The organism is Amycolatopsis sp. NPDC051061, assembly GCF_040682935.1.
In the GTDB taxonomy this organism is placed as follows: Bacteria; Actinomycetota; Actinomycetes; order Mycobacteriales; family Pseudonocardiaceae; genus Amycolatopsis.
This window is the reverse complement of the sequence record NZ_JBFBBZ010000019.1, coordinates 87,760-145,430: the sequence shown is the minus strand read 5'-3', so window position 1 is coordinate 145,430 and position 57,671 is coordinate 87,760. Positions and strand designations below refer to the sequence as shown.

The 57,671-nt window shown below is 72.1% G+C and carries 48 protein-coding genes and 1 pseudogene (1 of these 49 running past the window's edge); 25 read left to right on the top strand and 24 right to left on the bottom strand.

Going from position 1 to position 57,671, the window contains the following annotated elements; translation table 11 throughout:
- The 4 genes from AB0N03_RS25735 to AB0N03_RS25720 all read right to left on the bottom strand — a co-directional run.
- A protein-coding gene (locus tag AB0N03_RS25735) for a hypothetical protein (RefSeq protein ID WP_364376637.1) crosses the window boundary here: on the bottom strand, positions 1-437 show its 5' portion. The gene continues 148 nt to the left of window position 1, outside the view; only the first 437 of its 585 coding nucleotides appear in the window; the start codon lies at positions 435-437; its stop codon lies off the left edge, out of view.
- 19 nt (positions 438-456) lie between these two features.
- Positions 457-891: an XRE family transcriptional regulator gene (locus tag AB0N03_RS25730; RefSeq protein WP_284749814.1), complete on the bottom strand. Its 435-nt coding sequence runs from the start codon at positions 889-891 to the stop codon at positions 457-459.
- 216 nt (positions 892-1,107) lie between these two features.
- Positions 1,108-1,257, bottom strand: coding sequence for a hypothetical protein (locus tag AB0N03_RS25725; protein WP_364376634.1), 150 nt, complete (start codon positions 1,255-1,257; stop codon positions 1,108-1,110).
- Positions 1,258-1,521: 264 nt separating this feature from the next.
- Positions 1,522-3,654, bottom strand: coding sequence for a discoidin domain-containing protein (locus AB0N03_RS25720; protein WP_364376631.1), 2,133 nt, complete (start codon positions 3,652-3,654; stop codon positions 1,522-1,524).
- A 213-nt stretch (positions 3,655-3,867) separates the two neighbouring features.
- Between AB0N03_RS25720 and AB0N03_RS25715 the strand changes: the two genes are divergently transcribed.
- A complete protein-coding gene (locus AB0N03_RS25715; RefSeq protein WP_364376629.1) occupies positions 3,868-4,800 on the top strand; it encodes a DUF1996 domain-containing protein in 933 nt (310 codons plus the stop codon).
- On the top strand, positions 4,797-5,342 hold the full coding sequence (locus AB0N03_RS25710) for a DUF305 domain-containing protein (RefSeq protein WP_364376626.1): 546 nt from the start codon (positions 4,797-4,799) through the stop codon (positions 5,340-5,342). The genes AB0N03_RS25715 and AB0N03_RS25710 overlap by 4 nt, the downstream gene beginning before the upstream one ends.
- 303 nt (positions 5,343-5,645) lie before the next feature.
- On the opposite strand, the gene AB0N03_RS25705 is transcribed toward AB0N03_RS25710, so the two are convergent.
- Positions 5,646-8,831 (bottom strand): TIM-barrel domain-containing protein, encoded by a 3,186-nt coding sequence (locus tag AB0N03_RS25705; RefSeq protein WP_364376623.1) that lies wholly within the window; start codon positions 8,829-8,831, stop codon positions 5,646-5,648.
- 201 nt (positions 8,832-9,032) lie between these two features.
- Positions 9,033-10,148, bottom strand: a complete 1,116-nt coding sequence (locus AB0N03_RS25700; protein ID WP_364376621.1) for a LacI family DNA-binding transcriptional regulator — start codon at positions 10,146-10,148, stop codon at positions 9,033-9,035.
- A gap of 59 nt (positions 10,149-10,207) precedes the next feature.
- On the opposite strand from AB0N03_RS25700, the gene AB0N03_RS25695 reads away from it, so the two are divergent.
- Genes AB0N03_RS25695 through AB0N03_RS25685 form a run of 3 tightly spaced genes read left to right on the top strand, consistent with a single transcriptional unit; the run spans position 10,208 to position 12,292 of the window.
- Positions 10,208-10,600 (top strand): hypothetical protein, encoded by a 393-nt coding sequence (locus AB0N03_RS25695; RefSeq protein ID WP_364376618.1) that lies wholly within the window; start codon positions 10,208-10,210, stop codon positions 10,598-10,600.
- A gap of 10 nt (positions 10,601-10,610) precedes the next feature.
- The gene (locus AB0N03_RS25690; protein WP_364376615.1) at positions 10,611-11,687 is read left to right on the top strand and encodes a sensor histidine kinase; all 1,077 of its coding nucleotides are present in this window, start codon (positions 10,611-10,613) and stop codon (positions 11,685-11,687) included.
- Entirely contained in the window at positions 11,684-12,292 is a 609-nt protein-coding gene (locus AB0N03_RS25685) for a response regulator transcription factor (protein ID WP_364376612.1), read from the top strand. The genes AB0N03_RS25690 and AB0N03_RS25685 overlap by 4 nt, the downstream gene beginning before the upstream one ends.
- Here AB0N03_RS25685 and AB0N03_RS25680 read toward each other — a convergent pair.
- Positions 12,289-12,570 (bottom strand): NPP1 family protein, encoded by a 282-nt coding sequence (locus AB0N03_RS25680; RefSeq protein ID WP_364376735.1) that lies wholly within the window; start codon positions 12,568-12,570, stop codon positions 12,289-12,291. The genes AB0N03_RS25685 and AB0N03_RS25680 overlap by 4 nt on opposite strands.
- Here AB0N03_RS25680 and AB0N03_RS25675 point away from each other — a divergent pair.
- Positions 12,550-12,681: a hypothetical protein gene (locus AB0N03_RS25675; RefSeq protein ID WP_364376609.1), complete on the top strand. Its 132-nt coding sequence runs from the start codon at positions 12,550-12,552 to the stop codon at positions 12,679-12,681. The two genes, AB0N03_RS25680 and AB0N03_RS25675, sit on opposite strands and share 21 nt — an antisense overlap.
- A 69-nt stretch (positions 12,682-12,750) precedes the next feature.
- Here AB0N03_RS25675 and AB0N03_RS25670 read toward each other — a convergent pair whose 3' ends face one another.
- The 9 genes from AB0N03_RS25670 to AB0N03_RS25630 form a co-directional block, all read right to left on the bottom strand.
- Positions 12,751-14,148, bottom strand: coding sequence for a rhamnulokinase family protein (locus AB0N03_RS25670; RefSeq protein ID WP_364376732.1), 1,398 nt, complete (start codon positions 14,146-14,148; stop codon positions 12,751-12,753).
- 5 nt (positions 14,149-14,153) lie between these two features.
- Entirely contained in the window at positions 14,154-15,575 is a 1,422-nt protein-coding gene (locus AB0N03_RS25665; protein ID WP_364376606.1) for an L-fucose/L-arabinose isomerase family protein, read from the bottom strand.
- A 9-nt stretch (positions 15,576-15,584) separates the two neighbouring features.
- Positions 15,585-17,615 carry a bifunctional aldolase/short-chain dehydrogenase gene (locus AB0N03_RS25660; RefSeq protein ID WP_364376603.1) on the bottom strand — a complete coding sequence of 677 codons (2,031 nt, stop codon included), beginning with the start codon at positions 17,613-17,615 and terminating at the stop codon, positions 15,585-15,587.
- A 2-nt stretch (positions 17,616-17,617) separates the two neighbouring features.
- Positions 17,618-18,793, bottom strand: a complete 1,176-nt coding sequence (rhaI, locus tag AB0N03_RS25655; RefSeq protein WP_364376600.1) for an L-rhamnose isomerase — start codon at positions 18,791-18,793, stop codon at positions 17,618-17,620.
- Positions 18,790-19,134, bottom strand: a complete 345-nt coding sequence (locus AB0N03_RS25650; protein WP_364376597.1) for an L-rhamnose mutarotase — start codon at positions 19,132-19,134, stop codon at positions 18,790-18,792. Before AB0N03_RS25650 ends, rhaI begins: the two co-directional genes overlap by 4 nt.
- Before the next feature lie 72 nt (positions 19,135-19,206).
- Complete coding sequence (gene rhaS, locus AB0N03_RS25645; protein ID WP_364376594.1) at positions 19,207-20,268, bottom strand: rhamnose ABC transporter substrate-binding protein; 1,062 nt, start codon at positions 20,266-20,268, stop codon at positions 19,207-19,209.
- A gap of 5 nt (positions 20,269-20,273) precedes the next feature.
- Positions 20,274-21,287 (bottom strand): ABC transporter permease, encoded by a 1,014-nt coding sequence (locus AB0N03_RS25640; RefSeq protein WP_364376591.1) that lies wholly within the window; start codon positions 21,285-21,287, stop codon positions 20,274-20,276.
- Positions 21,280-22,320, bottom strand: coding sequence for an ABC transporter permease (locus tag AB0N03_RS25635; protein ID WP_364376588.1), 1,041 nt, complete (start codon positions 22,318-22,320; stop codon positions 21,280-21,282). Before AB0N03_RS25635 ends, AB0N03_RS25640 begins: the two co-directional genes overlap by 8 nt.
- The gene (locus AB0N03_RS25630; RefSeq protein ID WP_364376585.1) at positions 22,317-23,834 is read right to left on the bottom strand and encodes a sugar ABC transporter ATP-binding protein; all 1,518 of its coding nucleotides are present in this window, start codon (positions 23,832-23,834) and stop codon (positions 22,317-22,319) included. Before AB0N03_RS25630 ends, AB0N03_RS25635 begins: the two co-directional genes overlap by 4 nt.
- 150 nt (positions 23,835-23,984) lie before the next feature.
- Between AB0N03_RS25630 and AB0N03_RS25625 the strand changes: the two genes are divergently transcribed.
- Both AB0N03_RS25625 and AB0N03_RS25620 read left to right on the top strand, forming a co-directional pair.
- A complete protein-coding gene (locus AB0N03_RS25625; RefSeq protein WP_364376582.1) occupies positions 23,985-25,028 on the top strand; it encodes a LacI family DNA-binding transcriptional regulator in 1,044 nt (347 codons plus the stop codon).
- 76 nt (positions 25,029-25,104) lie between these two features.
- The gene (locus AB0N03_RS25620) at positions 25,105-27,498 is read left to right on the top strand and encodes a glycoside hydrolase family 2 TIM barrel-domain containing protein (RefSeq protein WP_364376579.1); all 2,394 of its coding nucleotides are present in this window, start codon (positions 25,105-25,107) and stop codon (positions 27,496-27,498) included.
- 2 nt (positions 27,499-27,500) lie between these two features.
- Here the strand turns inward: AB0N03_RS25620 and AB0N03_RS25615 are convergent, their stop codons facing one another.
- Positions 27,501-27,860 (bottom strand): DUF488 family protein, encoded by a 360-nt coding sequence (locus AB0N03_RS25615; RefSeq protein WP_364376576.1) that lies wholly within the window; start codon positions 27,858-27,860, stop codon positions 27,501-27,503.
- 53 nt (positions 27,861-27,913) lie between these two features.
- On the opposite strand from AB0N03_RS25615, the gene AB0N03_RS25610 reads away from it, so the two are divergent.
- The 6 genes from AB0N03_RS25610 (at position 27,914) to AB0N03_RS25585 (ending at position 34,111) form a co-directional block, all read left to right on the top strand.
- Positions 27,914-28,504, top strand: a complete 591-nt coding sequence (locus AB0N03_RS25610; protein ID WP_364376573.1) for a hypothetical protein — start codon at positions 27,914-27,916, stop codon at positions 28,502-28,504.
- Positions 28,505-28,729: 225 nt separating this feature from the next.
- Positions 28,730-29,062, top strand: coding sequence for a BTAD domain-containing putative transcriptional regulator (locus AB0N03_RS25605; protein WP_364376570.1), 333 nt, complete (start codon positions 28,730-28,732; stop codon positions 29,060-29,062).
- Complete coding sequence (locus tag AB0N03_RS25600; RefSeq protein WP_364376567.1) at positions 29,016-30,587, top strand: acyl-CoA synthetase; 1,572 nt, start codon at positions 29,016-29,018, stop codon at positions 30,585-30,587. Before AB0N03_RS25605 ends, AB0N03_RS25600 begins: the two co-directional genes overlap by 47 nt.
- Before the next feature lie 201 nt (positions 30,588-30,788).
- Positions 30,789-31,010: a hypothetical protein gene (locus AB0N03_RS25595; RefSeq protein WP_364376564.1), complete on the top strand. Its 222-nt coding sequence runs from the start codon at positions 30,789-30,791 to the stop codon at positions 31,008-31,010.
- 108 nt (positions 31,011-31,118) lie between these two features.
- Entirely contained in the window at positions 31,119-33,191 is a 2,073-nt protein-coding gene (locus tag AB0N03_RS25590) for a putative Ig domain-containing protein (protein WP_364376729.1), read from the top strand.
- 56 nt (positions 33,192-33,247) lie between these two features.
- Positions 33,248-34,111 (top strand): GNAT family N-acetyltransferase, encoded by an 864-nt coding sequence (locus AB0N03_RS25585; RefSeq protein WP_364376561.1) that lies wholly within the window; start codon positions 33,248-33,250, stop codon positions 34,109-34,111.
- Here the strand turns inward: AB0N03_RS25585 and AB0N03_RS25580 are convergent.
- Positions 34,036-34,416: an MmcQ/YjbR family DNA-binding protein gene (locus AB0N03_RS25580; RefSeq protein ID WP_364376558.1), complete on the bottom strand. Its 381-nt coding sequence runs from the start codon at positions 34,414-34,416 to the stop codon at positions 34,036-34,038. The two genes, AB0N03_RS25585 and AB0N03_RS25580, sit on opposite strands and share 76 nt — an antisense overlap.
- Here AB0N03_RS25580 and AB0N03_RS25575 point away from each other — a divergent pair.
- Positions 34,415-35,239 (top strand): fructosamine kinase family protein, encoded by an 825-nt coding sequence (locus tag AB0N03_RS25575; protein WP_364376555.1) that lies wholly within the window; start codon positions 34,415-34,417, stop codon positions 35,237-35,239. The genes AB0N03_RS25580 and AB0N03_RS25575 overlap by 2 nt on opposite strands.
- Here AB0N03_RS25575 and AB0N03_RS25570 read toward each other — a convergent pair.
- Complete coding sequence (locus tag AB0N03_RS25570) at positions 35,236-35,892, bottom strand: DUF1524 domain-containing protein (RefSeq protein ID WP_364376553.1); 657 nt, start codon at positions 35,890-35,892, stop codon at positions 35,236-35,238. The two genes, AB0N03_RS25575 and AB0N03_RS25570, sit on opposite strands and share 4 nt — an antisense overlap.
- A gap of 82 nt (positions 35,893-35,974) precedes the next feature.
- Positions 35,975-37,045, bottom strand: a complete 1,071-nt coding sequence (locus tag AB0N03_RS25565) for a hypothetical protein (protein ID WP_364376550.1) — start codon at positions 37,043-37,045, stop codon at positions 35,975-35,977.
- A 149-nt stretch (positions 37,046-37,194) separates the two neighbouring features.
- Between AB0N03_RS25565 and AB0N03_RS25560 the strand changes: the two genes are divergently transcribed.
- From AB0N03_RS25560 to AB0N03_RS25545, 4 genes are all read left to right on the top strand, one after another.
- Positions 37,195-38,025, top strand: coding sequence for an urea carboxylase-associated family protein (locus tag AB0N03_RS25560; protein WP_364376547.1), 831 nt, complete (start codon positions 37,195-37,197; stop codon positions 38,023-38,025).
- A 101-nt stretch (positions 38,026-38,126) separates the two neighbouring features.
- A complete protein-coding gene (locus tag AB0N03_RS25555; protein WP_364376544.1) occupies positions 38,127-39,740 on the top strand; it encodes a helix-turn-helix domain-containing protein in 1,614 nt (537 codons plus the stop codon).
- Between the two features lie 94 nt (positions 39,741-39,834).
- Entirely contained in the window at positions 39,835-40,944 is a 1,110-nt protein-coding gene (locus AB0N03_RS25550; protein WP_364376541.1) for an NDMA-dependent alcohol dehydrogenase, read from the top strand.
- A gap of 11 nt (positions 40,945-40,955) precedes the next feature.
- Entirely contained in the window at positions 40,956-41,204 is a 249-nt protein-coding gene (locus tag AB0N03_RS25545; protein WP_364376538.1) for a hypothetical protein, read from the top strand.
- A 9-nt stretch (positions 41,205-41,213) separates the two neighbouring features.
- On the opposite strand, the pseudogene AB0N03_RS25540 reads toward AB0N03_RS25545, so the two are convergent.
- Positions 41,214-42,946, bottom strand: a pseudogene (locus tag AB0N03_RS25540) (pyruvate dehydrogenase).
- A 70-nt stretch (positions 42,947-43,016) separates the two neighbouring features.
- On the opposite strand from AB0N03_RS25540, the gene AB0N03_RS25535 reads away from it, so the two are divergent.
- Both AB0N03_RS25535 and AB0N03_RS25530 read left to right on the top strand, forming a co-directional pair.
- The gene (locus AB0N03_RS25535) at positions 43,017-43,910 is read left to right on the top strand and encodes a LysR family transcriptional regulator (protein ID WP_364376535.1); all 894 of its coding nucleotides are present in this window, start codon (positions 43,017-43,019) and stop codon (positions 43,908-43,910) included.
- Positions 43,911-43,961: 51 nt separating this feature from the next.
- Positions 43,962-45,059 (top strand): ionic transporter y4hA, encoded by a 1,098-nt coding sequence (locus AB0N03_RS25530; RefSeq protein WP_364376532.1) that lies wholly within the window; start codon positions 43,962-43,964, stop codon positions 45,057-45,059.
- A gap of 24 nt (positions 45,060-45,083) precedes the next feature.
- On the opposite strand, the gene AB0N03_RS25525 is transcribed toward AB0N03_RS25530, so the two are convergent.
- Both AB0N03_RS25525 and AB0N03_RS25520 read right to left on the bottom strand, forming a co-directional pair.
- Entirely contained in the window at positions 45,084-47,468 is a 2,385-nt protein-coding gene (locus AB0N03_RS25525) for a SpoIIE family protein phosphatase (RefSeq protein WP_364376530.1), read from the bottom strand.
- Positions 47,465-52,012: a HAMP domain-containing protein gene (locus tag AB0N03_RS25520; RefSeq protein ID WP_364376527.1), complete on the bottom strand. Its 4,548-nt coding sequence runs from the start codon at positions 52,010-52,012 to the stop codon at positions 47,465-47,467. Before AB0N03_RS25520 ends, AB0N03_RS25525 begins: the two co-directional genes overlap by 4 nt.
- 362 nt (positions 52,013-52,374) lie before the next feature.
- On the opposite strand from AB0N03_RS25520, the gene AB0N03_RS25515 reads away from it, so the two are divergent.
- Complete coding sequence (locus tag AB0N03_RS25515; protein ID WP_364376524.1) at positions 52,375-53,529, top strand: FAD-dependent oxidoreductase; 1,155 nt, start codon at positions 52,375-52,377, stop codon at positions 53,527-53,529.
- Here AB0N03_RS25515 and AB0N03_RS25510 read toward each other — a convergent pair.
- The gene (locus AB0N03_RS25510; protein WP_364376521.1) at positions 53,524-54,495 is read right to left on the bottom strand and encodes a magnesium transporter CorA family protein; all 972 of its coding nucleotides are present in this window, start codon (positions 54,493-54,495) and stop codon (positions 53,524-53,526) included. The genes AB0N03_RS25515 and AB0N03_RS25510 overlap by 6 nt on opposite strands.
- 71 nt (positions 54,496-54,566) lie before the next feature.
- Between AB0N03_RS25510 and AB0N03_RS25505 the strand changes: the two genes are divergently transcribed.
- The 3 genes from AB0N03_RS25505 to AB0N03_RS25495 are packed head-to-tail and all read left to right on the top strand — an operon-like array spanning position 54,567 to position 57,477.
- Positions 54,567-55,514, top strand: a complete 948-nt coding sequence (locus AB0N03_RS25505; protein WP_364376518.1) for an acyl-CoA dehydrogenase family protein — start codon at positions 54,567-54,569, stop codon at positions 55,512-55,514.
- Entirely contained in the window at positions 55,511-56,764 is a 1,254-nt protein-coding gene (locus AB0N03_RS25500; protein ID WP_364376515.1) for a bifunctional PIG-L family deacetylase/class I SAM-dependent methyltransferase, read from the top strand. The genes AB0N03_RS25505 and AB0N03_RS25500 overlap by 4 nt, the downstream gene beginning before the upstream one ends.
- The gene (locus AB0N03_RS25495; protein WP_364376512.1) at positions 56,761-57,477 is read left to right on the top strand and encodes a glycosyltransferase; all 717 of its coding nucleotides are present in this window, start codon (positions 56,761-56,763) and stop codon (positions 57,475-57,477) included. Before AB0N03_RS25500 ends, AB0N03_RS25495 begins: the two co-directional genes overlap by 4 nt.
- Positions 57,478-57,671 lie beyond the last annotated feature (194 nt).

Below are 57,671 nucleotides of genomic sequence, written 5' to 3'. Positions count from 1 at the left end.
CGGGTCAGCAGGTGGGAAAGCGCCTGGGGCGCCAGGTCCGGCGCGAGCTGCGCGGCTTCGGACTCCGACATCTGGCACGTCCCGGTGTGCGCGCACAGCACGTGGGCGAGCTCGTGGGCGATGATGTGGTCCTGGTGCAGCGCCGACGTGTGCTCGACGTAGGCGATCAGGTCGTAGTCCGGGCGGGCCTGCCACGCGCCGGACGGCCGTCCCGGCCGGTACTCGACCGGCACGAGGTCGATCTCGCGCCCGCGCCAGGCCTCGAGGCGGTCGACCCAGACGTTCATCGACCACGGCCGGGGCACCGGGACCGCGGCGAGCACGGTCCGCACCCGCGCACGGGCACCCGCTCGAAGGTCCCTCAAGCCGTCGATGGGTCCTCCCCGGTCGCCGTGCGCCAGCCGGGTGCACCGGGGCGCGATCACGGACGAGGTCATCGTAGCCGACCTCCCGGGGTCACTCCGGCTTCCGGCGCCGGCCGTCGCGACGACGGGTTTCGTCGTAGCCGGCCAGCTGGTCGAGCAGCGCCGTCACGGTTTCGCGGTCGCGCGGCGAGAGCTGCATCGCACGTTGCGCCAGGTTCCGCGCCTCGGTGTCGCGCCACGCGACGACGTCCTCGACCTGGCGGTCGACCTGCCCGGCGACCTCGTCGTCGAAGAAGTACGTCACCGGCACGCCGAAGAACTGGGCCAGGGCCTGGATGTGCGAGCGCTTGGGATCCTTGCGCGCGCCGACGGCGAGCTGCTGGACGTGGGTCGCCGACATCGTCACCCCGGTCTGCTCGGCGACGCCGTGCGCGATCTCCCGGTAGGAGTACGGCTTGCGGTCCGGCGGGTGCACGGTCGCGATCAAGTGCGCCAGTCGTTCGGCGAAACTGCGCTCGTCACTCACCACACACCACCTTCAGTCAGGGAAACGTGACAACCGTCAGCGTAGCTGTACCGAAAACTTGACACATCCTGTCCCGGAAAGACTACGATACTCCCGTTCGGTGTTTCGAAAACAGGACACCGGAGCCCGGGGTGGCGCAGCGGCCGCGGGGCGAAGTCACGTGGCCGCTGGGGGTGGCCACGCGCCCGGCCCCCGTTCCCGCCGCGCCGCCCCACCTCAGCGCACGCCCAAGGCCGCGGCCAGCTTCGTGAAGTCGTCGCGCAGGCCCGGCACCGCGTCGTCGGTGACGCAGCCGGCGGAGAACTCGACCGAGGTCCAGCCACGGGCGCGAGAAAGCGGTACCACGCGCGCGGGGGTGTCCGCCATGGTGGGAGCGTAGGGGCGGATTGGTGGGCGCGGTGCGGCAAAAGTACCGTCCCGGCAAGGGATTCGGACGGCTGCGCGCTCGGCGCGAGGCAGGTTGGTGCAAGCGAGAGGGCGTCGCGCGTGATTGGTGGGCAGCTCGCGTGACTGAGCGGGCAGCTCGCGTGATCAGGCGGGCATCTCGCGCGGTGGTCGGCGCCACCGGACCTTCAGCCCGGTGGCGCCGACCGCGCGAGTCACCTCTTCCGCTTCATCTCCGGCTGGGCCTCACCGGCGGTAGACGCCGAACTCGTACAGCGAGTAGCCGTATGCGGTGCCGCGCTGGGTCGCGGACATCCGGACGTACCGCGCCGTGGCCGAGATCGCCAGGTCGTCGGCGCCGCCGTCGCCCGAGGTCGTCGCGTACACCGACCGCCAGTTCGCCGCGTCATCGCTGACCTGGATTTCGTACGCCTTCCCGAAGGCCGACTCCCAGACCAGCTGGACGTGGTCGAACGCCTGCCGGCTGCCCAGGTCGACCTGCAGCCACTGCGGGTCGGCCCACGCGCTCGCCCAGCGCGTCGCGGTGTTGCCGTCCGTCGCGGCCTGCGGCGGGTAGGGCGCGCCCGGCCCGTCGGCCTGGTACGTCGACGCCGTGGTCACCGCGCCGCGGGCCAGGTTCGTGCCCGGCACCGGCGGGGCGACCACGCGCAGCGAACGCGTCTCGATGCCGACGTTGCCGTGACCGTCCCGGGCGTAGAGGTAGATCTTCCAGACGCCCAGCTGCTGCGGCGCGGTGACGGTGAACGTCCCGCTCCCGGTGAACTGCGCCGGGATCAGCCCGGCCGCGTTGTTGATGTACTTGCTGTTGTAACCCATGGTGTAGGCGATCGGGTCACCGTCCGGATCGGACACCCCGGCGGTCAGCGTGAACGTGCCGCCGGCCGGGACGTCGGTGCTGCGGCTGAGGTTCATCGACGAGATCACCGGCGGTGTGTTGCCGCCCGTCTGTCCACTGTAGATCCGGCGGACGGCGTACCAGGACAGCCGCTTCTCGTTGCCCGTGGTGATGTTGAACCAGACGCCGCCGAAGTCGCCCTCGGTGCCGTAGTGGAAGAGCGTCGCGCCGAGCGCCACGCCGGGGTGGGCCAGCACGCAGTTCCAGGCGTTGACGTACCCGTCGCGCTTCTGCTGGTCGGTCGGCTCGGCCGGCACGCCGTTCGCGTCGTTCGGCACCTCCCACTCGCCGGCCGGCCCGGTTTCGGTGATGATGTACGGCTTCGTGTAGCCGCCCGCGAGCCAGTCCTGCTTGACCTGGCAGACCTGGGCGTAGGAGTTGACGGAGTAGAGGTCGAGGCTCGGTGCGTACGCCTTGTAGTACGGCCACGCGCCGGTCCAGGCGTCGGTCGAGGTGACCGGGTGGTTCGCGTCGATGGCGTGGATCGCCTGTGCGGCCTGGTCGACGAAGCGCGTGTAGGCGATCCGGTTCTGCTCCAGCTGCGTGCCGGAGTAGCAGTTCTGCATGCCGAGGATCGACTCGTTGCCGACGTTCCACATCAGCACGCCGGGGTTTGCCTTGTAGGCAGTAACCCACTTCTGGATCTCGGCGAGCATCGTGTTTTTGTATGCGGTATCCGTGGTGTAGTCGACGCACCCGCCACTGCCCGGACCGCCGCCCGGCTGCAGCCAGAATCCGCTGACGACCTTGATCCCGTTGGCCGCGGCGGCGTCGAGCAGGGGCTGGGTCGTGCCGTCGGTTCCCCAGGTGCGGACGGTGTTGACGCCGATCGCGTGCAGCTCGGGCATCCGCGTGGCCGCTTCGCCGACCGGCGGGCCCCAGGTCAGGCCCTTGACTGTCCACGGTATCCCGTCGACCGTCAGCTGCCAGTTCCCTTGGCTACCGGTCACCCGCGTGACGCCGGGGCCGCCCGGCGTCGACGTGCCCGGCGTGCCGCTGACCTGGAACTCCCAAAGCGAGTACCCGTAGCCGCCGACGCGGTGAGTGCCGTAGAAGCGCACGTAACGACCATGACCGGTGACGGCGAGATTCTGGATACCGCCGACCGCAGTCGTCGTACTGTATACAGTCTGCCAAGACGCGGCATTGTCCGAAACCTGGATTTCGTATGCAGTCGCGTAGGCGGCTTCCCAGTTCAGGGTGACCTGGCTGATGTCCGCGGGCGCGCCGAGGTCGACCTGCAACCACTGCGGGTCGCTCCAGGCGCTCGCCCAGCGCGTGCCGGCGTCGCCGTCGACAGCCGCCGACGCCGGGGTTCCCGCGCCTTCGCTGCTCGACGCCGTCGCGGGTCTGCCTTGGGAAAGCAGCGTGGCGGCGTGCGCCGGGGACGGGCCGGCGAGCAGCCCCAGCACCAGCAGGGCCACCAGCGCCGGAACGGCACGGAGGAGCGACGGTCGGTCCACGATGACTCCCGTACGACAGGGGACGGAGATTGGAGAGCGCTCTCCAGCGCGTCCGATGGTTCGTCACCTCGCCCCGCGTTGTCAAGATTCGGCCGAGAATCGGACAATGCCTGTCCGACGGCTGATCCGGGTGCTCCTTGACACAGCGCGGGCTCGCTGCGCATGCTGTGGGAGAGCGCTCTCCCATCCTTGGCACCTCACCGTGGAGGACCCTTGGCAACGAAAGCCGCGCTCCTCGCCTGCACCGCCGCCACCGTGCTGGCAGGCGCCCTGATGACCGCGGCCACCTGGTCGCCCGCCGGAGCCGACGACCTGGTGACCCACCACGAGTTCCAGGTCAACTGCTCCCCCAGCCACCACCAGCCGGACGACCCGATCGTCTTCCCCGGGCTGCCCGGCGCCTCGCACGACCACACGTTCCTCGGCAACAAGACCACCAACGCGACCACCACGCTGCAGTCGCTGCAGAACGCGGGCGTCGGCAACACGACGTGCCTGGCGCCGGACGACCTGTCCGCGTACTGGTTCCCGACGGTGTACAACGGGAACCAGGTGGTGCTGCCGAACTTCGCGCAGGTCGTGTACTACAAGTCCGGCATCCTCGACTACACGAAGGTCGTGCCGTTCCCGCCCGGCCTGCGCTACGTCGCCGGGAGCGTCACGGCGACGCAGGACGAGTTCCAGCACGCTCCCGGCGCTATCGAAGGCTGGGAGTGCGGGGACAGCTTCCACAACTGGGATGTCCCGGTGCACTGCACCGAGGGCAGCCAGCTCAACATCCGTTACCAGGCACCGAGCTGCTGGGACGGCGTCCACCTGGATTCGGCCGACCACAAGAGCCACCTGGCGTACCCGGACCGGGCGACACTGACGTGCCCGGGCGACCACCCGGTGGCGGTGCCGATGCTGGAGTTCAAGATGGCGTTCCCGGTGAGCGGCGACATGTCCGGCGTGCACCTGGCCAGCGGACGCGGCTACTCGTGGCACTACGACTTCTTCAACGCGTGGGACCCGCCGACCCTCGCCGCGCTGGTCACGCACTGCATCAACGGCGGGCTCCAATGCGACCCGCGCGGATTCGACCTGTACAAGCCGGACCGGGGCACCGTGCTCGGGCCGAACTACCGGCTGCCCGGCCGTCCGTGAGACGGCTGATCCTGGTGGGGGCGGCGGTGGTGGCGACGATGGGCGGGTGCGCCACCACCGGCCCCGCCCCCACCGCCGGCCCCGCGACGCCGTCCTCTCCCTTCAACGCGACGGACGTGGCGTGGCTGCAGCTGGTGGTGCCGATGACGGAGAACGCGCTGTCGGCGGCCCGGCTGGCGCCGCAGCGCACGGCCAGCCCGGCGGTGCGCACGGCCGCGGAATCGGTCGCGGCGCCGGCGGAGCGGTTGCTGACGCGCTTGAAGTCGGCCCGCGACCGGGCCGGGCTGCCGGCGGCGGACGTCCACAGTGGACACCGGATGCCAGGGATGGTCACCGCGGCGGACCTGGTGACGTTGCGCACCGGAAGCGGCGCGGAGTTCGACCAAAGGCTGGTCGCCCTGCTGCGGGCCCACGCGGCGCAGCTGGTCGTCCTGGCGAAGGGCGAGCAGGCTTCGGGCGCCGACGCGGAGACGAAGCGGCTGGCCGGCGAGGTCGGCGCGGACGGCTCGAGACAGGAGCGGGTGCTGGAGAAAACGGCCTGACCCGATCGACAGCGACACAACATCCGTGAATGCCCCAGGGAGGGAAGTCCCTGGGTCATTCACGGACTTGCGTTCAGCGCATCCCCCACCGCACGAGCACTTCGCGGACCCCACGAGCAGCGGCCCGAACCGCGCGTCGACGTGACGACGGATCGGGCCGTGGAGGCCACTCATCCCACAGGGTGGCCGAGCCGGCGCCGGGGCGGGGCCCCCCCCCCCCCGGGGGGGCGGCGCGGCCCCGGCCCCCCCCACCACCCCACGTGGTGGCCTCGACGGCCATACCGGCTCCGCCCGCCGGTAGTCTCAGTACGTCACGGTCACCGGCCCTCGCCCGCCGTGGGCCGTCACCGTCAGTGTTTGTGTTGCCGCGTCCCACTTCCAGGTCCGCGACGGCGCCCAGCCCTCGCCGACGCGCACCCGCGAAGGTGCCGACGGCACGCCGAGGAACTTGACCGTCCACTCCCGCGAAGCGACCTGGCCCCGGAACCCGCCCTGCGACGGCGCGACCGTCACCGTGTGGGCACCGTGCCGCTCGGTGTAGGAAATCCGGGTCGTCGCGCTGTGCTTGGCCGAGGTGCCGTCGTCCTCGTACAGCGAGAACGAACCCGACGCGCCCGGCGCCACGGTCACCGTCACCTTGTCCAAGGGGCTCTGGACGTCGTTGGGGACGTCCGCCGTCCGCGTCACCGCGATGCCGCCCGCCCGGACGAACACCGGCATCGTCCCGAGGTCCGACGTCACCTGCTGCGTCGTGCCGCCGGCGTACGCCTTGCCCGTGAAGTAGTCCGTCCACTGCCCCGGCGGGAACCAGACCGACGTCGTCGCCGAGGTTCCCGGCGAGGTCACCGGCGCCACCAGCATGTCCGGCCCGTAGAAGTACTCGCTCGACGCCGCCGCGTACGCCGCCGGCTCGTCCGGGTACTCCACATAAGTCGGCCGCACGACCGGCACGCCCGTCGCCGCCGCCTGCTGCGCCAGCGTGTAGGTGTAGGGCACCAGGTTCTCGCGCAGGTTGAGGAACTTCGTCGCCGACGCCTTCGCCGCGTCGCCGTACTGCCACGGCAGCCGGTCGCTGTGGTTGCTGTGCAGCCGGTCGATCGGCTGGAACGCGCCGAGCTGGACCCATCGCGCGTACAGGTCGTCGGGCAGCTTGACCGTCCGGTGCTGCTGCCCGCCCGAGGTGTAGGTCTCGCTGCCGGGCAGGCCGGTCGTGTCGTTGTGCCCGCCGATGTCGTGGCTGATCGGCGACAGGCCGGTGGCGGCCGACTCCGCCGGCGTGATCCCGACCTCCATCCGCAGCGTGCCCCACGTCGACGACGTGTCGCCGGTGAAGTGGACGGTGCTGCGCTTGTCGGCCCACGGTCCCGTCGGCAGCCCGACCGGGCCGCCGTACCCGCCGGCCTGCAGCGAGCCGTACGCCCGTGACGTCACGAAGCCCCGCTCGACCGCCGGAGCGGCCAGGTCGGCGTACTTCTGGTTGATCCACGAGTCCGGCGTGACGCCCGGCAGGCTCGACTTCGCCGAGTCACAGCACCAGTCGAGCCACCAGAAGTCGTTGCCCTGCTTCATCATGTCGCCGTGCAGGTCGAGGTACGCCTTGAGCTGGTCGGGGTCGCCCCAGTCGAAGACGTAGCAGTCGGTCCCGCACCCGGACTTCGCCAGCTTGCCCTTCGCCGTCGTCTGCGCGCGGGCGAACTGCGGGTCCGAACCCATGATGCTCGGGTGGATGTTCAGGGTGTTGTGCAGGCCCTGCGACTGCGACCAGGCGAAGAAGCCCGCCGGGTCCGGGAACTTGTTCTTGTCGAACTGCCAGCCGTTCCACGTGTCCGGCGCCTTGAAGTCGGTGTCGGTCACCAGGACGTCCAGCGGCACGCCCTCGCTGCGGAACTTCGGCAGGATGTTGTCGCGGTAGTCGGCCGCGGTGCGGTCGAAGTACTCCGAGTACCAGACGCCGTACACCCACCGCGGGAGCAGCTCCGACGGCCCGGTCAGGGTCGCCAGGTCCCGCAGGCCCGCCTTGTAGTCGTGGCCGAAGGTGAAGATGTAGCCGTCCTGGTAGGGGTTCCCGCCGTGCGACGGCCGCTGCGTGACCTTGCCGGCGGAGGTGTCGTACAGGGCCGACGGTGTGTCGTCGAGCAGGTACCAGCCGTCGGAGTGCAGGAGGCCTTCGGTGAGCGACGGCGTGCCGTTGTCGCCGTTGACCCCGTCGAGACCACGCCGGTAGCCACCGAGCGTGAGGTGCGGCGCCGGGATCGCGGCCCCGGTGCGGGTGACCGCGACCGTGTCGAGGTTGACGTGGCAGCTCGCGTCGTCCGGGCAGCCGAGGACGACGTCGTTCGTGCCGGCCTTGAGGTCGACCGGGACCGACGCGGTCCCCCAGCTGTTCCAGTCCGCGGTGGCGGGCAGCGAAAGCGTCCGGGTCACGCCGGACGCCGCGACCGTCGCGGTCCGGGTCGCGTGCACGCCGTCGCCGCCGGTGCCGTTGGCGTAGCGGACGTCCAGCTGGTACGTGCCGGCGGCGGGGACCGCCACGACCCGGTGGGTCAGCGACGAGCCGCGGTTGAGCTCGGCGACGAACCCTCGCCCGGCGTATCCGGGGTGGTCGGTCGCGAGGACGGCCGAGCCCGTGCGCAGGCCGGACTCGGCCTCGCAGCTGACGTCCAGGGCGCAGCCGGTGAACGCGCGGGCCGACGCGGGCGGGAAACCCGCTCCGGCGGACAGCACCGCGAGGGCGTCGACGTTGACGTTGCCGGAGTCGGTCGCGGTCCGCTCGAGGCGGAGGTTGTGCCGGCCGGCGCCGAGGGTGACCGGGACCGACGCGGTGGTCCAGCTGTTCCAGTCGGCCGTTGTGGGCAGGCTGAGCTTCTGCGGCGCACCGCCGTCGACGGACACGCTCAGCGTGCGCGTGACGTGCTGGCCGTCCCCGCCGACGCCGTTGGCGAACCGGGCGGTGACGTGGTAGGTCCCGGCCGTGGCGGCGAGGACGTCCGCCGTGGCCGAGGTGCCGGCACTTTCGAACCCGGCCAGGAAGCCCTCGCCGGTGTAGCCGGGGTGGTCGGTGGCGACACCCAGCCCGTCGGCCGTCAGGTCTTCGGCCTCGCACAGCGCGCCGACCGCGCAGGTCAGGTGACGCCACGGCGCCGCGGTCACCGGCGCGGCGCCCGCCGTGGTGCGGATCTGGAGGTTCCCGGAGTCGAACGGCCCGGAGTTCAGCTGGTAGGTCAGGGTCGTCGCGCTGGTGCGGATGGTCAGCACGCCGTTCGACGTCGTCGAGGTGTACTGCGTCGGCGTGAACGCCCCGCGGCCGACGGCGTTGAACGTGGCGGCATCGGTGAAGCGGCCGTCACCGGCGTACTCCGTGCGGATCAAGGTCGGGGAAAGCACCTGGAAGCGCGCATTGCCGGCGGTGACCGTTTGCCGCGTCGCCGGTCCGGCTTCAGCGGGGGCCGAGACGGTGACGACGGCCGCGACCACCGCCAGGGTGCTCACTAGATGGAGAGTTTTCACTGCTCTCGTCCGCACGGCGGAACTCCGTTCCGGTCAGAGGGACCCAGCCAGTTTTACAACGTTGGAAAAGGCGTTTCCGATCTGAGCACAGCCACCAGGTGGATGTCCAGACCACCGGACGGAACTGTCCGGACAAGGCAGAGCTCGTTGCCCGACCGGCCACGCGCGTGGAGTACCGGCCGCTCAGGCCGAGTCGCGGACCACCAGTTCGGGGTCGAAGATCACCGACTCCGCGCGTCCGGCCGGGTCGGCCATCCGGTCCAGGACCATCCGGGCCATCGCCGCGCCCATCTCCTCCACCGGCTGGCGGACCGTCGTGAGGCGAGGGCGGCAGCTCAGGGCCACCCGGCTGTCGTCGAAGCCGATCACGGCCACGTCGTCGGGGACTCGCCGGCCCGCTTCGCGCAGCACGGTCAGAGCGCCGTACGCCATCAGGTCGTTGGCCACGAACAGCCCGTCCAGCGTGGATTCTTCGGCCAGGAGCCGCTCCATCGCGCGTTCACCGCCGTGCTCGGTGAAGTCGCCCTCGGCCACCGCCACGTACGCGTGGCCGTGGCGGGCCATCGCGTCGCGGAACCCGGCCAGCCGGTCCTGGCCCGCCGGGGTCCCCGCCGGGCCCGCGATCGTCGCGACCCGGTGGCACCCGCGCTCGACGAGCCGGTCCGCCGCGAGCCGGGCGCCGTCCTGGTGGGCGACGTCGACGTAGCTCACCGGCGCCGGCCGGCCGGGGCGCGCGAACAACGCCGTCGGGACGCCCGCGTCGGTCAGCATGCGCGGCAACGGGTCTTCCGCCGGGTGCAGCGAGATCAGCAGGACCCCGCTGACCTGCTCCTGCCGCAGCTTCGCCACGAGCTTCTCGCGCTCTTCGTCGCTGTCGACGAGCATCAGCAGCGGGTGCAGCCCCTGGGGGCGCAGGTGCGCGACGACGCCCTCGACCACCCGGCCGAAGAACGGGTCGCCGAACACCCCGCCGGTGAACGCCTCGACGTGGCGCTCCGGCTCCGACACGACCAGCGCCACCCCGCCGGTGCGGCGCGTGACCAGCGACCGGGCCGCGCGGTTCGGCACGTACCCGGTGGTGGCGATGGCGCGTTCGACGGTCTCCCGCAGCTTCGGGTCGACGTTGCGCACGCTGTTGACCACGCGGGACACCGTGGCCCGCGAGACGCCGGCGACCCGCGCGACGTCCTCCAGGGTCGGCGGCGCCGAGGGCGGGTGCGTCGTCACCCCCTCTTTGTAGCACGCTGTGAGAGCGCTCTCCCAGCCCTTGGCCCAGGACAGGCCGATGACAAATGTCATGGGCGGCCGCTGAAGGACGGCACTGCCGCCCGGACACCCCGCGCGACGAGCATTCCCCCATGCCCACCACGACTCGGACCGAACCCGCCGGCTTCCGGCCGGTACTGCTGCTGACCGGCGGCTACGCCGCGCTCAGCGTCCTCACCCTGATCGTGATCGTGCTCTTCCGCGACGACCACACGATGGTGACCGACGCGGTCTGGGTGCGCGCCACCCTCGTCGTCGCCAGTTCCCTGCTGACGTTCGCCTTCGCCCGCAGCGCGGCCCGCGGGTCGAAGAAGGGCCTGTTGAGGCTGCGGATCGTCGCCGCGGTGATGCTCGTGGCGATCGTCGTCATCGTCGCCCTGCCCGGGTTGTTCCCGATGTGGCTGCGGATCGAGCAGGCCGCGTGCGGACTGCTCCTGCTCGGCGTCACGCTGCTCGTCAACGGCCGGCGGCCGCGGGCCCGGTAGCGTGCCGGTGATGGACAGGACGGAACCGGCCGACGTGCAGCGCTGGGTGCGCGGCTGGCGGGTGATGGTGCTCGACGCGGGCATGCTCGTCTACCCGGCGGTGACCGTGCCCGGGGTGCTGCAGAACTCGGCCGGCCACGCCGCCACCGCCGGCTGCGCGATCGTCGCCGCCTTCGTCGGCTGCTACGTCCTCGCGGCGCGTGCCGCGGCGCAACGGGCGCCGCGCCGGTTCTGGCCACTCCTGGGGGTGTTGGCTGTCCTCTTCGCCGCCGCGCTCCCCTTCGCCCACGCCGAGGCGTTCTTCCTCGCCACGGTCGTCGTGTCCCTCGCCGTGCCGCGGCTGCCGCGCCACTCCGGCACGCTCGTGGTCGTCGTCGCGCTCGCCGCCCTGGTGGTGCCGTGGGTGGTGTGGGACACCGCGGGGTGGACGCAGGCGGTCGCGCTCGTCTTCACCGTGCTGGTCGTCTACGTGTTCGCCGAAGCCGTCCGGGCCAACGCCGCGCTCGTCGAAGCCCGGGCCGAGGTCGCCCGGCTGGCCTCCGAGGCCGAACGCACCCGGATCGCCCGGGACCTGCACGACCTGCTCGGTCACTCGCTGACCGCGATCACCGTGAAGAGCACCCTGGCCCGGCGGCTCGTGGACGCCGACACCACCCGCGCGGGCGAGGAGATGACCGAGGTCGAGACGCTCGCTCGCCAGGCGCTGACCGATGTGCGCGCGGCGGTGTCGGGCTACCGGGACGTCACGCTCACCGGCGAGCTCGCCCGCGGCCGCGAGCTGCTGCGCGCCTGCGGTGTCACCGCCGATCTGCCGACCGCGGCCGACGTCGTCGATCCGGCACGCCAGGAGCTGTTCGGGTGGGTGGTCCGGGAAGGGCTCACCAACGTGGCCCGGCACGCGCGCGCGACGCGGTGCGCGGTCACGGTGACCGAGTCCACTGTGGAGGTGGTCGATGACGGCGTGGGCGGCTCCCCCGAGGAGGGCTCCGGGCTGGCCGGGCTCCGCGAACGCGTCAAGGCCGCCGGCGGGCAGTTCCGCGCCGGGCCGGTCCGGCCGCGCGGCTGGCGGCTGCGGGTGACGCTGTGACCATCCGCCTGCTGCTCGCCGACGACCAGGTCCTGGTCCGCCAGGCGCTGTGCGCGCTGCTCGCGCTGGAGGACGACTTCGAGGTGGTCGCGGCGGTCGGTCGCGGCGACGAGGTCGTCGCGGCGGCCCGGGAACACCGGCCGGACGTCGCGCTGCTGGACATCGAGATGCCGGGCCTGGACGGGCTCGCGGCCGCGGCGGTGCTCGCCGCCCAGGTGCCGGACTGCCGCGTCGTCATGCTCACGACGTTCGGGCGCGCGGGCTACCTGCGCCGCGCGATGGACGCGGGCGCGGCCGGGTTCGTCGTGAAGGACGCCCCCGCCGACGTCCTGGCCGACGCGATCCGCCGCGTGCGGACCGGCGAACGGGTGGTGGATCCGGCGCTGGCGGTGGCGACGCTCGCCGCGGGCGAGTCGCCGCTGACCGCGCGGGAGCGGGACGTGCTCATCACCGCGCGGACCGGCGCCACGGTCGCCGAGATCGCGTCGCGGCTCTACCTGTCCGAAGGCACGGTCCGCAACTACGTCTCCGCGGCGATCACCAAGACCGGTGCGCGCAACCGCGTCGAGGCGGTGCGGATCGCGCACGAGCGCGGGTGGCTCTAGGCGTTCTCGTCGAACGGGATGCCGGCCGGCTTCGCCTTGCCGAGGTTGTAGGTGAACGAGCCGTCCTTGATGCCGAAGGTGGCGCTGCCGAAGTTCGCCTGGGTCAGCTTGTCCCGGATCCCGGCCGGGTAGCCGTCCCAGCCGACGAGCGTCGGGTACTGCCAGGTGCCCTGGTGGTTCTCCGGCGGGTCGTCGTTGGCGTTGGCGGCGCGGAAGCAGTGCGTCGAGCCGCCGTCCTTGTGGTAGACGACCTTCGCGTGCGTGCCTTCGAACCGCAGGCTCGCGCGGTCGTGGACGGCGAAGCCGCCGTGCTGCGACGTCGCGACGACAGCGCGGGCCGGAATTCCGGGGCTCGACGCTCACGGGCGCTGCGGGCAGGTCGCGAATGACTCATTCGGGACCTCCGGCGCCGCGAATGAGTCATTCGCGACGCTTGGGCGAGCCAGCCTCGCGCCGGCTCAGGGGGCCAGCCGGGCCTCGGCCGCGTCCCAGTCGCCCGCGCCCGAGGGCTCGTACCGGCGGACCTCCTGCGTCTCCCGCACCAATGCCCGCATCGCCGCCAGATCCGGGAGGTCCTCCCCCAGCGCCCGGGCCTGCACCAGCACGTTCCCCAGCGCCGCCGCCTCCACCGGGCCGGCCAGTACCGACACCCCACAAGCATCCGCCGTCAACTGGCACAACAAAGAGTTCCGCCCCCCGCCGCCGACGATGTGGACCACGTCGAACCCGCGGCCGGTCACCGAAGCCGCCGTGCGGAGCGTGCGGCGGTATGCCAACGCCAAGCTGTCCAGGATGCACCGGACCACCTCGGCCCGAGAAGACGGCGGCCGCTGGCCCGTCGCCGTGCACGCGGCCGAAAGGCGGGCCGGCATGTCGCCCGGGGGGAGGAACTCGGGTGCGTCGATGTCCACCACCGCCGCCAACCCGGGCGAGGAAGCCGCCGACGCGAGCAGGCCCGGCAGGTCCGCAGTCGACCACGTCCGCAGCGTCTCCGACAGCACCCACAGGCCCATCACGTTGCGCAGGAAGCGGATCGTGCCGTCCACTCCGCCTTCGTTCGTGAAGTTCGCGGCCAGCGCCGCGTCGCTCAGCTCGGGCGAGTCCAGTTCGAGCCCGGCCAGCGACCACGTGCCCGACGAGATGTACGCGAAGTTCGTCCCCGGCGTGGCCGGCACCGCGACCACCGCGGACGCCGTGTCGTGCGAGCCGACCGCCACCACGGGCAGCCCGGACAGCTCCGGCGAAGTGCCCACCACCGTGCCGGGATCGCGTAGCGGCGGCAGCAGCCGCGGCGGGATCCCGACCTGCGAAGCCAGCGAAGTGGCCCAAGTCCGCGCGCGCACGTCGTAGAGCTGGGTCGTCGACGCGTTCGTCCGCTCGGCGCCGATCGACCCCGTGAGCCAGTAGTTCAGCAGGTCCGGAATCAGCAGCATCGTCCGCGCCGCGTCGAGCCGGTCGCCCTCGGACACCAGCTGGTACAGCGTGTTGAACGGCAGCTGCTGCAACCCCGTGACGTCGTACAGCTCCCGGTCGGACACCTTGGCCGCGACAGCGGCGGGCACGCCGTCGGTGCGTCGGTCGCGGTAGCAGACGGGATTGCCGAGCAGCGCGCCACGCTCGTCGAGGAGCCCGTAGTCGACCGCCCACGCGTCGATGCCGACGCCGTCGAGCGCCCCGGCTTCCCGGATGCCGGCCAGGGTCTCGCGGTAGAGCCCCAGGACGTCCCAGTACAGCACCGGGCCCGCCTGCACCCCGCCGTTGGCGAACCTTCGTACTTCGGAAACCGCCAGCACCGACGGCCCGACGGTCCCGGCCATCACCCGCCCACTGGACGCCCCGAGGTCGACGGCCGCCACCCGCTTCACGGGTTCACCACGGTCAGCTCCAGCCCGAGCAGGTCCGCGACGGCCGTCAGCTCGGCGACGCGGTGGCCGGTGCCGAGCGCCCAGTGGTGCGCGATCCCGCTGGCCGACCACGCGTCGGTCCACTCCCCCGGGTCGCACCCGAAGTCGACGCGGGAGGTCGTGTTGCCGATCCGCAGCAGCGGCCCGGGCACGACCGTGCCTTCGGACGCGATGAGCGTGAACGTCCCGTCGCGGCGCTGTCCGAGCCCGCACAGCGTCACGGGCCCCTGCTTGACGTCGAACTCCACCGACACGCCCCAGCCGCGCTTGCCGTGGTAGACGCCGAGGCCGCGCAGCAGCGGCTTGCGTGCGCTGATGCCGAGGTGGGCCGGCCCGTCGTGGCCCATCTCGACGACGTCGTCGCGGAAGTTCAGCGCCTGCAGCTCGGTGAACGAGCCGCCCGCGCCGAGCCGGTCCATGACCAGCATGGCCAGCGACGTCCGCAGCTCGTACTCGCCGACGGCCGGGATGCCGCGGGCGGTGAGCAGCGACGCGCCGAGGATGAACCCGGCGCCGACACGTTCGTGCGTCTCGCCGTCGAGGCCCCGGTGGTAGTAGGCCAGCGAGTCCAAGGCGAAGTCGTCGACGAGCCGATCGAGAGCCACCGAAACCCGGGCGCCCCAAGCGAAGTCTTCGTCCACGACGGACTCGTCCACAGTGAACACTTCGCGAGCGAGGGCGCCGCGCGCCGCGGTTTCGTCGTCGGTGACCTTCTCGACCCGCACCCGCAGGTCGTCGACCTCCAGGACCTCGACGTGACCGCCGAGCTGACCGGACACCAGGGTCGGGTCGGTGGAGACGTCCATCATGCCCGGGTAGAGGTGCCCGAGCAGGCCGTGGCGCCCGTGCCGCAGCGCCGCCCGGACACCGGCCGCCTTGATCCACCGCTCGATCTTCGTCCACGCACGGGAGTCCTCGAGGTACCCGGACACCGAGCGGAACTCGACGCCGACGCGGCGGAACGTGTTCGCCATCTCCGGCAGCGGGCAGGCGCCGCAGTAGGCCAGCCACGCGCCGGTGTCGAAGGACTCGTGGTCCATCGCCTCGGTCGGCTGCAGGTTCAGCAGCAGCACCGGCGCGCCCGAGCGCTGCGCGACCGGCGCCAGCATGCTGGAGGTCAGGTACGTCGTGAGGAACCCGACGATCAGGTCGCACCCGGCCACCCTCAGCTTCTCCGCGGCGGCCGCACCTTCGACCGCGTCCGAGACGAACCCGGCGTCGACCACCTCGCAGTCCATTTCGGACAAGCGCGAAGCAACACGGCGGGCCGACGCCTCCAGCTGCGGCAGCAGCGACGGGAACTGCGGCCAGTACGCGCCGAGCCCGCCGGAGACGAGCCCGACCCGGGTCTTGCGCGGCGTGATGCGGTCGAGGGTCATCGGAACTCCTTAACGCAGGAACGCGGCGGCCACCCCGGCGTCCACCGGCACGTGCAGGCCGGTGGTGTGGGTGAGGTCGCCGCCGGTGAGGGCGAACACCGCGGCCGCGACGTGCTCGGGCAGCACCTCGCGCTTGAGGATGGTCCGCTGGGCGTAGAACTCGCCGAGCTTCGACTCTTCGACGCCGTAGACGGCGGCCCGCTGGGCGCCCCAGCCGCCGGCGAAGATGCCGGAGCCCTGGACGACGCCGTCCGGGTTGACGCCGTTGACGCGGATGCCGTGCCCGCCCAGTTCGGCGGCGAGCAGCCGGACCTGGTGCGCCTGGTCGGCCTTCGCCGCGCCGTACGCGACGTTGTTCGGACCGGCGAACACCGAGTTCTTCGACGAGATGTACACGACGTCGCCGCCGATGCCCTGGTCGATCATGGCCTTCGCGGCCGCCCGCGCGACCAGGAACGAGCCCTTGGCCATCACGTCGTGCTGGAGGTCCCAGTCGCGTTCGGTGGTTTCCAGCAGCGGCTTCGAGATGGACAGCCCGGCGTTGTTGACGACCAGGTCGATCCCGCCGAACGCCAGCGCGACCGCGTCCACGGCGGCCTGGACGGCGGCCGCGTCGGTGACGTCGGCGGTGACCGCGATGGCCTTGTCGGCGTTCCCGATCTCCGAGGCCGTCTCCGCGGCGGCCGAAGCGTTCAAGTCGGCGATGGCGACGCAGGCACCCTCGGCGGCGAGCCGCTGGGCGATCGCCTTGCCGATGCCGGACGCCGCCCCGGTCACCAGGGCGACCCGCCCGGCGAGGGGCTTGGGCTTCGGCATCCGCTGCAGCTTCGCCTCTTCGAGCGCCCAGTACTCGATCCGGAACTTCTCGCTCTCGGCGATCGGCGCGTAGGTCGAGACGGCTTCGGCGCCGCGCATCACGTTGATCGCGTTGACGTAGAACTCGCCCGCGACGCGTGCGGTCTGCTTGTCCTTGCCGAAGGAGAACATGCCGACGCCGGGAACGAGCACGATCGCCGGGTCGGCGCCGCGCATCGCCGGCGAGTCGGCGACGGCGTGCCGCTCGTAGTAGGCGCGGTACTCGTCGCGGTACTCGGCGTGCAGCTCCTTCAGCCGCGCGACGACGTCCTCCAAGGACGCCGAGCTGGGCAGGTCCACCACCAGCGGACGGACCTTGGTGCGCAGGAAGTGGTCCGGGCACGACGTGCCGAGGGCGGCCAGGGCCGCGAGCTTCTCGCGCGCCAAGAACTCCAGCACGACGTCGCTGTCGGTGTAGTGCCCGACCTGACGCTGGTCGGTCGAGGCGAGACCGCGGATCACCCGAGCCAGGGCCGCGGCGCGCGCGTGCCGCTCGGCGTCCGGGAGGGCTTCGAACCCGGGGACGACCGGGCCGAACGGCTCGGCGACCCCGCGCGAAGCCAGGAACGCCTCGGCGGTCCGGATGATGTCGAGCGAGTTCCGTTCGCACTCTTCGGAGGTCGCGCCCCACGCCGTGATGCCGTGGCCGCCGAGGATGACGCCGATGGCCTGCGGGTTGGCCGCCTTGACCGCGGCGATGTCCAGGCCCAGCTGGAACCCGGGCCGCCGCCAGTCCACCCACGCGACGCGGTCGCCGAAGCACTCCTTCGTCAGCGCGGCACCGTCGGCCGCCGTCGCCAGGGCGATGCCCGAATCCGGGTGCAGGTGGTCGACGTGCGGGGCCTCGACCAGGCCGTGCATCGCCGTGTCGATCGACGGCGCCGCGCCGCCGCGGCCGTGCAGGCAGTAGTCGAACGCCGCGACCATCTCGTCCTCGCGCTCGACGCCCGGGTAGACGTCGACGAGGGACCGCAGCCGGTCGAGCCGCAGCACGGCCAGGCCCGACTGCGTCAAGGTCCCGAGGTCGCCGCCGGAGCCCTTGACCCACAGCACCTCCGTCGGCGCGCCGGTCACCGGGTCGGTGACGGCGCCCTTGGCGGAGGTGTTGCCGCCGGCGTAGTTGGTGTTGCGCGGGTCGGCCCCGAGCGCGTTGCTGCGCGCGATGAGCTGCTCCGGCACGGTCATCGTCATGCTCCCCATCCGGCCTGCGTGCCGCCGGCGCGCTCGGCCACGATCTTCTCCTGGTACCCGCTGCGGTGGTAGGCCGCGACGGGGTCCGGGTCGAGCCCGGAGTCCTCGCGCAGCTCCGCCAGCAGCGGCCGGACGTCGGTGTTGTAGGCGTCCATGACCACGGCGTTCGCGCCGAGGACGTCCCCCGCCTGCTGGGCCACGCGCAGAGCGGGCCGGTCGACGAGCAGCGCCTTCGCGGTGGCCTCCTGGACGTTCATCACCGACCGGATGATCGCCGGGATCTTGGCCTCGATGTTGTGGCACTGGTCGAGCATGAACGCGATGCCGTAGGCCGGGTCGAGGGCGTCGCCGCGGACGATCTCGTACATGATCCGGAACAGCTGGAACGGGTCCGCCGCCCCGACCATGAGGTCGTCGTCGGCGTAGAAGCGCGAGTTGAAGTCGAACGCGCCGAGCTTCCCGGCCCGCAGCAGGAACGCGACGATGAACTCGATGTTCGTGCCGGGGGCGTGGTGGCCGGTGTCGATGCACACCGTCGCCCGCTCGCCCAGCTCGATGCAGTGCGCGTACGACGTGCCCCAGTCCGGGACGTCGGTGGCGTAGAAGGCCGGCTCGAAGAGCTTGTACTCCAGCAGCATCCGCTGGTCCGGGCCGAGCCGGTCGTAGGTTTCCTTCAACGCCGCGGCGAGTCGGTCCTGGCGGTCGCGGATGTCGTCCTGGCCCGGGTAGTTGATGCCGTCGGAGAACCACAGCTTGAGGTCGCGCGAACCCGTCGCGTCCATGATGGAGATGGCCTCGAGCAGGTGGTCGGTGGCCTTGCGGCGGATGCCGGCGTCGGGGTTGGTGACCGAGCCGAGCTTGTAGTCCTCGTCCTGGAACACGTTGGTGTTGATCGCGCCGATTTCGACGCCCGCGTCACGCGCGTACGCCGTCAGGGCGCCGTAGTCGTCGACGCGGTCCCACGGGATGTGCAGCGCCACGCTCGGCGCGACGCCGGTGAAGCGGTGCACGGTCGCCGCGTCGGCGATCTTCTCCTCGGGCGTCCGCGGGACGCCGGGTTGCGGGAACACCTTGAACCGGGTGCCCGAGTTCGCGTACGCCCACGACGGCGTTTCGATGCGCTGGGCCCGCAGGGCCTGTTTCACGGCCGTCAAGTCGCCCACGGCGATCACTGTCCTTCCGCGACGGTGGGGGGTTCGAGGTGGAAGACCTCTGCTACGAGCTGGAAGCCTTCGTCGGGCGGGCCGCCGTCGAGGCCGGTGAAGAACTCCGCCATCTCCGCCTGCCAGCGGGCGTTGACCTCGGTCTTCGCCATGGCGGCCTGCGCGGCTTCGAGGTCGTCGGCTTCGACGTAGCCGATCAGGAGGCCGTCGTCGCGCAGGAAGAGCGAGTAGTTGCGCCAGCCGGTGTCGAGCAGGGCCTGCCGCATCTCGGGCCACACCGCTTGGTGCCGCTGCGCGTACTCGGCCGTCCGGTCCGGCTTCACCTGCAGGCTGAAGCAATAACGAGGCACTGTCCGCCGTTCTGTGTGGAACCCGCGGCCGGCCCGGATGAGACGGCGATCCGGCCCGGCCGCGGAGACTCGTCAGAAGTTGAACTTGTCGATGTTGTTCGCGTCGAACGTCGTCGGCGGGCCGAGGACGATCTCACCGCTCGCGCCGATCTTGTAGTCGCCGAGCTTGCCCGCCTTGAACGACTCGCCCTCCTTGCCGGAGATCTGGCCGGAGCTGAGCGCGACGCCCGCGTAGGCGGCGAGGTAGCCGATGTCGGCCGGGTTCCACAGCGCGAACTGCTTGACCGTGCCGTCCTTGACGAAGGCGCGCATCTGGTTCGGCGTGCCGAGCCCGGTCACCGCGACCTTGCCCTTGTAGCTCGACGAGCTGACGTAGCGCGCGGCGGCCGCGATGCCCACGGTGGTCGGCGAAACGATCACCTTGAGGTTCGGGAACGACTGCAGCAGGCCCTGGGCCTCCTGGAACGACTTCTGGTCGTCGTCGTTGCCGTAGGCGACCTTGTCCAGCTTGATGTTCGCGTACTCCGGCTTGGCCAGCTCCTTCTTGAGCACCTCGATCCACGCGTTCTGGTTCGTCGCGTTCGGCGTCGCCGACAAGACCGCGATCTCCCCGGACCCACCGGACAGCTCCTTGGCCTGCTTGGCCAGCGCCTCGCCGATGCCCTGGGTGGTGGCCTGGTTGATGAAGACGTCGCGGCAGTCCTTCGCCGCGTCGGAGTCGAACGCGACGACCTTGATGCCGGCGCTGCGGGCCTGGTTGAGCGACGGGCACACGGCGTTCGGGTCGTTCGCGGCGATGCCGATCACGTCCTGCTGCTGCTGGATCAGCGTGTTGATGTAGCTGACCTGCGACGACGCGCTGGCGTCGTTCGGCCCGACGAGCTTGTACTCGCCCTTCAGCTCGCCGAGGGCCGCCTTGCCGCCGCTGACCTCGATGTCGCTGTAGGGGTTGTTGAGCTGCTTGGGCAGGAAGGCCATCTTGACGCCTTCCTTGGCCGCGGCGCTGGGGTTCGCCGTGGCCGTGGACTGCTGCGCGCCGGAGCCGCTGCTGTCGTCCTTGGTGGTGCCGCTGCAGGCGGCCAGCACGAGCACCAGCCCGGCCGACACTGCGCCGGTGAGTAACCGTCGGGACATCTTCGTCACCTTTCTGGGGATACCGCGCTGGGAGCTGTGGCCCGGTGCCGCCGGCGGAGCGCCGTACGGGCCGAGGACACGATGTTGGGCAGCAGGACCGACACGATGAGGAGCACGCCGGTCACGATGTTGAGCGCTTCGTTCGAGACGTCCTGCAGGCGCAGCGCGTTCTGCAGGGTCGCCAGCAGGACCACTCCGGCGAGCACGCCGGGGAGCGTGCCCTTGCCGCCGAAGATGGACACGCCGCCCAGCAGCACGGCGGCCACGACGGCCAGTTCGATGCCGAAGCCGTTGTCGGCGCGGGCGCTGGAGTAGCGCAGGGTCCACAGGATCCCGGCGAGCCCGGCGACCGCGCCGCTCACGACGTACAGCCAGAACTTGAGCCGCCCGGTCCGGATCCCGGCGAACCGGGCCGCCTGCTCCCCCGCGCCGGCCGCGAAGACCCCGCGGCCGATCGGGGTCGCGTGCAGCACGACGCCGAAGATCAGGGCCACCACGAGCAGCGGCACGAGCACGTTCGGGATCGGGCCGTCCCCGATCGTCCCGGTGACCCAGGTCGTGTAGTCACGCGGGAAGTCGGCCACCGCGCCGTCACCGAGCACGACGAACGCCAAGCCGCGGTACAGCGCGAGCGTGCCGATCGTGACGGCCAGGGACGGCAGCTTCAGCACGGTGACGAAGAAGCCGTTCAGCGCGCCGAGGACCGCGCCGAGCACGATGCAGAGCGGGATGATCGTCTCGATCGAGAGGCCCGCGTCCCACAGCGAGCCCATCACCGCGGACGTCAGCCCGAGCGTGCTCGCCACCGACAGGTCGATCTCGCCGGTCACGATGATGAACGTCATCGGCAGCGCGACCAGGGCGATCGGCAGCAGATCGAGCAGCAGGAAGGTGAAGTTGCGGCTGGTGCCGAAGTTGTCGACGGCCCCGGAAGCGATGATCAGGACGATGACCGTCACCAGGACGACGGCCGCGTCCCAGCTCAGCAGCCGGCCGAGCCGGTTCCCTTGGTCAGACATGGGAGTCCCTCTTCTTCAGTGCCTTGGCGACCCGCACGGCGACCAGCCGGTCGGCGCCGATGGCCAGCAGGATCAGCGCGCCGACGATCGCCTGCTGCCAGAACTGGTTGATGTCGAGCACGGCCAGGGCGCTGCCGATGACCGTCAGCAGCAGCGCGCCGAGGCCCGCGCCCCAGACCGAGCCGCTGCCCCCGAACACCGCGACCCCGCCGACGACGGCCGCGGCGACGACGTTCAGCTCGTAGCCGGTGCCGGCGGCCGCGTCCACGGTGCCGAACCGGGCGGCGAACAGGACGCCGGCGAGTCCGGCCAGCGCACCGCTGACCAGGAAGGCCGCGGTGGTGTTGCGGCCGACCCGGATGCCGGCGAGCTGCGCGGCCTGCGGGCTCGACCCCATCGCGTAGAGCTCACGCCCCGGCGGATAGCTGCGGAGCACGATCCCGGCGACGACCAAGACGAGCAACGCGATGAGCACCAGCCACGGCACCCCGAGCACGGACGCGGTGCCGAAGTCGAGGAAGGACGCGGGCAGCTTGTCGGCGTTGATCTGCTGGCCGCCCGCCCAGAAGAAGCTGACGCCGCGGAAGGCGTAGAGCGTGCCCAGCGTGACGACCAGCGCGGGCACCTGGCCGAATCGCACCAGCGCGCCGTTCACGAACCCGCAGACCGCGCCGACGCCGAGGCCGGCCAGCAGCGCGACGATCACCGGCAGCCCCGGGTTGTCGCGCATCAGCGAGCCGACGGCGAAGGCGGCGAGGCCGAGCACTGAGCCGACGGACAGGTCGATGTTGCGGGTGATCATCACGATCGCCTGCCCGACGGCGAGCACCGCCAGGATCGCGGTGCCCAGCAGGATGTCGCGGATGCTCTGGCCGGACAGGAACCGGGAGTTCTGCGTCGCGGTGAACGCGACGAGCACGATCAGGGCGAGGACGATGCCGGATTCGCGGGCCTTGAACACGTTCGCGGTCCACGACCGTCGCGAAGGGACGGTCGATTCCCCGGTCACGGGAGTCTCCTTGGTGACGGTCATGCGGCGGCTCCCTGGCCCATCGCGGCGAACATGACGGCGTCTTCGGTCGCGTCGGCGCGCGGCAGCTCGGCGACGAGCCTGCCCTCCCGCATCACGAGCACGCGGTCGGCCATGCCGAGCACTTCCGGCAGCTCCGAGGACACCATGACGATCGCGACGCCTTCGGCCGCGAGCGCCGACATCAGCCGGTGCACCTCGGCCTTCGTGCCGACGTCGATCCCGCGCGTCGGCTCGTCGACGATCAGCACCTTCGGTGCCATCGCGAGCCACTTGGCCAGCACGACCTTCTGCTGGTTGCCGCCCGAAAGCGTGCCGACGGGGTCGCCGAGGCGGCGGTACTTGGTGCGCAGGCGCTCGGTCCAGTGCCGGGCCTCCTGCCGCTCGCTCGCGCCGGTCAGGAAGCCGAGCTTCGAGAGCGCGCGGGACCGCGGCAGCGTCACGTTCCGCTCGATCGAGAGGTCCATGATCAGGCCCTGCTGACGCCGGTCTTCGGGGACCAGCGCCATCCCGGCGGCCATCGCGGCCCGCGACGAGTGCGCCTTGAGCTTCTTGCCGTTGATCTTCACGACCCCGGCGTCGCGCTCGTCGACGCCGAAGACCGCCTGGACGACCTCGGAGCGCCCGGACCCGACGAGCCCGGCGAACGCGACGATCTCCCCCGCGCGCACCGAGAACGAGATGTCGCGGAAGACGCCTTCCCGGGCCAGTCCTTCGACTTCGAGGACGACCGCGCCGGGTGCGACGTCCTGCTTGGGGAACAGCGCGTCCAGGTCCCGGCCGACCATGCGCTTCACCATGTCGTCGACCGTGACGTCTTCGAGGAGGTCCGTGGAGACGTGCTTGCCGTCGCGCATGATCGTCACGCGCTGGCAGAGCTCGGTGATCTCCTCGAAGCGGTGCGAGATGAACATGATCGCCGCGCCTTCCTGGCGCAGCGCCCGCGCGACGGTGAAGAGGCGCTCGACCTCGACGCGGCTCAGCGCCGCGGTCGGCTCGTCCATCACCAGCACGCGGGCGTCGGCGCTGAGCGCCTTGGCGATCTCCACGATCTGCTGGTCGGCGATCGACAGCCCGCGCGCCGGGCGGGCCGGGTCGATCCGGACGCCGAGGCGGGTGAAGAGCCGCTCGGCCTCGGCCCGGATCGCGGCCCGGTCGATGCGGCCGAGGCCCTTGCGCGGATGGCGGCCCATCACGATGTTCTCCGCGACCGACAGGTCGGGGAACAGCGTCGGTTCCTGGTAGATCACCGCGATGCCGGCGGCCTTCGCGTCGGCCGGCGAGCCGAACTCCACCGGCCGCCCGTCGAGCAGCAGCGTGCCGTCGTCGGGTTTGTGCACCCCGGCGAGCATCTTCACGATCGTGGACTTGCCGGCACCGTTTTCGCCGACGAGTGCGTGGGCCTCGCCGGGGTAGAGGCCGAAGCTCACCCCGGCGACCGCCGCGACGGCGCCGAACGACTTCGTCACGCCGCGCACCTCCAGCAGAGGCGGTCGGTCCGAGTCCTGCCGCGTCATCGCGACCTCCGGATTGAAAGGTTTCACAAATCTGGTGCGGTGACGCTACTATGCGAGCGAAGAACAAGTCAATGAATCCGCCGAACCGTGGCCGAACGTCTTCACGGCCGGACTGTTCGTGGTGATGTTACGTTTCAATGAGGGGGTTCCATGACGGTCCAGGAGTCCGGCGCCGAGCCGAGGTCGGCAGGCATGAAGGACGTCGCCGCGGCCGCCGGCGTCTCCCTCGGCACGGTGTCGAACGTGCTCAACCGGCCCGACCGGGTCAGCCCCGCCACGCGCGCCAAGGTCGAGGCCGCGATGGCCGAGCTCCGGTTCGTGCGCAACGAGTCCGCGCGGCAGCTGCGGGCCGGGCGCAGCCGCGTGCTGGCCTACGTGATGCTCGACGGCAGCAACCCGTTCTTCACCGACGTCGCGGCCGGCATGGAAGACGCCGCCGACGCCGCCGGTGAGGGCGACCTCTCGCTGTTCCTCTGCAACAGCGCCCACCAGCCGTCGCGCGAGGCGGCCTACCTCGGCCGCCTCGAACAGCAGCGGGTGCAGGGCATCCTCATCACGCCGGTCGACCCGGACGCCCCGCTGCTGCACGAGATCGCGCACCGCGGCACGCCGGTGGTGGTCGTCGACCGGACACCCGGCGGCACCGCGCACTGCTCGGTCGCGGTCGACGACGTCTACGGCGGCGAGATCGCCGTGCGGCACCTCATCGAGCAGGGCCACGACCGGATCGCGTTCATCGGCAACCACACCACGGTCGGGCAGGTCCGCGACCGGCGGCTGGGTGCGTTGCGGGCGCTTCGCGCGGCCGGACTCGAGCCCGATCACCTCGTCGACCTCACGACGACGGCCCTGACCGTGGCCGACGGCCGCGGCGCGGGCGAGCGGCTGGCGGGGCTGCCCGCGTCGATCCGCCCGACCGCGGCGTTCTGCGCCAACGACCTGGTCGCCCTCGGCCTGCTGCAGACGTGCGCGAACCTCCGCATGCGCGTCCCGGAAGACCTCGCGATCGTGGGCTACGACGACATCGAGTTCGCGGCGGCGGCCGCGGTCCCGCTGACGTCGGTCCGCCAGCCCCGGCGCCGCCTGGGCCGCACGGCGGTGGAGCTGCTGCTCGCGGAGTCCGAGCCGGGCCACGAGCACCGGCAGGTCGTCTTCACCCCCGAGCTGGTGGTCCGCGCTTCGACGCTGCACTGAGCCAACCCTTTGATCGTCTGTCACGTCCAAGAGGTGAGAAGCGATTACCGGGTGAGGCAGCGAGCGGAGGTCGTCGATGGCCGAGAGCGAAGCGCGGCTGTCGAGGCGCGGGTTCTTCGCCGCGAGCGGCGCCGCACTGCTCGGGGTGGCCGCCGTCGGCACCGTCGCGGGGTCGGCCGGGCTCGGCGAGCCGGACCCGGATGCCGTGCGGCTGGGCGATTTCTGGCTCTTCGGGCGGTACGAGGACGGCTGCGCAGACCTCGGTTTCGACGAGATCGACCTTTCGCCGGTGCAGCTCCCCCACTGCGTGACGCCGCTTTCGTGGACCGGCTGGCAGCCATCGTCCTGGCAGGACCGCTGGATCTACCGCAAGCACTTCACCGTGACCTCGACGATGACGACCGAGCGCCTCCGGGCCCGCTTCGACGGCGTCATGACGAACGCGGCGGTGTACCTCAACGGCGCCCTCGTCGCGACCCACGAAGGCGGCTACCTGCCGTTCGAGGTCGAGCTGCCGCAGGTGACGGCAGGCGACAACGTCCTCGCCGTGGTCGTCGACGGACGCTGGCAGCTCGACGTCCCGCCCAACCTGCCGAGCGCCGCCGGGCCGTCGGTGATCGACTTCTACCAGCCGGCCGGGATCTACCGGCAGGTGGCGATCGGCACCGTGCCGCGGACCCGGCTGGCCGACGTCTTCGCCCGCCCGGTCGACGTCCTCGGTCCCGACCGGTCGCTGCACCTGACGTGTGAGCTGGACACGACGGTCGCGATCGGCGGGCCGCTGCAGGTGACGGCGTCGGTGCGCCAGGCGGGCCGGGAGCTGGCCCGCGGCAGCACCGGCGTCGCGCCGATGCCGGTCGGGACCAGGACCATCGAATTCGACGTCCGCGGGCTGGGCGCGGTCCGGCTGTGGGACGTCGAGGATCCCGCGCTCTGCGACGTCGTGGTGAGCGTCCGGTCCGGGCCGCGGGTGCTCGACCAGCAGGTCGTGCGGGTCGGGTTCCGCGAAGCCGCGTTCACCCCGGACGGCTTCTTCCTCAACGGGCGGCGGCTCAAGCTGGTCGGCCTCAACCGGCACCAGTGGTACCCGTTCGCGGGCGGGGCGATGCCGGACCGCGTGCAGCGGCGTGACGCCGAGATCCTGCGGCGCGAGCTGAACTGCACCATGGTCCGCTGCTCGCACTACCCGCAGTCGAGCGCGTTCCTCGACGCGTGCGACGAGCTGGGCCTGCTGGTGTGGGAGGAGATCCCCGGCTGGGGCCGGGTCGGGGACGCCGCCTGGCAGCAGCAGAACTTCCGGGACGTCTCGGGGATGATCACCCGCGACCGCAACCACCCCAGCATCGTCGTGTGGGGCACCCGCGTGAACGAGGCGAACGGCACGACCGCGATGTACGGCCGGACCGGGCGGCTCGCGCGGAAGCTCGACCCGTCCCGGCCGACGAGCGGCGCGCTGGCCAGCTCCACGGGCGCGCGGTTCGCCGGCAGCGACGTCGAGGTCCTGGCTTACAACGACTACACCGCCCGCCGCGGCGCGCCCTTTCAGCTGCGCCCGCCGCGCGCGGGAGTCCCGTACCTGGTCACGGAGACGATCGGCACGCTCGCGGGCATCCGCGCCTACCGCCGGATCGATCCGCCGGCCACCCAGCAGCTGCAGGCCGAACTGCACGCGAAGGCCCACGACTTGGCCGCGGCCGACGACCGCTACTGCGGGCTGCTCGCGTGGTGCGCGTTCGACTACCCGTCGGGCTGGCAGCGTTCGCTGGGCGGGTCGAAGTTCGCCGGCGTCTCGGACTTCTTCCGGATCCCCAAGCCCGCGGCGGCGTTCTACGCGTCGCAGGGCGACCCGCGGGCGCGGGCGGTCGTCGAGCCCGGCTTCGCCTGGGACTTCACCGCATCGCCGACCGGACCGGGGCGGAACGCGACGATCTGGTCGAACTGCGACCGGCTCCTGCTGTTCCTCGACGACCGGCCCGTCGGTGAGGCGCGCAGCCGGCGGGCGGACTTCCCACATCTGCGGTACCCGGGGTTCGCCGTCGATCTCACGGTGCCGCGCGGGCGGCGTCCCCAGCTGCGCGTCGAGGGGTACGTGGGCGACCGGCTGGTGGTGTCCCGGCGGTTCAGCGGCGACCGGAGCCGCGACGTGCTGGGCTGCGTCCCGGACGACCCGCAGCTGCGCGCGGACGGCGGCGACGCGACCCGGGTGGTCGTGTCGGCTCTGGACCGCTTCGGGACGTTGCGCGCGGGAGCGACCGGGAAGGTGACGCTGGCGCTGACCGGCCCGGGCGAGCTGGTCGGCGACCCGGCGATGGACCTGGGCGCGACGGGCGGCGCGGCCGCGGTGTGGCTGCGGCCGTTCGCGGGTCCCCCGGGGACGCTGACGCTGACCGCCCGGCACGACACGCTGGGCACGGCGACCGCGACGGTGACGACGACCGCGAGCGGCTCGGAAGGCGGCTCGCGGTCATGACGTCAGCCGGTGAGCACCTCGGCCAGCACCGCGGCCTGGCTGATCGTCGGCGACGCGCTCGCCGTCAGCAGCGTCACCGGGCCACCCTCGGCCAGCTCCCGCAGCCGGTCCAGCATGGCCATCCGGTCGGGCTCCCGCAGCTCCGCGCGGTACCGCTCGGCGAACTCCGCGAACCGCTCGGGGTCGTGGCCGTACCAGGTGCGCAGTTCGTCGGACGGCGCCAGCCCGCGGTACCAGCCGTCCAGGACCACCGCGGTGCGGACGGTGCCGCGCGGCCAGAGCCGTTCCACGAGCACCCGGACGCCGTCGGCGGGCCCGGCCGGGTCGGCCAGGCGCGCCACCCGGACGACCGTCGGCTGCATGCGCGCATTCTGCGGCGCGCCCGCCCACCCCGCCACTCCGGAAAGCTCCCGCCGTGCGCAACCGCGTGACCCCGGCCGGCGACGTCGTCGACATCCCGCTGCGCGGCGCCTGGACCGGCAACCGCGGCGTCCTGCACCGCGATCACGAGATCGTCCGCTTCCACGGCGGCGACCTGTGGATCACCTGCGCCCTCGCCTTCCGGGAACGGTGGCGCGAGCAGTGGCTGCCGAACCGGTACACCCACCTGTACTTCCACGACGAAGCCGTCTCGTTCGCCGCCGGGCACCGGCCGTGCGGCGAGTGCCGCCGCCCCGCCTACACCGCTTACCGCGACGCGTGGCCCGGCACGCCGTCGGCCACCGCGATGAACCGGCGGCTGCACTCCGAACGCCTGGTCCGCGGAACGCACGAAAGGCGCCTGCACGAACTGAGCTGGGCCGATCTCCCGGACGGCGTCTTCGTCCTGCGCGGCCACCACCCCGCGCTGAAGGTCGACGGGCACCTCACCGAGTGGACGACCGCGGGCTACGGCCGGAAACAGCCGCTGCCCACGGCAGGGACCGTCCCGGTCCTGACCCCGCCGGCCACGATCGCCGTCCTGCGGGCCGGCTACCCCGTGCAGATCGACGACAGCGCCCGCTGAACGCGCGAAGGGCCACCACGGCGACCGGGGTGGAAAGTCGCCGGGGTGGCCCTACCCCCAGCTCGTGCCGCCTGAGGGAGCGGCAGCCCGCCGGTCTGCACCGGCGGGACGAGCCGTCGTGGACGTCGTCGGGGTGACGTCCGTCGACCGGGCCGGCATCATCGATCAAGCTTGCACCCCCTTGCAGTACGGTGGTCGCCCGGCCGGGTGAACGGAGGTGACGGGGTGGAGTTCCGCATCCTCGGCACCGTCGAGGCGACCGCGGACGGCGCCCCGGTCGACCTCGGTTCCCGCAAGCAGCGGCTCGTCCTCGCCGTCCTGCGGCCGCGGTTCGTCGGCCAGCTGATGCTCGCCCTGCACCGCGAAGGCCGCACCGACATCGCCCTCACCGCCTACCGCGACCTGCGGACCCGGCTCGCCGCCGCGCTCGGCCTGGACCCGGCGCCGGAGCTGTTTCTCACTCACGACCGGCAGGCTTGCGCGCCGCCATGTCGCGGCCGAGACTGCCGAGATGGATCAGCACCTCGTCGACCGCGCCCGGCAGCACTCGCTCGGTGATCTGCTCCGCCGGACCGCCTTGCGGCTGCCGGACAAGCTCGCCGTCGTCGACGGCGACGCCAAGCTCACCTTCGCCGGGTTCGAAGCCGCCGCCAACCGCTGTGCCCACGCCCTCGCCGCGCGGGGCCTGCGCAAGGGTGACCGGCTCGCGCTGCTGAGCCACAACTCCTGGCAGTACGGCGTCCTCGCCTTCGCCACCGCCAAGCTCGGGGTCCTCCTCGTGCCGGTCAACTTCATGCTCGGCGCCGACGAGATCGCCTACATCCTGCGGCACGCCGAAGTCACAGCGTTCATCGCCGAGGACGCCCTCGAACCGATCGCCGCCAAAGCCCTCGAACTGGCGGAGCTGAGCGACGTCGTCCGCGGCCGCATCCCGAAGAGCGGCGGCGGCGCTTGGGAGGACATCGGCACCTGGCTGTCCGAAGGGGACTCCGAAGCCCCGGACGTCCTCGTCGCCGACGACGATCCGCTGCGGATCATGTACACCTCCGGCACCGAGTCGCGCCCCAAGGGTGTCCTGCTGTCGAGCCGCTCGCTCATCGCGCAGTACGTCTCGTGCGTGATCGACGGTGGCATGGGTCCCGACGACGTCGAGGTCCATTCGCTGCCGCTCTACCACTGCGCCCAGCTGGACTGCTTCTTCTCCGTCGACGTCTACCTCGGCGCGACCAGCGTGATCCTGCCCGGCCCGGACCCCGCCGCGCTGCTCGCCGCCGTCGAGCGGGAGCGTGCGACGAAGCTGTTCGCGCCGCCGACGGTGTGGATCTCCTTGCTGCGCCACGAAAACTTCGACCGGACCGACCTGTCCAGCCTGCGAAAGGGGTACTACGGCGCTTCGGCGATGCCGGTCGAGGTGCTGCGCGAGCTGCGCCGCCGGCTGCCCGACGTCGAACTGTGGAACTTCTACGGCCAGACGGAGATGGCGCCGCTGGCCACGATCCTGCGTCCGCACGAACAGCTCGACCGCGCCGGCTCGGCGGGGCGGCCCTCCCTCAACGTCGAGACGCGCATCGTCGACGACGAGGACAACCCCGTGGCACCGGGAGAGGTCGGCGAAATCGTGCACCGCAGCCCGCACGCCACCCTCGGCTACTACCGCGACGAGGCCAAGACCGCCGAGGCGTTCCGCGCCGGCTGGTTCCACTCCGGCGACCTCGGCGTCGTCGACGCGGACGGCTACCTGTCCGTCGTGGACCGCAAGAAGGACATGATCAAGACCGGCGGCGAGAACGTCGCGAGCCGCGAAGTCGAGGAGGCGCTGTACCTGCTCGACGGCGTCGCCGAAGTGGCCGTGTTCGGGATCGGCCATCCACACTGGATCGAAGCGGTGACGGCCGTCATCGTGCCGCGCGAAGGCGTCACTCTCGACGCTGTGCAAGTGATCGACCACGCAAAGGCACACCTTGCCGGTTACAAATGTCCCAAGTACGTCGTGTTCGCGGACCGCCTTCCCAGGAATCCCAGCGGAAAGATCGTCAAGCGGGAATTGCGGGAACGACACAAAGGACTCGCGACCGAGGGCTGAACCACCGAAAACTCCTTGCGTGACACGGGAGGCCACGGATAACGTCGGGTCACCGCCGCCGCTTTCCGAGGAACGCGGGACATGCGTCCCACCAGGGCCGACCGGCCCGGAAACGAGATAGCCAAAAGCCATGGCGCGCGGCGTCCGTCGGGTCTAGTAATGAGGCCGTTCCTCGTTCCCGAACCCCGAAAGGATCTTCCCGTGTCCGTTTTCCTCGCCGTCCTGCTCGCCTTGGGCGCCGGGCTGTTCGTCGGCAGCCGCGTCCACAGCGCCCGCGAGGCCCGCTCCAACTACTCCGCCTACCGGGCCCGCACCGCCAAGGGGTTCGGAGAGATGATCCGGTCCGCGGTGTCCGCTCTGGTCGCGGTGGCCGGGGCCCTCGTGCTGCTCTTCATCCTGCTCAACGTGCTCCAGCAGGCCTGATCGCGGAACCCGACTCATGGCGGGTTGTTGCCGCCCCGGCGGCAGCGCACGCTTTCTCCTGGCCCCGACCGGCGGGGCCGGGAAAGGACTCCCCCCATGAGATCGAGGGTGCTTTCTGCTGCGCTCAGTGCCGCTGTCGGCCTGCTGGGCACAGTCGTCGTCGCCGCGCCGGCCGAGGCCGCCGCGGTCTGCGGTGATCAGGTCGTCGGCAACGGCGGATTCGAGAGCGGTACCGCCCCGTGGACGCAGACCAGTGGCGTGATCTCCGCCGCCACCACGGCGGAGCCCGCGCACGGCGGGACGATGGACGCCTGGCTGGACGGCTACGGCAGCACGCACACCGACACCCTGTCCCAGGCGCTGACGCTCCCGGCCGGCTGCGCTTCGGCGTCGCTGTCGTGGTGGGCGCACGTCGACACCAAGGAGACGACGACCGGCACCGCGTACGACAAGCTCGCGGTGCAGGCGGGTACCGACACCCTCGCGAACTACTCGAACCTCGACAAGAACACCGGGTACGTCCAGCGCACCGTCGACGTGTCGCGCTACCTGGGCCAGACCATCACGCTCAAGATCACCGGCACCGAGGACTCGAGCCTCGCCACCGACTTCCTCCTCGACGACTTCTCGCTGACCACGACGGGCACGAGCAACCCGCAGTCGCCGGTCGTGACGTCGCCGGGCGCGCAGTCGAGCGCCGCCGGCCAAGCCGTGTCGTTGCAGGTCCAGGCCACCGACCCGCAGAACGACACGCTGACCTACACCGCGACCGGCCTGCCCGCCGGGCTGGCGATCGGCGCGAGCACGGGCAAGATCACCGGCACGCCGGCCACCGCCGGGACGTCGTCGGTGACCGTCACGGCCAAGGACCCGGCCGGCAACAGCGGCAGCGCCACCTTCGCCTGGACGATCACGGCGGCGCCGGCGGACTCCACGCGCACCCCGATCAATCCCGCGTACACCGTGAATCTCACCTCGAACAGCTCCGGCACCACCTGGACCGGCCACCAGAGCGTCAGCTTCACCAACGGCTCGGCGACCGCGCTGCCCGAGGTCTACCTGCGGCTGTGGGACAACTACCACGGCAGCTGCCCCTCGACACCGATCACGGTCACGAACGTCACCGGCGGCACGGCGTCCGCGCTCAGCGTCAACTGCACCGCCATGAAGATCACGCTGCCGAGCCCGCTGGCCCAGGGCCAGTCGGCGACCATCGGGTTCGACCTGGGCATCGTCGTGCCGAGCGGCGCCGACCGGTTCGGCCACGACGGCGCGTACAACATGATCGGCAACGCGCTGCCGGTGCTCGCGGTCCGCGACGGCGCGGGCTGGCACCTCGATCCCTACACCAACAACGGCGAGGCGTTCTACAGCCTGATCAGCGACTTCGACGTCACCCTGGTGCACCCGACGTCGCTGCTGACGCCGGCCACCGGCTCGTCGACCGAGACGACCAGCGGCACCACGACCACCACGCACGCCACGGCGTCGAAGGTGCGTGACTTCGCGTGGGCTTCCGGGCCGTTCGCGAAGATCACCACGACGTCCGGCAAGGGCGTGCGGGTCAACGTCTACTCGGTCAGCGGGATCTCCACTACCAGCGCCAACCAGATGCTCAGCCTGGCCGCCGACTCCATCGACGTCCACTCGGGCCGCTTCGGCGACTACCCGTACGGCGAGGTGGACGTGGTGCTGGACAACAACTTCTGGTTCGGCGGCATGGAGTACCCGGGCTTCGTGATGGACCTCGTGTCGACCACGGCGCTCCCCCACGAGCTCGCGCACCAGTGGTTCTACGGGATCGTCGGCGACGACGAGTACAACTCCCCGTGGCTCGACGAGAGCTTCACCGACTACGCCACCGACCTCTACCGCGGGGTCACCGGCAGCGGCTGCGGCATCACCTGGCAGTCGAGCGCGGAGAAGCTGACCAACTCGATGGCCTACTGGGACGCGCACTCGTCGCGGTACTCGACGGTGGTCTACAACTACGGCAAGTGCACGCTGCACGACCTGCGACGGACGATCGGCGACACGGCGATGGCGAACCTGCTGAAGTCGTACGCGCAGTCGCACTGGTACGGCGTGTCCACGACGGCCGAGTTCAAGGCGGCGGCGCAGGCGGCGGCCGGGTCGACCGATCTGACGTCGTTCTGGGCCACGCATCGCGTTGAGGGATGACGCGGTGGGCTGACAATCGAGTTTCGTTCCCCGTCCGTGTCCTGCACTGTGGGGGCATGGACGGGGAACGGCTCTTCTGCGACACGGCGCTGGCCGCGCGGATCGAACGCGCCGAGGCGCGGTTCACGGAGGCATGCAGCGGTGCCGCGCGAGCCCGCCGTGGGGACACGGCCGCGTTCGCGCGGCCGCTCGCCGGCGGCGTCGCGAGCTTCGCCGAGGCGGATTCGCCGTTCACCAAGGTCATCGGGCTCGGTTTCGACGGCCTGCCGTCCGCCGTTTCGCTGGCAGAGGTCGAACAGGCTTTCGCCGAGCGGGGCGCGCCGGTGCAGGTCGAGCTGTGCCAGCTGGCCGAACCCTCGGTGGGCGCGTTCTTGACCGAGCGCGGCTATCGGCTGGAGTCGTTCGAGAACGTGCTCGGCCGGCGGCTCGGCGACACCGACCCGGGCGAGGGTGTCCGGCCCACCCACGACGACGAACTGGAGCCCTGGCTCGCCATGATCGCCGACGCGACCGCGGTCGCCGACACCGAGGGAGTGCCCTCCCACGAGGACTTCCCGCGGGAGACGCTCATCCACGCGTTGCGGGACATGGCCGGGGTCCGGCGGTACGTCGCGGTGCGCCGCGGCGAGTTCGCGGGCGGCGCGAGCTTCCGCGTCACCGACGGGATCGCGCAGTTCACCGGTGCGGCCACCGCACCCGCGCACCGCCGCCGCGGGGTGCAGACGGCGCTGCTGCGGGCCCGGCTCGCCGCGGCCACGGCGGCCGGGTGCGACCTCGCCGTCGTCACGACACAGCCGGGATCGAAGTCGCAGCAGAACGTCCAGCGGCAGGGGTTCGACCTGCTCTACGCGCGGGCGATCCTGGTGAAGGGGACCTCGGCGACCAGCTCGTCCGGGGCCGAGAGCCGCCAGGCCTCGTAGATCAGCTCGGCGACCTCGTCGCGCTCGACGCCGTCGAGGTACACCACGACCCAGCCGAAGCCGCCCGCGGTGAACTGCGCTTCGAAGACGTCGGGGCGTTCGGAGACGAGGGCCAGCTGCTCGGAGATCGTCTGCTTCAGGCCGAGGGTCCGCGTCCGCGGCCAGTAGTACCCGAACCGCTTGCCGCGCACGCTGAACGACGAGTAGTCGCGTGCTTCGGACCGGTCGACGTCCGCCAGCGCGCCGAGCACCCGTTCGAAGTCCTGCACCGGCCCACCGTAGCGCGCCGGTACCGTGCGGGTCATGACCGAGTCCATGGCCCGCCTCACCGGGCACGCCGTCACCGAGTGGCGCCCGATGGCCGGAGATCTTCGCGAAGCCGTCCTCGACGACGGCCGCGTGGTCGTGGTCAAGCGCGGGCACGGGCCCGGCGCGACCGCGGCCGAGGCGGCGGGCCTGCGCTGGCTGGCCGCGGCGGAGGCGGTCCCGGTGCCGTCCGTGGCCGGCCACGACGAAGATTGGCTGGTCGTCGACCGCGTCCTGTCGGGGCGGTCGTCGGCCGCGGCGGCCGAGCGGCTCGGGCGCGGGCTGGCGCGTCTGCACGCGGCCGGAGCGCCGGCGTTCGGCGCGGCTCCCCCGGGCGGGCCCGCCGACGCGTGGATCGGCCTGGCGCCGATGGGATGCGTCCCCGCGGAGGACTGGGCGTCCTGGTACGCGTCGGACCGCGTGCTGCCCTACGTCCGGCGGGCGGTCGACGCGGGGACGTTCGACGCGGCCGACGCGGCGCTGTTCGAGCGCGCGTGCGACCGGATCCCGGCGTCGGCCGAGCCGCCGGCCCGCCTGCACGGCGACCTGTGGACCGGCAACGTCCTGTGGGACGGCCGCGAGGCGTGGCTGATCGACCCGGCCGCCCACGGCGGGCACCGCGAGACGGACCTGGCGATGCTGCACCTGTTCGGCTGCCCGCACCTCGACCGGGTGCTGGGCGCGTACGAGGAGGTCGCGCCGTTGGCGGAGGGCTGGGCCGGGCGGATCGGCCTGCACCAGCTGTTCCCGCTGCTGGTGCACACTGTCCTGTTCGGACGGTCGTACGCCGGGCAGGCGGTGGCGGCGGCACACTCGTTCTAGCAGTGCTGGAGCATGCTTTCCAGCGCCGTCTTCTCGGGGACGGTGATCGTGAGGGCGTAGTTCATCTTGACCACGATCCAGTCGGTGGCGTAGGTGCACCAGTAGGAGACCAGCGGCGGTTTCCACTGGTCCGGCGCCTTGTCGCTCTTCTGCTCGTTGAGGTTGTCGGTGACCGCGTGCAGCTGCGGGCGGATCAGGTCGTTCGCGAACTGCTCGCGGCGCTCCTGCGTCCACGACTTCGCGCCGCTCACCCAGGCCTGGCCGAGGGGCACCATGTGGTCGATGTCCACATCGGACGCCTTCGGCCAGGTTTCGCCGTCGTAGGGGCTGGCCCAGGTGCCGGACTTCGGCGCGCAGTCGGCGTTGACGGTGACGTCCTTGCCGTCGCGCTTGAGGACCTGCTCGCGGGTGTCACAAGCGCCGTCGACCTTGTCCCAGTGCGGGAACTTCTCCCGGCTGTAGCCGTCCATGGTGCCGCGCACGGCGATCTTCAGCTTCGCGAGCTCGGCTCGCGCCTCGGCGGGCGCGACCGGCGGCGCGGCGGCGGTCCCGGTGGGCTGCGACCCGGACGCCAGCCCGTCGGGCACCTTGCAGCCGGAGAGGGACGCGCCCGCGAGGACGGCCAGCAGGACGAGCGCTCGGGTGCGCGGCATCGTGAACCCCTTTCACGTCTACCGGGAGGTGCCCAGGCGACGTCACGGGGAAACGGTGCAGATGGCGTAGTTGAAACGAAACTCACGAGCCATGGAAGACCTGCGCGACGAACACGGCGGCGATGACACCCACGGTGACGAGCAAGGTCAGCACGAAGACGAGGCCCCACGGCACCTGCCGGATCGGCCGCTGCCGCGGGAAGACGGCGTTCCCGCGTGAGGCCGGGATCCAGGGGCCGGGCTCGTCGTCGGCCACGGGTGCCGGCGGATCGGGCGGCAGCGGCACGACGGCGGGCAGTACGGGCAGCGGCCCGAGCGTCGGAAGCCGCGCGGGGAAGCCGTCGGCGAGCAGCGCGGCGCGGGGTGGGGCGAGGTGGGCGAGGGAGAGGGCGTAGCAGGCGTCGAGGACGTCGTCGGCCGACCAGACGGTCCGCCACCGGTTGTGCTGCCCGATGATCCGCCGAAGCCCACGGGGGTCGGCGAGCACGACGGCGACGCCGGGGAAGGAATCGGCTTCGGGCCCAAGCGGTGCGGACTGGACCGGGATCGGCTCGTGCCAGGCTTGGCCCACGTCGAGTTCGCATGGATCCGCTTCGCGCCGAGCACGCTCGGACTCGAGCCCGCTCGCATCCGGCTCGCTCCGATCGAATCCCGCTGTCCCCTCGGCCAACCGCGACTCCGCCACCGGTTCGCGCGGCTCCGGCACCGTGATCGCCTCAGGCTCGGGACCACCTGCGACCGGCTCGTGCCCGGCCGGCTCGGCCAGTCGATCGAGCTGCTCCGCCACCACGTCACGCAGGCCGGGCTCCTCGGCCGGCGGAACGATCGCGACCAGCCCCGTCACGTACCGCCCGCCGTCGTGCGCGGCCAACGCCCCCCTCGCCGCCGCCACTCCCGCCCCGGCCCGCTCTCCCGGGCCCGGTGAGACCCCCGCGCCCGGCGCGTGCGCCGCGATCACCACCACCCCCGACCGGGTGAACACCAGCGCGTCGACGAACCGGGGCCCGAGGTGGCTCGGGACCGTGATCCCGGTCAGCGCCAGGCCCGTCAGGTGGTCCGGACCCGGCCCCCAGGAACGCAGCAACCCCACGACGTGCTCCGCCGGGGCGGGCAGGCGCCGCTGCTCGCCGGTGCGATGGAAGGCCACGAGCACCGCCGGTCACTCCTCCCACGAGAACAGCTCCCCCGACGGTAAGAGCCGGACCACCGCTGCCCCAGCAGCCGAACGAGTGGTCGAACGCCACCGTGCGTAGCCGGGGCATGCTGGGAGCCGCATCCACACCGCACTGAGGGAGACCCCGCATGCCCCCAGCCGCCTACCAAGGCCGCGCGCTCGACGTCGACCGGCCGTTCTACCGGCGGCTCGCCGCGGACGAAGGCCGCGAGCTCGTCGACGCGTTCGAAGTCCCGATCCGCTCGGGGCGGGCCTGGCGGGTCCCCCGGGGCCACCTTTGCCGCCTCAAGACCGTCGAAGGCCCGCAGGTGGGCGACCTCAACCTCTGGAACGCCGACGACCCCCGCGAACGCTTCTGGGCCGCGCGCACCCGGCAGCTCCAGCGCGCCCACGTCAGCACCTTCGACCGGCTCTGGTCGACGCTCCCCTTCCTCCGCCCGCTCGCGACGATCACCGCCGACACCCTCGAAGACCACGGCGAGGACGACGACGGCGGCCGCGTGCACGACCTGCTCGGCACCCGCTGCGACCCCTACGTCAACCGGATGCTCACCGGCGAGGACTTCGACTTCCACTGCCACTCGAACCTCGTGCGCGCGGTCACGCCGTTCGGGCTGACCGAGTTCGACGTGCACGACGTCCTCAACGTCTTCCAGTGCACCGGCCTCAACGACGAGGACCGGTACTTCATGAAGACCTGCCCGGCCCGGCCGGGCGACCACTTCGAGTTCTTCGCCGAGCTGGACCTGCTGTGCGCCCTGTCCACCTGCCCGGGCGGCGACCTCTCGATCCCCCTGTGGGGCCCGGGCGCCCGCGACCCGATCGACGTCTGCCACCCGATCGGCGTCGAGGTGTTCAAGCCCCGGGCGGACCTGCTCGACGGGTGGCGCCCGCCGGAGCGCGCGGCCTACCGGGGTCTGCACGGCGTACGGCTGCCGGAATGGGCCGAGCCTGGCTAACCGTTGCCCCGCAACGGAAACCGACGTGGAGGTTCTCCCCGCGCCCGGTCCGTGTGATGATGGGGACCCGGGGACACCGATCGGCTCGGCGAGGAGTGCGAGTGGACCTGCGGACCGAGATCGCGCAGTCGTGGCGGCGGGCGGAGCTTTCCGGGCTCTCGCCGGCCACCGCCGTCGGCGGGCTCGACATCGCCGACGTCGACAGCCGCAGCCGGCTGCTGCGGGCCGCCTCGCCGGTGCTGGACGAGCTGGCCCGGCAGCTGGCCGGCACGCGGTTCTGCGTCGTGCTCGCCGACGACGAGTGCCGGATCGTCGCGCGGCGGTTCTCCGAGCGGTCGGTCGAGCTGGCGCTGGAGAACATCAACGCCGTCCTCGGCTGCCAGTTCCTGGAGGAGCGGACCGGGACGAATTCCCTCGCGACGCCGTTCGAGACCCGCCGCGGCGTCTCCGTCGACGGCGACGAACACTTCCTCGAAGCCATGAAGCAGTTCACCTGCTACGGCCACCCGGTGGTGCACCCGACGACGCGGCGGCTGGCCGGCGTCCTCGACATCACCGGCCCCGCGGGCGACGCGAACCCGCTGCTCGGGCCGTTCCTGCGGCGCGCGGTCGCCGACATCGAACGGCGCCTGCTCGACGGCGCGAAGCTCGCCGAGCAGCAGCTGCTGGCCGCGTTCCAGTCGGCGCAGCACCGGGCGTGCGCGGTGCTGGCGCTCGGCCAGGACGTCGTGCTCGCGAACACCGCCGCGACCGAGCTGGTCGACACCGCCGACCACCGGCTGCTGCGCGAGCTGGGCCGCACGCAGCGCGGCCTCGGCCGGCTCCGGCTGACGTCGGGCACGCCGGTCGAGGTGCGCGTGGAGGCGGTGTCGGCGAGCGCCGGGCTGCTGTTCGAGCTGGCGCCGGTGCGGACGTCCAGCCCGGTCGTGTCGCGCCCTCGCGCCGAGCGCGGCCTCTTCCCCGCCCAGGTCGACGAGCGCCTCCGCAGCGCGGGGCGCGCCCGGCGGCGCGTGCTGATCTCCGGTGAACCGGGGGCCGGGCGCAGCACGGCGGCCCGCGTCGTCGCCGGGGACGAACCGGTGCACGAGTTCGACGCGTCCGACGTCGTCGCCGGCGAGGCCGAGTGGTGTGCGCGAGTGACGGCGGCGGCTTCGCTGCGCGGCCTGCTGGTGATCGACGGCATCCAGCTGCTGTCCCCGCTGGCCTCGGTCCGCCTGGCCCGGCTGCTGGACACGACGACGGCCTGGTTCGCGCTGCTCAGCGGCTCGCCGTCGGAGCTGCACGGCGAGCAGGCCACGCTGGCCGCGCGCATGCACCGGCGGATCGAGCTGCCGCCGTTGCGCGAGCGACGCGACGAAATCCCGGCGATCGCCCGGGCTCTGCTGCGCGGCTTCAGCGACTCCCTGCGGCTGACCCCGGGAGCGCTGGAGCTGCTGGGGTCCCAGCAGTGGCCGGGCAACCTGCGCGAGCTGGCGGGAGTCCTGGCGGGCGCGGCCGACCGCCGCTCGGCGGGCGACCTCACGGCGGACGACGTGGCGCCGGGCTGCGCGGAGACGGCCCCGGGCGCCGCACTGAGCGGCTGGGAACAGGCGGAGTACGACGTGATCGTCCGGACGCTGCGGGCGTGCGACGGCAACAAGGTACGGGCGGCCAAGCAGCTGGGCATCAGCCGGTCCACGCTCTACAACCGGATGCGGGCGCTGCGGGTCCGCTGAGCCGCGGTGTCCGGGATTTGGACACTCCGCGCACGCGTGGTCTCCACACAATCGAGGCACGAAGGGCGCACCGCCGCACGTGGAGGAGATGGCCGTGAAGACCAAGGCAGCCGTACTGTTCGATGCCGGAAAACCGTTCGAGATCATGGAGCTGGACCTCGACGGCCCGGGCCCCGGCGAGGTGCTCATCAAGTACACCGCCGCCGGGCTGTGCCACTCGGACCTGCACCTGATCGACAACGACCTCGTGCCGCGCTTCCCGATCATCGGCGGCCACGAGGGCGCCGGGGTCATCGAGGACGTCGGCCCGGGCGTGACCAAGGTGCAGCCCGGTGACCACGTCGTGTGCAGCTTCATCCCCAACTGCGGCACCTGCCGCTACTGCTCCACCGGCCGCCAGAACCTCTGCGACATGGGCGCCACCATCCTCGAAGGCCACCTGCCCGACGGCACCTTCCGCTTCCACGGCGGCGGGCAGGACTTCGGCGCGATGTGCATGCTCGGCACGTTCTCCGAACGCGCCACCATCTCGCAGCACTCGGTCGTCAAGGTCGACGACTGGCTGCCGCTGGAGACCGCCGTGCTGGTCGGCTGCGGCGTCCCGACCGGCTGGGCCACCGCCAACTACGCCGGCGGCGTGCGAGCCGGGGACACCACCGTCGTCTACGGCATCGGCGGCATCGGCATCAACGCCGTGCAGGGCGCCGCGCACGCCGGCGCGAAGTACGTCGTCGCGGTCGACCCCATCGAGTTCAAGCGGGAGGCGGCACTCAAGTTCGGCGCCACCCACGCCTTCGCCACCGCGGCCGAAGCCGCCGAAAAGGTCAACGAGCTCACCTGGGGCCAGCTGGCCGACCAGGCGCTGATCACCGTCGGCACCGTGGAGGAAGACGTCGTCAGCGAGGCGTTCAACGTCGTCGGCAAGGGCGGCACGGTCGTCATCACCGGCCTGGCCAACCCCGAGAAGCTCACCGTGCACGTCTCCGGCGGTGTGATGACGCTGTTCGAGAAGACGATCAAGGGCACGCTGTTCGGCTCGGCGAACCCGCAGTACGACATCGTCCGGCTGCTGCGGCTCTACGACGCCGGGAAGCTCAAGCTCGACGAGCTGGTGACCCGCAAGTACACCCTCGAGCAGGTCAACGAGGGCTACCAGGACCTGCGCGACGGCAAGAACATCCGCGGCGTCATCGTCCACGGCTGACCACGTCCACAGTGGACCTGGACGCGGCGTACCGGCTGAACCCGCGTACCGCTCTCGACGGGCCGGCCCACTGCTGTGAACGGCGGGAGCGGTGTTCCCTCGGCACGCCCGACGTGGTCCGGTTCGTCCGCGCACTGGTCATGCACGCCTCGGTCCGCGACGCTCTCGACGCCGCGGACCTGGGTGGGACGAGCCGGGCCCGGGTGGTGGCGGCGCTGGAGCACCTCGCCGCCACCGGGGTCATCGTCGCCGCCCCGTGAACCACCGGTTCACGGGCGCGGCGCGTTGCGCAGGTTGGTGCGCGCCAGCTCGACCATCTTGCCGACGCCGCCGTTGAGCACGGTCTTCGTGGCGCCCAAGGCGAACCCGCGCACCATCTCGCCGGTGATCCGCGGCGGGATCGACAGCGCGTTCGGGTCGGTCACCACCTCGACGACCGCCGGGCCGGGGTGGACGAACGCCTTTTCCAGCGCGCCGCGGACGTCGGCCGGGTCCTCGACCCTCGCCGAGTGGATCCCGCAAGCGGCCGCGATCGCCGCGAAGTTCACCGGTGCGTGGTCGGTGCCGAAGTCCGGGAGGCCGTCGACGAGCATTTCCAGCTTCACCATGCCGAGCGTGGCGTTGTTGAACACGACGACCTTGACCGGGACGTCGTAGGCGGGCAGCGTCAGCAGGTCGCCCATCAGCATCGCGAGCCCGCCGTCGCCCGAGAGCGACACGACCTGGCGGCCCGGCTGGGCGAGCTGCGCGCCGATCGCGTGCGGCAGCGCGTTCGCCATGCTGCCGTGCCGGAACGAGCCGAGCACGCGGCGGCGGCCGTTGGGGTCAGGTACCGCGCGGCCCAGACGTTGCCCATGCCGGTGTCCACGGTGAACACCGCGTCGTCGGCGGCGACCTCGTCGAGCACCGAAGCGACGTACTCCGGGTGGATCGGCCGGCGGTGCTCGATCTTCGTCGTGTACGCGCCGACGACCTTTTCCAGCTTCCGCACGTGCTCGCGCAGCATCCGGTCGAGGAACGCGCGATCGGTGCGGGGCCGCAGCAGCGGGAGCAGCGCGCGCAGCGTCTCCTTGACGTCGCCGTGCACCGCCAGCTCCAGCGGCGTCCGCCGGCCGAGGCGCGAGGCGTCGTGGTCGACCTGGATGGTGCGCGCCTGCGGGAGGAACTTGTCGTACGGGAAGTCCGTGCCCAGCAACAGGATCCGGTCGGCTTCGTGCATGGCGTCGTAGCACGCGCCGTAGCCGAGCAGGCCGCTCATGCCGACGTCGAAGGGGTTGTCGTACTGGATCCACTCCTTGCCGCCGAGCGAGTGCCCGACCGGCGCACCGAGCTTCTCCGCCAGCGCCATGACTTCGTCGTGCGCGCCGCGGACGCCCGCGCCGGCGAAGAGCATCACCTTCTCGCCGGAGTTCAGCAGGTCCGCCAGCTCTCGGACGGTCTCCGAAGCGGGCACCGCGGGCGACGGCGTGACCAGCGGGAGGCGCTCGGTCAGCGGGCCGGTGGCCTTGCGATCGGCGAGGTCGCCCGGGATGGTCAGCACCGCGACGCCGCCCTTGCCGACGGCGGCCTGGGTGGCGATGCGCAGGAGCCGCGGCAGCTGCGCCGGGTCCCCGACGACCTCGCTGAAGTGGCTGCACTCGGCGAAGAGCCGGTCCGGGTGCGTCTCCTGGAAGAAACCGGTGCCGATCTGGTCGGACGGGATGTGCGACGCGATCGCCAGCACCGGCGCGCCCGATCGGTGGGCGTCGAACAGGCCGTTGATCAGGTGCAGGTTGCCGGGCCCGCAGCTGCCCGCGCACACCGCGAGCTTGCCGGTGACCTGTGCTTCGGCCGCCGCGGCGAAGGCGGCCGTCTCCTCGTGACGGACGTGCACCCATTCGATGCCGTCGGTCCGGCGGATCGCGTCGACGATCGGGTTGAGACTGTCGCCGACGATGCCGTAGACGCGCTCGACGCCCGCGTCCCGCAGGGTCCTGACCAGCTGTTCTGCCACGGTTGCCATACCTCCAGGGTGGCCCGTCACGACCGATGCGTCCAATGCCTGATTGGATGAAAATCCATACACTGGAGACATGGACGTCCAGACGCTGCGGCTCTTCCGCGAGGTCGCGGCCGGCGCGACCGTCACGGAGACCGCGGCCGGCGCACACCTGACCCAGCCGGCGCTCTCCCGCGCCCTGCGACGGCTGGAGCACGACGCGGGCGCCGAGCTGTTCCGCCGGTCCGGGCGGGTGCTGCGGCTGACCCCGGCCGGGCACGCCTTCAAGCGGCACGTCGACCTCGTGCTCGACCAGCTCGACCAGGGCCTGCGCGAAGTCGGCGAGATCGTCGCACCGGGCACCGGGGTCGTCCCGCTGGCCTTCCTGCACACGTTCGGCACCTGGCTCGTGCCCTCGGTCTTGCGGGGCTTCCTGCGCGAACACCCCGGCGCCCGGTTCGAGCTGCGGCAGCACGGCGAGGCCGGGCTGGAGGCGGAGCTCCTGGAGGGCACCGCGGACCTCGTCATCACCAGCGGCGACCCGGGGCACCCGCAGCTGCACTGGACCCGCCTGCTCGTCGAGCCGCTGCGGCTCGCGGTCCCGCCGCACCACCGGCTCGCCGCGCGCCGCCGGGTCCGCCTCGCCGACCTCGCGGACGAGACGTTCATCCTCCTCCGAAAGGGTTACGCGCTGCGCGAAACCACCGAGCGCCTGTGCGCCGAGGCCGGTTTCGCGCCGCGGATCGGGTTCGAGGGCGACGAGGTCGAGACGCTGCGCGGGCTCGTCACCGCCGGGCTCGGCGTGGCCGTGCTGCCACTGCCGCACACGGCCGAGTTCGTGGCACCGCACGTCGAACTGACCGATGTGGACGCCGCGCGCGACATCGGCCTCGCCTGGGCGGCGGGCCGGACTCTCCCGCCGCTGAGCGAAACCTTCCGGCGGTACGTCCTCGCCGCCGACCTCGACCGTCCACAAGGGACAATGTGAGAATCGCCGTACGGACACGCAAAGTGACCGCCGGTGTGCCAGGGTGGAGGCATGGTCGCCGCGCTGAGATCCTTCCTGACGTCCTGGACCTCCGTCACCCCGGTGCTCGGCCTGGTCGTGCTGGCGTTCGCCTGGGGCCGCGACCTCGGCCCGGTGTTCGTGGCCGTCGTTGCGATCGCGCTGGGCGCGACGGTGCTGGCCGCGGTGCACCACGCGGAGGTCGTCGCGCACCGCGTCGGCGAGCCGTTCGGGTCGCTCGTGCTCGCGGTCGCGGTCACCGTCATCGAGGTCGCGCTGATCGTCACGATGATGGTTTCGGGTGGCCCCGAGGCCGGTTCGCTCGCGCGCGACACCGTGTTCGCCGCGGTGATGATCACGACCAACGGCATCGTCGGCATCTCGCTGCTCGTCGGTGCGCGCCGCTACGGCGTCACCCTGTTCAACTCCGAAGGCAGCGGCGCCGCGCTGGCCACGGTCGCGACCCTGGCCACGCTGAGCCTGGTGCTGCCGACGTTCACCTCCAGCACGCCCGGCCCGGCGTTTTCGCCGGCTCAGCTGACCTTCGCGGCGGTCGCGTCCCTGGCGCTGTACGCGATGTTCGTGCTGACGCAGACCGTGCGCCACCGCGACTTCTTCCTCCCGGTCGCGGCCGACGGCAAGGTCAAGGAGGACGACCACGCCGACCCGCCGTCGAACCGGGCCGCGCTGGGCAGCCTCGCGCTCCTGCTGGTGGCGCTGGTCGCGGTGGTCGGCCTGGCCAAGGTGGAGTCCCCGGCGATCGAGGCGGGGGTGCGCGCCGCCGGGTTCCCGCAGTCGTTCGTCGGGGTCGTGATCGCGTTGCTGGTGTTGCTGCCCGAGACGCTGGCGGCCACGCGCGCGGCGCAGCGCGACCGGATGCAGATCAGCCTCAACCTCGCCTACGGCTCGGCGATCGCGAGCATCGGCCTGACCATCCCGGCGATCGCGCTGGCGTCGGTGTGGCTGCCGAGCGATCTGCTGCTCGGCCTCGGTTCGACGCAGATCGTCCTGCTGGCCCTGACCGTCGTGGTGAGCGTGCTGACGGTCGTGCCCGGCCGGGCGACACGCCTGCAGGGCGGCGTGCACCTGGTGCTGCTGGCCGGCTTCCTGGTGCTGGCCGTCAACCCCTGACGCCGGACGAAGGTGCCCTTCGGCTCACCGCCCTCCCGTGACCTCGATCCCGACCACGCACGTGTCGTCATCCGTGTCGGCCGTGCTGTACGTCAAGAGCGTGTCCAGCTGGTGCTCCAGCCCGCCGTCGTGGCCCTTCACCAGGCTCACCAACCTCGACACCGTCTCCTGCACCGGCCGGTCGCGGCGCTCGATCAGGCCGTCGGTGTAGATCAGCAGGATGTCGCCCTCGGCGAGCTGAACCTCCTCCTCCTGGTACGCCACGTCCCGGACCGCGCCCAGCAGCGAACCGCGCAGCAGCGGCAGCGTCGTCGCGCCGCCGTCGCGGTGGCGGACGATCGGGGGCAGGTGCCCCGCGCGGGCCCAGCGGAGCTTGCGGGTCGCCGGGTCGTACACCGCCGCCACCGCCGTCGCCGTGACGTGGTCGGTCAGGTGGTAGGCCACCAGGTTGAGCCACGTGAGCAGCTGCGCCGGCCCGGCGCCGGTCGCCGCCAGGCCGCGCAGGGCGTTGCGCAGGCTCACCATCCCCGTCGCCGCGTCGATGCCGTGCCCGGCGACGTCGCCGACGCACAGCAGCACCTCGCCGGTCGGCAGCGCGACCGCGTCGTACCAGTCGCCGCCGACCAGGTGCTCCTTCTCCGCGGGCCGGTAGCGGACCGCGGCGCGCAGGCCCGGCATGTCGACCGGGCCCTTGGCCGGCGGCATGATCGCGTGCTGCAGCTGCAGCGCGAGCCGGTTGCGCTCGATCGACTCCTGCTCGCTCTCGGCCAGCCTGTCCCGCGTCGCGGCCAGTGCCACCTCGGTCCAGTGCTGGGACGAGACGTCCTGGTACGCCCCGCGGACCGCGACGAGCTCGCCGCGGCCGTCGACGACCGGCTCGGCGACCACCCGGATGTGCCGCGCGACGCCGTCGGAGCGCTGCAGCCGGAACGCCGTCGACGACGGCCGCCGGTGGTGCAGCACCGCGCGCAGGAACCGGCCGATCCCCTGCGCGTCGTCCGTGTGCGCGTGCGCGGCCAGCTCGGTCAGCGACAACGGCGTCGCGGTCGGCGGCAGGCCGTACAACGCGAACAGTTCGCTGTTCCAGGTGATCGCCCCGGTCACGACGTTCTCTTCGAAGCCGCCGATGCGGCCGAGCCGCTGGGCGTGCTGCAGCAGCACCGCGAGCTTGGCCGCGTCGTCCTGGATGCGCAGGATCAGCAGCACGTTGCCGGCGAACCGCGTCACGCTGATGTCGGTGAGGACGGTCAGCGGCACCTGGTCGACGAGGGTGGTGACCGCCATGCTCTCGGCGCGGAACGGCTCGCCGGTCGCGTAGACCCGCTGGATCATGTCCAGCAGGCCGCTCTCCCCGGCCGCGAGCGGATAGGTCTCCAGCAGCCGCGTGCCGACGATCCGGCTGCGCGGCCGTCCACCGGGGTCGGCGAACCGGACGTTGGCGTGGTGGATGCGGAAGTCGCTCAGCCGGCCGCCGTCGAGGCACGGCGAAAGCAGCACGGCCGGGTCGTGCAGCCCGTCGACGAAGTCCACCAGCTCGCCGAGGAAGTCGCCCGGACCGCCGGCGGCCACCGGGGCGACCACGCCGTCCGAGGTGTCGAGCGTGTGCGCGCACAGCTCGGCGAGTGCCTCCAGCTGCCGGCGCTGACGCCCGGGCTCGGCGGGTAGCGGGTCGGGCCAGCACATCTCGACGACGCCGATGATCCGGCCGCCGGTGCCGGTGGGCACCGCGACCCGCCCGCCCCCGGCGAGGGTGTGCTGCCCGATCGACGGCAGCCCGGCACCGGACAGGGTCGGGTGCCAGACCGTGTCGCGCTCCAGCAGCGCGTTCCGGGCCGGGGTCGCGACGCCGGGCGGGACGTAGCGCCAGCGCGCCGCCTCCTCGGCCGAGAACCCGGCCGACCCGGCGAGCGTCAGCGACCCGTCCGGTCCGGCGAGCCACACCGCCACCGCGGTCGCGCCGAGCGGCCGCAGGGCGTGCTCCAAAATGGACTCCGCGACGCGCTGGGTGTCCCCCGCCGCAAGCACTCCGCTTTCGGCGGTGCGCAGCCGCACCGCGACGGACTCCTCGCCCTCGGCCTGGGCCAGGAACTCCTGCGTCACCTCGGTGATCCGGTCCTCGGCGGCCTCGCCGACGACCTCCGCGGCGAACTCCAGCGGCGTCAGCCCCGCGCGCTCGGCCAGCGTCTCCAGCTGCCGGGCGGCGTCGGCGGGCGTGCAGTGCAGGCGTTCCATCAGGACGCCCTTGGCGAGCTCGATCAGTGCGCGGCCGTCGGCGACGGCGTGGGCGTGGTCGACCTCGCCGCGCAGGCGGGCGACGGTGTCGGCGAGCCGGGCGAGGTTGGCGGACACCTGCGCCGCCGGCACCGCGACGACCTGCTCGTCGGCGGCCGGCAGCTCGTCGCCGATCACGCCGTCACGTGCCGCTTGATGCGGTCGACGAGGTCGTCCGCGTCCACCGGCTTGGTCACGTAGTCGGTGGCGCCCGACGCGAGGCTCTTCTCGCGGTCGCCGGGCATCGCCTTCGCCGTGACCGCGATGATCGGGATGCCGGCGTGCTCGGGCATCGCACGGATCTTCGCCGTCGCGGTGTACCCGTCCATCTCCGGCATCATCACGTCCATCAGGATCAGGTCGATCCCGGGGTGCGCGGCGACGGTCTCGACGCCCTTGCGGCCGTCCTCGGCGTGCAGCACCTGCATCCCGTGCAGCTCCAGGATCCCGGTCAGCGCGAAGACGTTGCGCGGATCGTCGTCGACGATCAGCACCGTGCGCCCGGACAGGGTCGTGTCGACGTCGGCGGCCCGCACCGGCGCGGCCGGCTCGTCCGGGCGGACCAGCGGCAGCACCGCCCCGGGTTCCTCCGCCGACAGGTGCAGCGCGATGCGCTCGCGCAGCTCGTCGAGACCGGACAGCACCTCCAGCGACTGCACGTCCGCGCGCGACTGCACCAGCTGTTCCAGTTCGCCGTCGAGCCGGCGGCTGTTGTGCGCGAGGACCGGCACCATCCGCAGCGCGCTGTCGCCCTGCATCGCGTCGAGGAAGCCGAACGCCGTGCGGTCCGGCAGGTCCAGGTCCAGCACGACGCAGTGGTAGGCGTCGGTGGCGAGCGCGGCCGCGGCCTCCTGCGTGCCGACCGCCGTCACGACCTGGACCTCGGCCGGGGAGATCCCCATGTCCCGGCTGTCGGCCAGGTCCGCGGCGGCGCTCTCGGCGACGAGCGTCAGCAGCCCGTGCTGGCGCTCCTCCACGACCAGCAGCCGCCGGTGGGCGCGCGGCACCGAGGCCGTCAGTGCGGTGCCCGGCTCCCCGGTCGCGACGGCCGTGCCGGGGTGCTCGGCCGCCGGGAGCGTCGCGAAGTCCGGCCGGGCGACCGGCAGCGAGAACGTGAACGAGCTGCCCTCGCCGGGCGTGCTCTCGGCGGTGATGAACCCGCCGAGCAGCTGGGCGATCTCGCGGCTGATCGACAGGCCGAGCCCGGTGCCGCCGTACTTGCGGCTGGTCGTGCCGTCGGCCTGCTGGAACGCGCCGAAGATCGACTCCAGCTGGTGCTCGGCGATGCCGATGCCGGTGTCGGTGACCCGGAACGCGACGGCGGGGCCGTGCGCGCGCAGCGGCCGCGGGAGGGTGTCCGGGTCGACGGGCTCGATGTGCAGCTCGATCCCGCCGACCTCGGTGAACTTGACCGCGTTGGACAGCAGGTTGCGCAGCACCTGCCGCAGCCGCGAGTCGTCGGTGAGCAGCTCGGGCGGCGAACCCGGGGCGACGGTGATCCGGAAGTCGAGGTTGCGCTGCGAAGTCATCGGCAGGAACGTCGCCTCGACGTAGTCCAGCAGGCCGCGCAGCGACACCTGTTCCGGGGTGACGTCCATCTTCCCGGCCTCGACCTTCGACAGGTCGAGGATGTCGTTGATCAGCTGCAGCAGGTCCGACCCGGCGGAGTGGATGATGCCCGCGTACTCGACCTGCTTCGCGCTGAGGTTCCGGGTGGGGTTCTGCGCGAGCAGCTGGGCGAGGATCAGCAGGCTGTTGAGCGGGGTCCGCAGCTCGTGGCTCATGTTGGCCAGGAACTCCGACTTGTACTTCGACGCCAGCGTGAGCTGCTGGGCACGGGCCTCCAGCTCCTGGCGCGCCTGCTCGATCTCCAGGTTCTTCGTCTCGATGTCGCGGTTCTGCGTGACCAGCAGCGCCGCCTTCTCCTCCAGCTCGGCGTTCGACGACTGGAGTTCTTCCTGCCGCGCTTGCAGCTCCTGCGACCGGGCCTGCAGCTCCCCGGTCAGCCGCTGCGACTCACCGAGCAGCTCGTCGGTGCGGGCGTTGGCGACGATGCTGTTGACGTTGACGCCGATCTGCTCCATCAGCAGCTCGAGGAACGCCCGGTGCACCGCGGTGAAGCCGTGCACCGACGCCAGCTCGAGCACGCCGAGCACCTGGTCCTCGACGACGATCGGCAGCACGATCAGGCTGGCCGGCGCGGTGCGGCCGAGCCCGGAGGAGATGGTGGCGTAGCCGGGCGGGACGTCGTCGACCGCGATCGGGCGGCGGCTGCGCGCGGCCTGCCCGACGAGGGACTGGCCGATCCGGAACCGCACCACCGGGCCCTCGCCGTCGGGGTGGCCGTACGCGCCGACCAGCCGCAGCTCGGGGACCTCGGCGGTGTCGTCGGCCAGGTAGAACGCGCCGAACTGGGCGTTGACCAGCGGGACGAGCTCGTCCATCACCGCGGCCGCGACGACGGCGAGGTCACGGCGGCCCTGCATCAGTCCGGTGATGGTGGCCAGGTTCGACTTGAGCCAGTCCTGCTCCTGGTTCGCCCGCGTCGTCTCGCGCAGCGACTCCACCATCGAGTTGATGTTGTCCTTCAGCTCGGCGACCTCGCCGGAGGCGTCGACGGTGATCGAGCGGGTCAGGTCGCCCTCGGCGACGGCGCTGGTGACCTCGGCGATTGCGCGGACCTGCCGGGTGAGGTTCCCGGCCAGCCCGTTGACGTTCTCCGTCAGCCGCTTCCACGTGCCGGACACGCCTTCGACCTCGGCCTGGCCGCCGAGGCGGCCTTCGCTGCCGACCTCGCGCGCGACGCGGGTGACCTCGGCGGCGAACGCCGAGAGCTGGTCGACCATGGTGTTGATCGTCGTCTTCAGCTCGAGGATCTCGCCGCTGGCGTCGACGTCGATCTTGCGGGTCAGGTCGCCCTGGGCGACGGCGGTGGTCACCTGGGCGATGTTGCGGACCTGCCCGGTGAGGTTGTTCGCCATCGAGTTGACGTTGTCGGTGAGGTCCTTCCACGTGCCGGCGACGTTCGGCACGCGCGCCTGGCCGCCGAGCATGCCCTCGGTCCCGACCTCGCGCGCCACGCGGGTGACCTCGTCCGCGAACGCCGAGAGCGTGTCGACCATCGTGTTGATGACGTCGGCCAGCGCCGCGACCTCGCCCTTGGCCTCGACGGTGATCTTGCCGGACAGGTCGCCGCGCGCGACGGCGGTGGCGACCTGGGCGATCGAGCGCACCTGGCCGGTCAGGTTGGACGCCATCACGTTGACGTTGTCGGTGAGGTTCTTCCAGGTCCCGGACACGCCGCGGACGGTCGCCTGGCCGCCGAGGTTGCCCTCGGTGCCGACCTCGCGAGCCACGCGGGTGACCTCGTCGGCGAACGCGGACAGCTGGTCCACCATCGTGTTGATGGTGTCCTTCAGCTCGAGGATCTCGCCGCGGGCGTCGACCCGGATCTTCTGCGACAGGTCACCGCGCGCGACGGCGGTGGTGACCTGGGCGATCGAGCGGACCTGCGCGGTGAGGTTGTCGGCCATGACGTTCACCGACTCGGTGAGGTCCTTCCAGGTGCCCGAGACGCCCTTGACGTCGGCCTGGCCGCCGAGGCGGCCTTCCGTGCCGACCTCGCGCGCCACCCGGGTGACCTCGTCCGCGAACGCGGACAGCTGGTCGACCATCGTGTTCAGCGTGTCCTTGAGCTCCAGGACCTCGCCGCGGGCGGTGACGTTGATCTTCTGGGACAGGTCGCCCTTCGCCACCGCCGTCGCGACCTGGGCGATGTTGCGGACCTGGTCGGTCAGGTTCCCGGCCATGAAGTTGACCGAGTCGGTCAGGTCGCGCCAGGTGCCGGAGACGCCCTTGACGTCGGCCTGGCCGCCCAGCCGGCCTTCGGTGCCGACCTCGCGCGCCACGCGCGTGACCTCGTCGGCGAACGACGACAGCTGATCCACCATCGTGTTGATCGTGCTCTTGAGCTCGAGGATCTCGCCGCGGGCGTCGACGGTGATCTTCTGCGACAGGTCGCCCTTCGCGACCGCCGTGGTCACCTGCGCGACGTTGCGGACCTGGTCGGTCAGGTTCCCGGCCATGAAGTTCACCGAGTCGGTCAGGTCGCGCCACACGCCGCCGACCCCGGGGACCTGCGCCTGACCGCCGAGGCGGCCTTCGCTGCCGACCTCGCGCGCCACGCGCGTGACCTCGTCGGCGAACGACGACAGCTGGTCCACCATCGTGTTGACGGTGTCCTTCAGCTCCAGGATCTCGCCGCGGGCGTCGACGTCGATCTTCTGCGACAGGTCGCCCTTGGCCACCGCGGTCGCCACCTGGGCGATGTCGCGGACCTGCGTGGTGAGGTTGCCGGCCATGGCGTTCACCGAGTCGGTGAGGTCCTTCCACGTGCCGGAGACGCCGGGGACCTTCGCCTGCCCGCCGAGCTGCCCCTCGCTGCCGACCTCGCGCGCGACGCGGGTGACCTCGGAGGTGAACAGCGACAGTTGGTCGGCCATGCCGTTGAACACGGTGGCGATCTCGCCGAGCAGGCCGTCCGTCCCGCCCGGCAGCCGGATGCCGAAGTCGCCGTCGCGGACCGCGGTCAGGCCGGCGAGCAGCCGGCGCAGCTCCTGCTCCCCCGCCTCGCCCACGCCCGAAGCGTCCGCCCCCGCACCCGGGCGCGTCCCCTCGACCATTGCCCCACCCATCCGCCACCCGTTTCTTCGCTTGTCGTGCCCCCGGCGCCGTCCCGGTGTGCCCACCGGGATGGCTCAGCATAGTGCAGCTGCACTATGCTGAGGCGCAACGGTTGAGCAACCAGCCGCGCCCGTGTCCGTGCGCGCTCTCCAGGCGGTGCTCGCGAGCCTTTCCTTCCCTCCCAGGCCATCCGGCCGCATTGACCCGTTCGGCTGAACGCCGTCCCGGGGACCGGTGACGCTCGCACCTCGGCGGCACCGGCGCGTCGTCATGCCGTTTTCGACGTCCCCAGTACGTCCACAGTGGACGATCCACTGTGGAGTGGAGTGTGCGGGTCGCGCCGAGCGGGTACTCCCCTCTCATGGATGCCCAGAACCTCGTCGTCATCGGCAGCGGCCCGGCCGGCGTGTCGGCGGCTCGCGCCTACCGGGAAGCGGGCGGAACGGGCCCGGTCCACCTGCTCACCGCGGACGCCGACCCGCCCTACGAACGTCCGCCGCTGTCGAAGGATTTCCTGCGTGGCGAGGCCGATCTTCCGCCGCTGGAGGAGGGCTTCCCCGCGAAGCACGAGGTCACCGTCACCCTGGGTGACCCGGTCACGGAACTGGGCGACGGCCGGGTCCGCACCGCCTCCGGCGCGGTCCACCGCTTCACCACCTGCGTGCTCGCCACCGGCTCCGAGCCGGTGCGACCCGGGATCCCGGGCGCCGATCACCCGGACGTCCGGACCCTCCGGTCGGCCGCCGACTCCCGCGAGCTGCGCGCGGCCGCGTCCGGGGTGCGCAGCGCGATCGTCGTCGGCGCCGGGTTCATCAGCTGCGAGGCCGCGGTCTCCCTCTCCCGGCTCGGGCTCCAGGTGACCATCATCTGCCCCGACGATGTCCCGCAGGAGAAACGCCTCGGCCGCGAAGCGGGCGGATTCCTCTTGCACTGGCTCAAATCCGAGGGCGTCAGCGTGCTTCGCGGCACGAAGCTGCTGTCGATCGAAGGCGGCTACCGGGTCCGCACCGACCTGGTGCCGATCCTCGACACGGGCCTCGTCGTGCTCGCGACCGGCGTCCGGCCCCGGGTCGAGCTGGCCGAAGCGGCCGGGCTCGCTGTCGAGCAGGGCCGGATCCGCACCGACGAGCACCTGCGCACGAGCGTGCCCGGCGTGCTCGCGGCGGGCGACGTCGCGCTCGCGTACAACCCGGCGGCCGGTCGCGCGCTGGCCGTCGAGCACTGGGGTGAGGGTCTCGCGATGGGCGAGGTGGCCGGGCGGACCGCGGCCGGCGAAGACGCCGTGTGGGACGAGGTGCCCGGGTTCTGGTCGGTGATCGGCGACCGCGTGCTGAAGTACGCCGCGTGGGGCGACGGCTTCGACAGCGCCCACCCGCTGCGGCGCGACGACGGCGGCTTCACGGTCTGGTACGAACGCGACGGCAAGGCGGTCGGCGTCCTCACCCGAGAAGCCGACGAGGACTACGAGCGGGGCCAGGAGCTGGTCCGGCGGGGCGACCCGGTGCCCGGGTCATAGCCAGTCCTTCTTCTTGAAGAGCGCGTACAGCCCCACCGAAAGCACGAGCACGACGACCGTCGAAGCCCAGAACCCGCTGGTCGCGCCGTAGCCGGGGTACGGGACGTTCTGGCCGTAGAACCCGGTCACGGCGGTGGGCACCGCGATCACCGCGGCCCACCCGGTGACCTTTTTCATGACCAGGTTCAGCCGGTTGCTCTGCAGGTTCAGCTGCGTCTCCCGGATCGTGGTGACCAGCTCCCGCAGTGCCTCGGTCTGCTCCGCGGCCTGCCGGGCGTGGTCGTGGACGTCCTCGAAGTAGGGGCGGGTCAGCTCGTCGGCCAGCCGCAGGTCCGGGCGCATCAGCGAGCTGATCACCTCACGCATCGGCAGCACCACCTTGCGCAGCGCGGTGAGGCTCTTGCGCAGCCGGAACGAGCGCCGCTGGAGCAGCGACTGGTCGGGCCGGTCGTCGAACACGAGGTCCTCGAGGGCTTCGACCTGCTCGTCGAGCGACTGCACGGCCTCGTACTGGCCGTCGACGACGAAGTCGAGCAGGCCGTGCGCCAGGAACGCGACGCCCGACTTCGCCAGCTCGGTGTTCTGATCCCACTGGCGCACGACCGCCTCGATGTCGAAGCCGTCGTCCTTGCGCACCGTCACCAGCGCCCGCCGCGTGAGGAACGCGGCCAGCTCGGACATCGCGACGTCCCCGGTGTCCGCGTCGAACCGGACGGCGTAGGCGGTCAGGAAGGCGTGCCCGTCGTAACGGTCGAGCTTGGGCCGCTGGCGCTCCTGGACGGCGTCCTCCACGGCGAGGTGGTGCAGGCCCAGCTCGTCGGCAAGCTCCGCCAAGTCCGCTTCGGACGGTTCGCAGAGGTCGACCCAGACGGCGGTGTCCGGTTCGGCCAGGAAGTCGGAGACGTCCGCGACGGGAAAGTCTTCCTTGTGCAGCACGCCGTCGCGGTAGGCCCGGGTTCTCGTCATGCCCCGGGGGTGCCCGGCGGGAAAGCATTCACACGCCCGCGTAACTCGCGGCAAAACGGGTACCCCATCTTGTGACCGCTCTGCTGGCGGAGACCCCGCCGAAACCCCTGCCGTCGCCGCGCACCGCCGCATCGGTCGGCGCCGAGCTGCGTTCCCTGCACGCCGCGGGCGAGCTCGACCTGCCGCTGCCGGGCGACTCACGGACCGCGGCCCGCTGGGCGGCGCTGGCCGCGTTCGGCCGCCGTGACCTGGCCCTGGCCCGGCTCGCCGAGGGCCACGCCGACGCCGTCGCGATCCTCGCCGAGGCGGGCCGCTCCCCCGCCGCGGGCGCGCTCTACGGCGTGTGGGCGGCGAAGTCCGGCGGCACCGGCGCGGTCCTGGAAGGCGGCGCGCTCACCGGGACGGTCCGGTTCTCTTCCGGGTTGTCCCTGCTGGAGCGCGCGCTCGTCGCCGCGGGCGACCGGCTGGTCGAGGTGGACCTCGCCGATCCCCGCGTCCGGCGGCACCCGGACGCGTGGCAGGCCGTCGGGATGGACGCCTCCGACAGCGGTGACGTGGTGTTCGAGGGCGTGCCCGGCACGCTCGTCGGACCGCCCGGCTGGTACGTGGCCCGGCCCGGGTTCGCGCTCGGCGGGGCCGGCGTCGCGGCCGTCTGGCTCGGCGGGGCCGCCGGCGTCCTCGACGGTGCGCTCGCCTACCTGCGCGACCGGGGTGCCGCGGACGAGCACCAGCTGGCCCACGTCGGCGCGATGCACACCGCGCTGGGCTGCGCGGAAGCCGTGCTCACGCTCGCCGCTTCCGGCGAGGTGGACGTCCTGGTCGCGGGCACCTGCCGCGCGGCGGCGGAACGCACCGCCGTCGAGATCCTCGAACGGGCGCTCAAGGTGACCGGGCCGACGCCGGCGTGCCGTGACCGGCGCTTCGCCCAGCGGATCGCCGACCTGCCGGTCTACGTCCGCCAGCACCACGCGGAACGCGATCTCGCCGCGCTCGGCCGCGCCGTCCTGGGCGCGGCATGACCCCGGGCGAGCTGCCGGACTGGCCGGAAGAGCCGTTCGAGCGTGCCCTCGTCGTCGCCGCGCACCCGGACGACGAGACGCTCGGGGCGAGCGGCCTCCTGCAGCGCCTGCACGCCGCCGGCACCGCGGTGACGCTCGTCGTGGCGACCGACGGCGAAGCGGCCTTCCCCGCCGCCGGTGCCGCGGAACGTCGAGAGCTGGCCAGGACGCGCCGGCACGAACTCGAGGATTCCGTGCGGGCGCAGGGGCTTTCCGCCGTTGAACCGGTGTGGCTCGGGTTACCGGATTCCGATCTGGCTTCCCACGGCGACGAGCTGACCTCGACGTTGCGCTCGCACGCGGACGGGCACGACCTGTGTCTGCTGCCCTGGCCGGACGATCCGCACCCCGACCACCGGGCGGCCGCGCGGGCCGCCCTCGCCGCGGCGCCGGTGTCCGCGCAGCGCTGGTCGTACCCGATCTGGCTCTGGCACCGGCTGAGTCTCGACGACCCGGCCATCCCGTGGCCCCGGGCGCGGTCACTGCGCCTCACGGAAGCGGAACGGGACGCCAAAGCCGCCGCGATCGCGACGTTCACCTCGCAGCTCAAGCCCGGTCCGCGGGGTGAGGAGCCGATCCTGCCGGAGGAGGTGCTGGCCCACTTCTCGCACGGCACCGAGACGTTCTTCCGCGAGCCGCCGCAGGCGTCGGCGCCGGTGAGCCGGTTCGCTTCGCTGTACGCCGCCGCGCAGGACCCGTGGTCGGTGGGGACGAAGTGGTACGAGCGGCGGAAGCGGGAGATGGTGCTGGCCTGCCTGCCCGACGAGCACTACGGCACGGTCGTCGAGCCCGCGTGCGGTGTCGGTGTGCTGACCCGCGACCTCGCCGCGCGCGCCGACCACGTGATCGCGTTCGACCCGGTGCCCGCGGCGGTGGAGCGCACGCGGGCGGCCGTCGCCGGTCTGTCCCATGTGGACGTCCACAAGGGATCGGCGCCGGGCGCGTTGCCGGCCGGGCCGGCCGACCTGCTGGTCTACAGCGAGCTTCTGTACTACTTGGACGATCAGGACCTCGACGCCACCATCGAGGCGTCGGCGGCGGCCCTGCGCCCCGGCGGGCACCTGCTGGCCGCGCACTGGCTCCCGTGGGCGCCCGAAGCGCCCCGCGACGGGCGGGACGCGCACGCGCGGCTGCTCGCCCACCCCGCGTTCGAGCCCCTGGTCGAGCACACCGACGAGCAGTTCCTGCTGCACGTCCTGAGGCGCCGGTGATCACGGCGGTGGGCGTCGTCGTTCCCGCGCGCGACGAAGCTTCGCTCGTCGGTGCGTGCGTACGCGCGTTGGACCTCGCGCTGCTGCGCCTGCCCGCCGGAGTCGCACGCGCGATCTGCGTCGTCGCGGACCGCTGCGGCGACGCGACGGCGTCCGTGGCCCGCGCGGCGTTCGGGGACGTGCCCGGCGTGGTCGTGGTCTCCCGGTCGGCGCGGACGGTCGGCGAGGTGCGCGACCTGGGGGCGGCCCGGGTCCGCGCTTTGCTGGGCGCACCGGCCGCGCGGACGTTGCTGCTGAGCACGGACGCCGACTCGCGCGTGACGCCGGGCTGGGCGCGGGCGCACCTGGCCCGGGCGCGCCAGGGCTATCACGCGATCGCGGGGACGGCGGAGCTGTCGGCGCCGTTCAGCACGTCGGCCCGGGCGCTTTCGCGCTACGACGACGTCCTCGATCGCGCGCGCACGACGGAGGGACACGGGTCGGTGTACGGCGCGAACCTGGGCGTGCGCGCGGACGCGTTCGACGTGGTGGGCGGCTTCGGCCCCCGCGCGACGGGCGAGGACCACGACCTGTGGCGCCGGCTCGGCCAGGCGGGCTTCCGCCGCTGCTACGAGTCGGGAGCGCCGGTGGTGACGAGCGCCCGGCTGCACGGCCGGGCCCCGGACGGCCTGGCGGCCCTGCTCCGCAGCCTGGCCGAGGACCCGGTCGCCTGACCGCCGCTCCCCACCGCCCGCCGGAATGTCTTGATGACTCATTCAGGTCTTCGACGGCCCTGAATGACTCATTCAAGACCTTTGGCCGGAGTTTGTAGAGGTCGTTCGTAGAGGTTGTCGCTGTCGCGCCCGGCCGTCCGCCGCGAAGATCGCTCCTGCCGCCACTCCCGATGAGAAGGGCACCGGTGAGAGCC

Excerpts from the sequence above, each read along its gene's own strand:
- AB0N03_RS25725 (WP_364376634.1), bottom strand. The coding sequence starts at position 1,257 with ATGGCGGACACCCCCGCGCGCGTGGTACCGCTTTCTCGCGCCCGTGGC.
- AB0N03_RS25700 (WP_364376621.1), bottom strand. The coding sequence starts at position 10,148 with ATGACATTTGTCATCGGCCTGTCCTGGGCCAAGGGCTGGGAGAGCGCT.
- AB0N03_RS25695 (WP_364376618.1), top strand. The coding sequence starts at position 10,208 with ATGCCCACCACGACTCGGACCGAACCCGCCGGCTTCCGGCCGGTACTG.
- AB0N03_RS25690 (WP_364376615.1), top strand. The coding sequence starts at position 10,611 with ATGGACAGGACGGAACCGGCCGACGTGCAGCGCTGGGTGCGCGGCTGG.
- AB0N03_RS25665 (WP_364376606.1), bottom strand. The coding sequence starts at position 15,575 with ATGACCCTCGACCGCATCACGCCGCGCAAGACCCGGGTCGGGCTCGTC.
- AB0N03_RS25660 (WP_364376603.1), bottom strand. The coding sequence starts at position 17,615 with ATGACCGTGCCGGAGCAGCTCATCGCGCGCAGCAACGCGCTCGGGGCC.
- rhaS (WP_364376594.1), bottom strand. The coding sequence starts at position 20,268 with ATGTCCCGACGGTTACTCACCGGCGCAGTGTCGGCCGGGCTGGTGCTC.
- AB0N03_RS25640 (WP_364376591.1), bottom strand. The coding sequence starts at position 21,287 with ATGTCTGACCAAGGGAACCGGCTCGGCCGGCTGCTGAGCTGGGACGCG.
- AB0N03_RS25635 (WP_364376588.1), bottom strand. The coding sequence starts at position 22,320 with ATGACCGTCACCAAGGAGACTCCCGTGACCGGGGAATCGACCGTCCCT.
- AB0N03_RS25630 (WP_364376585.1), bottom strand. The coding sequence starts at position 23,834 with ATGACGCGGCAGGACTCGGACCGACCGCCTCTGCTGGAGGTGCGCGGC.
- AB0N03_RS25625 (WP_364376582.1), top strand. The coding sequence starts at position 23,985 with ATGACGGTCCAGGAGTCCGGCGCCGAGCCGAGGTCGGCAGGCATGAAG.
- AB0N03_RS25620 (WP_364376579.1), top strand. The coding sequence starts at position 25,105 with ATGGCCGAGAGCGAAGCGCGGCTGTCGAGGCGCGGGTTCTTCGCCGCG.
- AB0N03_RS25615 (WP_364376576.1), bottom strand. The coding sequence starts at position 27,860 with ATGCAGCCGACGGTCGTCCGGGTGGCGCGCCTGGCCGACCCGGCCGGG.
- AB0N03_RS25600 (WP_364376567.1), top strand. The coding sequence starts at position 29,016 with ATGGATCAGCACCTCGTCGACCGCGCCCGGCAGCACTCGCTCGGTGAT.
- AB0N03_RS25585 (WP_364376561.1), top strand. The coding sequence starts at position 33,248 with ATGGACGGGGAACGGCTCTTCTGCGACACGGCGCTGGCCGCGCGGATC.
- AB0N03_RS25575 (WP_364376555.1), top strand. The coding sequence starts at position 34,415 with ATGACCGAGTCCATGGCCCGCCTCACCGGGCACGCCGTCACCGAGTGG.
- AB0N03_RS25580 (WP_364376558.1), bottom strand. The coding sequence starts at position 34,416 with ATGACCCGCACGGTACCGGCGCGCTACGGTGGGCCGGTGCAGGACTTC.
- AB0N03_RS25570 (WP_364376553.1), bottom strand. The coding sequence starts at position 35,892 with ATGCCGCGCACCCGAGCGCTCGTCCTGCTGGCCGTCCTCGCGGGCGCG.
- AB0N03_RS25560 (WP_364376547.1), top strand. The coding sequence starts at position 37,195 with ATGCCCCCAGCCGCCTACCAAGGCCGCGCGCTCGACGTCGACCGGCCG.
- AB0N03_RS25535 (WP_364376535.1), top strand. The coding sequence starts at position 43,017 with ATGGACGTCCAGACGCTGCGGCTCTTCCGCGAGGTCGCGGCCGGCGCG.
- AB0N03_RS25530 (WP_364376532.1), top strand. The coding sequence starts at position 43,962 with ATGGTCGCCGCGCTGAGATCCTTCCTGACGTCCTGGACCTCCGTCACC.
- AB0N03_RS25520 (WP_364376527.1), bottom strand. The coding sequence starts at position 52,012 with ATGGTCGAGGGGACGCGCCCGGGTGCGGGGGCGGACGCTTCGGGCGTG.
- AB0N03_RS25515 (WP_364376524.1), top strand. The coding sequence starts at position 52,375 with ATGGATGCCCAGAACCTCGTCGTCATCGGCAGCGGCCCGGCCGGCGTG.
- AB0N03_RS25510 (WP_364376521.1), bottom strand. The coding sequence starts at position 54,495 with ATGACGAGAACCCGGGCCTACCGCGACGGCGTGCTGCACAAGGAAGAC.
- AB0N03_RS25500 (WP_364376515.1), top strand. The coding sequence starts at position 55,511 with ATGACCCCGGGCGAGCTGCCGGACTGGCCGGAAGAGCCGTTCGAGCGT.